Consider the following 54,010-nt stretch of genomic DNA (forward strand, 5'->3'; position numbering starts at 1 on the left):
GGACGGGGTGCGTCCGAAGATCGGCGAGGGTGTGTGGATCGCGCCGGGCGCCACCGTGCTGGGCCGCGTCACGCTGGGGCGCAATGTGTCGGTCTGGTTCGGGGCCGTGCTACGCGGCGATGTGGAAGACATCGTGATCGGCGATGACACCAATATCCAGGACGGCACGGTGATCCATGCCGATCCCGGCAAGCCGACAATCCTTGGCAAGGGCATCACGGTTGGCCATCAGGCCATGCTGCATGGCTGCCAGATTGGCGATTACTCGCTGGTGGGTATCGGCGCGACCATCCTTAATGGCGCGAAAATCGGGAAGAACTGCCTCATCGGCGCACACGCCCTTGTCACCGAGGGCAAGGAGATACCGGACAATTCCATGGTGCTGGGCTCACCGGGCAAGGTGGTGAAAACGCTGGAGGGGGGGATGAGCGACATCTTCAAGGCCAGCGCGGACCACTATGTCGCCAATGCGAAGCGCTTTGCGGAGGGTTTGAGGGAGATTTGAGGGAGATTTTTCCCTCGTGCTTCGAGACGCGCTTGAAGAAGCGCTCCTCAGCATGAGGGAGAAGTACAAGCGCCCCTCATCCTGAGGGGGAGCGATAGCGAGCGTCTCGAAGGACGAGGGGCGAGAGCCCGCTACTGCGGACGGCCCCAGAGCTCGCGGATGCGCTGGTCGGTTTCGCGGCCGAAATTGAACCAGGCCGTGCGGTCGCGAGAGGCGTCGACCACGATCAGCTTGTCTTCGCGGGCCAGTAGATGGCTCAGCTCATTGCGCAGCGTGGCCGCTGTGGACGGTGCGCGCAGCAGCCATACGCCCGGCGCAATATTTTCCGCATCGCCGAAATCTTTTAGCGCGGCTTCAAATCCGGCGCGGCTGTCATCGCCCAGATTGGCGACAACGACAAAGTTGGCGGTGCGCGCATCGGTCGGCGCGGGGCGTTTGGTGCCGGGGCTGCGGCGGGCTTCGTCCAGCCACGCCTTGAACTGCGGCACGTCGGTGGCGTTTTCCCAGCCATCCTCGCGGCTTTGCGAAACCACTGAATGGCTGGCGATACGTCCCTCACTGACGAAGGCGCGCATCTGCGCCCCCGTATAGGGTCCGTACACACGGCCATCGACTTTCACAAACCAGGACATCGCAATTCCATCATCCCGCGGCATTGGCGTCACACTCCATCCAAGCCCTCAAAAAGAGACTATGCAGGGCTTACGGCAAGATTCAGGCCGGTTGGCGCAAGTATGGGCCACAAACATGACTTTTTATGCCGCGTGCGCAGACAAAAGGCAGCCCCGGCGGAAATCTCACCTTATCCCCGGGGCGGATCGAACGACACCGCGAAGCCGTTGTCCAGCCAGCGAGTCACCCGGCCTGTCAGGTCGCCCACGCTGACGCTTTCGCCCACACGGGGACGCTCCAGACAGGCAAAGGCGGCCCCGGAAATCGACACATCCACAAGGTCTGCCTGGATCAGCACGCCGTCTTTCAGGCGGATTTTTACCCGCCCCGTTCCGGGCTTTCTGGGCGCGGCGCGGTCTTCTTCAAGGCCCAGGCGCTCCATATTGAAACGCCAGGTGATGGCATCGCCCAGCCGGTCGCGCTTGCGCTGTGTCGTGTTGAACCGCACGGCAAAGCCGCGTGCGCCCGCGCGCACCACATCGCCCTCGACCCGGCCGAGCCCGTCAAACAGCATGACAATGCGCTCGCCCAGTGCGGGCGGGGCCTCGGCGGCGATTTTCGCGCCGCCGGGAGATACATCAATGAGGGTGCAGGCAAATTCCCCGCGTACGGGATCGAGATAGCGTCCGGGCAGGCGCAAGGGCACACGGCGGTGACGGCGCTGCTCCTGCGCGCCGGCGGCCGCTATGCGTATCTTGCGCTTGTCCAGGCGCGTGCTCAGATCGGTGACAGGTCCCATGCCAGCCTCATTGTCCAGGGCGGCAATCTAGGCTGGTGCTGGTTAAAATTTGGAGAAACTAGCCGTCATTGGCCGCGCGGGCAGGCACGCGTACATCGCGAAGCCCTCTGAACACCTGCACCGAGCTTTCCGGCTCCACCGCCGGGCGCAACTCCTTGAGGATGTGACGCACGGCGGGGCGGCCATCCAGGCTACGTCCCTGCAAGGGCTGGTAGAGGCCCAGACACCGGTCCACCCACCCCTCAGGCCCGCGAAGGGGAAGAAGCGCTATCTCCACCTCTACAGAGCGGCCATCGAGCGAGGCCGCATCGGCGAGCGCGCAGGCAGGGGCCGGCACGCTTAACGCTCCCTCGATCAGGGCCGTCATATGCTGGCGGTCATGGCCGCGCCACAGGCCCAGAAAGTTCTGGTCCTTGAACTCGCGCGCATGCATCTGGCACAGCGAGGTGCCCGCCAGACGGAAGATATGATGGTCACGGTCCATCCGGCGCAGGATGAACAGATGGCTAAGGAGCCCGGCCAGATCGCGCGGCGCAATATCGCCGCGCGCCGGCGCGGAACGGCCCAGCCTTCTCGCATCCCAGTACGCAAACAGCGTCTTTGTGTTCTCGTGGCGCATAGGCAGCCCGTCCTCTTTAGTCCCTTTACGGGGAGCGCGTTGCCAGTCCTGCTTTCGGACAGGCGTGCTCCGGTCGGGGCGGGGGACTGCAAGCGCCTTGCCAAGTGTTTTTTGCGCCTCCTCCTGAAACCGGCATCCTTCTTGCGGGAAGCCGTGCAAACAGACGGGAGTGACCCAATGGGCGTTTCAACTCGATACGCAAAAGCGCTTGGCGTAGTGATCGCAGCGACCTTTGCCAGCGCAGCGGCCGCTGCCGCGCAGCATCACGGGCCGACGCCGGTATCTCCGCCGCCGCCCAGCCATCATTGCTGCCAGCACGGGCACGGGCCGCAGGTGCGCACGCCCTCGATCCGCATTGGCGGGCCATCGGTTCATATCGGCGGGCCGCGCATCAATATTGGCGGCGTCTATCTGAACAATCAGATCAATGTGAACGTGAACGCCTCTGCCAGCGCCAGCGCGATGGCGGTAGCGGGCGCGCAGGCGGGCAGCAACACGATCGTTTACGCAGGCGGGGGCTATATCTCGCGCGGTACCGCCCCGGCAGCGACTGCCATTGCGGGCCTTGCACTCGCCGACGAGTACGAGATGGAAGAAGAGCGCCATTCACGCTGGATAGAGGGCTGGCGCGTGGTGCGCGCGGTCTGCATCGATGACCGGGGCACGCCGCACCCCGCCTCGCGCCCCGAACGCGATGAGCGCGTGCGCGAAGGCTTTGAGGGCGAGATTTTCCGCTGCATGGCTGGTACCACGCTGCAGGCGACGCTGGGTAACCGCCTGGAAAGCGACGACGACATTTTTGAGGGCGGTCAGGTCATCCAGTGCCAGCGCGGCGATGCGCTGCGCTATGGACGCGGCGGGGAGGTGTTCTGCGCCCCCGCAGAGGCCATGCGCGATTGTAATGAGCGCTCGCTTCTACGCCTTTACGGGCCGGGCGTACGCCTTGTCTATGTGCGCTTTGAAGAGCGCTACACGGCGATGCGCGAGCGCCGCAGTGCGCGCCGCACGGCCACCGGCCTCAACCTGATGCTCGATGGCGGCGTGGGCGGGTATCACTAGCCCTGAACTCCCGGCCGACCGCAGGGAGAGCCGGGACCGGGTTCAGGAGTAATTCTGATAGAGGCCCCGGGTCTCGCGACGCGCTCGCCCGGGGTTTCAGGGAAGTATGAAGTTCTGAACTCCCGGAGGCCCGTGAGGGCCATCCGGGACCTGCCGCCAGAGGCCTTCTTGCCTCGCCCTTCGAGACGCTCACGGGCGTTTGCCCTCAGGGTGAGGAAAGAAGGCATAACCCCTCATGCTGAGGAGCAGGCAAAGCCTGCGTCTCGAAGCACGAGGGGTTCACACACCAACACACCCCACCTGACCGGCCCCGGAGCTTCCCGGGGCCATTTTTTTTGCGCGGCAACCACCGTCCCGCCCGCGTAATCCCCGGCCAGAACCCGCGACACGCTTGACGTGCGCCCGAAACCGGGGCGCAGTCGGGATATGGATGGGTGGGTTTTCGATTTGGGCTTCTGGCTGGCTTCTGTGTTGCCGCAACTGATAGTGCTGGCAGCGGTTCTTTGGGGCTTATGGCTCTTGGTGGCGCGGCTTCGCAAGAGGCCGGTGGTGTGGTCTTGGCAATGGGCCATTGATCACGCCATCAAGATATTCGTTCCTGCATGGCTGATACTGTCCGGCGTCGCCGTCTGGGTGGTAATGCAGCTTGCCGATCCGTGTGCGGGTACGACGCGGGTGTGTCCGCCCGTGCAGTGGATCAGGCCCGGCTATCTCGCCGAAGATTTCCGCAATCTCCTTTGGGCGGCCAGCCTTGTGTTTGGCGGAGCGGGCGCTGGCGCGGCCTTGATCAATGCCTTGCGCCGAACGCGGCTGATGCAGGCTGAGCATGCGCTCGCCCAACGCGGGCAGGATGCAGAGACGTTCTCCCGCGCTGTGGAGCAGCTTGGCAGTGAGCAGACTGCTATCCGCCTTGGGGCCATCTATGCGTTGGAAGGGTTGATGCGCAGCGCATTCGCGGAAGGCGGCGACAAAATATTCGGCCGCCAAATTGGTGAAACACTCGCCGCGTTTGTTCGCGAGCAGTCCGTGCCAATGGCTCAAATCGTTTCAGAGTGGGATGCCGAAGCTCAAAAGGCCGAGCAAAGCGCGCTTGCCTCTCGTGGAGCTAGTGTAAGATCAGAATCAAGTGAAGGTAGAATTTTTAAAAACTATAGATTGAACGTCGATTTGGAAGCGGCTGTTGTTGTTATATCAAGATCATGGCCACACGAGCATCGCCCTGAGCTGGACGGCGATGGGGGTGTCGATCTATCTTGGTCCTGTCTGTTTCGTCTTAGGATGCCCGCGAAGGCTGATATGAGAGGTTTTAACTTAGTTCGTGCAGATCTTCGAGGTTGCAAATTTGACTCGGTCGATTTGCGGGGAGCTTGGCTTTTCGAAGCTGATTTTCGATTGGCTCAAATAAGAGGCGCCGATATTTCTTCCACCGTGTTTTATGTACCATCCGCCGCAGTATCAGAACCAAGTGTTACGTCGAAGCAAATAAATCTGGCCCGTTGGAGGCTTGGCGAGCCTCCGATATTACCTCCCGAGGTCGACCTCCCCCACCGCGGCGATGAACAACCAATAGGCGACCCTTCTCCCTTCGACGAGTCGTGGATGAAGAACGTAGGGTCGGAGAGCGAATAGCGGAGAGGTCGCCAAACGCACCCCACACTTTTTTACACGGAACGGATGACTTGCCTCGCGCATTTCGCTAATGGACGTAAAATCCTTTTACTTATTCCATAGCGGAAATTTCCATGGACCGTATCGATGCCCTGCGCCTGTTTCAGGCCGTTGCCGAGCTGGAGAGCTTTACCCGCGCTGCCGAGCGTCACTCGCTGACCCCCGGCGCGGCGTCCAAACAGATCTCCGCGCTGGAGGAGCGCATGCAGGCGCGCCTCTTGGAGCGCACCACGCGCTCTGTGAGGCTCACCGATGCCGGCCGGGCGCTGCTGGAGCGGGTGCGGCCCTGGCTGACCGAATATGAGGCGATCGAGCACGGGCTGGCGGCTGACAATGCGGCGGCGGCGGGTTTCCTGCGCGTGGCCGCGCCGGTGGATTTCGGCTCTGCGCGCCTGATCGAGCCGGTGACGGCTTTCATGGAGCAATGGCCCTCGGTGGAGGTGCGCCTCGATCTTTCAGACCGCATGGTCGATCTGGTGGACGAGGGCTATGACCTTGCCGTGCGCTTGGGCCATTTGCCGGATTCCAGCCTGATCGCCAAGCGGCTCGCCGATGCGCCGATGACCACGATTGCCAGCCCCGCCTGGCTGGAGGCGGAAGGGCGGCCCGTCCACCCGTCAGACCTTGCCCGCCACCCTTGCATCATTGATCGCAACCGGCCCGCGCCCAATCTGTGGCGGTTTGAAAAGGACGGGGTGAAGACCGATGTGAAGGTGGACGGGCGGCTATCCTTGAACGGTGCCAGCGCGGCGGTGGCCGCGGCTTGCGCCGGGGCGGGCATTGCCTGCATACCCAGCTGGGCTGCGCGCGCCGCCATCGCCGACGGGCGGGTAGTGTCCCTGATGGATGACTGGACGCCCGAAGCGCGCGAATTGTGGGCCGTGTTCCCGTCCAACCGCTATCTGGCCCACCGGGTGCGCTTGTTCGTGGATTTCCTGGCTGGCTGGTTCAAGGGAAGCGTCTGACGCCATGAGTTTACGCATAGCCTTCATGGGAACGCCGGAATTTGCCGCGCGCTCGCTGGCCACAATCGCCGGTGCGGGCCACGAGATTGTGCGCGTCTACACCCAGCCGCCACGCCCCGCGGGGCGCGGTCAGGAAATGCGTAAAAGCCCGGTGCATGAGCTGGCCGAAGCCTTTGGCATTGAGGTGAAAACGCCTGAACGCTTCCGCGAGGCGGACGTGCTGGAGGACTTTGCCAGCCTCGATCTCGACGTCGCCTGCGTGGTCGCCTATGGCCAGATATTACCCAAAGAGGCGCTGGAAGCACCGCGCCTTGGCTGCCTGAATCTCCATGCCTCCCTCCTGCCGCGCTGGCGCGGGGCGGCCCCCATCCAGCGTGCCATTCAGGCCGGTGATGAGGTGACGGGCGTGCAGATCATGCAGATGGAGGAGGGGCTGGATACCGGCCCTGTCCTGATGAGCGAGATCGTGCCAATAGCGCCTGATGACACCGCAGGCACGCTGCATGACAAGCTGATGGAAACCGGCGCGGAGCTGTGGCCGCGCACCCTCGCAGCGCTCGAGCGTGGCTCGCTGCAGGCCGTGCCTCAGACGGAAGAGGGCATTACCTACGCGAAGAAAATCTCATCGGCAGAGGCGCGTATCGACTGGTCGCGCCCGGCTGGCGAGGTGTGCGACCATATTCGCGGCCTCTCACCCTTTCCGGGTGCCTGGTTCAGCCTTGATACGCCAAAAGGCGCGGTGCGGGTGAAGGTGCATTTCGCTGAGCCCGAAAAGGGCGAGGGCGAGCCGGGCGAGGTGCTGGACGATAATTTGCTCATCGCCTGCGGGCGCGGCGCAGTGCGCCTGAAACGCCTGCAGCGCGAGGGCAGGGGCGTGATGGGCGCAGACGAGCTCCTGCGCGGCACGGCGGTGCCTGCGGGGACGCGACTCTAGCCATGCCCCGCTACCTCCTGACAATCGAATATGATGGCGGGCCGTTTGTCGGCTGGCAGAAGCAGGATAACGGCCTGTCGGTGCAGACCGTGATGGAGCGCGCCGCCGATGCGCTCGAAGAGGGCCGCCACGAGGTCTATGGGGCAGGGCGTACCGATTCAGGTGTTCACGCCCTCGCCATGACGGCTCATGTGGATTTTGCCAAGGACTGGCCAGCTGACGTGGTGCGCGATGCGCTGAACCATCATTTGCGCCCCCACCCGGTCTCGGTCCTGTCGGCGCGGGCGGTGAAGGACGACACCCATGCGCGCTTCTCGGCCGTCAAGCGCGGCTATGTCTACCGCATTATCGACCGGCGCGCGCCGCTGGCGCTGGATGCCGGCAAGGCGTGGCAGGTGCGTGTCCGTCTTGATGCTGATGCCATGAACATTGCCGCGCAAAGCCTTGTCGGGACTCACGATTTCACCACCTTCCGCGATGCGCAGTGCCAGGCGGAAAGCCCGGTAAAGTCCATCGACGCAATTCAAGTGGAGCGGCGCGGCCAAGCGATCGAGCTGAAAGTGGAAGCGATCAGCTTCCTGCACCGGCAGATACGCTCCATCACCGGCTCTCTGGTGGAGGTGGGGCGTGGCCGTTGGAGCGTGGAGGACTTCCGTGACGCGCTGGAGGCGGCAGACCGCACGCGCTGCGGGCCGGTCGCGCCGCCTGACGGCCTCTATCTGGCCTTTGTGGACTACCCGCCAGAGGCGCTGGCAAGCCCGTAGACGATCAGCGCATCGATGACGAGCGGGATGCAGGCCGCGCCCGCCGCCAGACCCCAGTGCAGGCCCAGAGTGCCCGCAGCAACCCGCCAGTGGACCATAAGGCGGAGGATCTGGTAGAGCGCCAGCATCAGGCCCAGCGCCTGGGCATTGGCGATGCCAGCTGCGGCCAGCAGCCAGAACAGGGCCTGTACGTGCAAGAGCACGAAGACTGCCCAGTTATGCACCACCACCCAGGCCGAAAATCCGCCCTTCAGGCCCAGCACATTGACCACCATAAAGGCGATGACGGGGAAGAGTAGCCAGATGCGCGCATATTGGCCGAGCGCGCCGGCTAGGCTGACCTGAGCGCCGGGATTGCCGGAGAATTCCGGCAGGACGTGATTGGCCGATATTATCAGCAGGATGAAGGCCGGCAGGGCGTATAGGACGGCCATGAAAGAGCGGACAAACCCGTCCACCGACACGTCAAAATGCTGACGCCAATCCTCCTTGAAGGCCAGCATGGCCCAGATGCCGCGCGTGCCGGACTGGATGTCCGCAACCATACCACCCATCAGGCGAACACCTCGAAGTACCGCATCAGAATATCATGGTAAACTTCTGTTAACACTTTTATATCGGCAACAGGCGTCTGCTCGTCAATCTGGTGCATGCTGGCACCGACCAGCCCGAACTCGGCCACGGGCGCGTAATCCTTGATGAAACGGGCGTCCGAGGTGCCGCCGCTCGTGCTCAGCTCCGGCGCGATGCCGGTGCGGGCATGGATCGCGTCAGCCAGCAGCGCGGTGAACGGGCCTTCCGCGGTCTGAAAGGCATCGCCGGTGACGGTGAGATTAGCTGAAATTGCGCCCGCAAAGCCTTGCTGTAGCTTGGCAATTTCATCATTGATCCAGCTTTTGAGCGCCTCGCCATCCTGCTCGGTATTAAAGCGTATGTTGAACTTGGCCCGCGCCTCGCCGGGAATGACATTATGGGCGGAATTGCCCACATCCACGCTGGTAACCTCCAGATTGGAGGGCTGGAAATGCGCATTGCCTTCATCCAGCCTGCGGGCGGTCAAGGCCGCAAGCACGGCCATCAGGGCCGGGATGGGATTGATGGCCCGGTCCGGGTAGGCGACATGGCCCTGGCGGCCCGTCACGGTGATAACGCCGTTGAGCGAGCCGCGCCGGCCAATCTTCACCATATCACCCAGAACTGTCCGGTTGGTCGGCTCGCCGACAAGGCAGTGACTGAAGCGTTCGCCTTGCGCATCAAGCGCTTGCAGCATTTTCTTCGTGCCGTTTATCGCCGGGCCTTCCTCATCGCCCGTGATCAGGAAGGCGATAGAGCCTGCGGGCTTGCCCTGGGCTTCCAGATAGCGCGCGGTGGCGGCCACGAAGGCGGCAATCGCACCCTTCATGTCCACCGCGCCGCGTCCGATCAGCGCCTCGCCATGCACTTCTCCGGCGAAGGGCCCGGCGCTCCAGGCCGTTTCCTGCCCCGCCGGCACCACATCGGTATGGCCGGCAAAGCAGAAGACCGGCTCAGCCGTGCCAAGGCGGGCATAGAGATTGTCCACCTCGCCAAACGGCATGCGCTGGCAGGTAAAGCCCAGCGCGGTCAGAGCAGCCTGCAGCGTGTCCAGCGCACCTTCATCGCGCGGCGTCACGGAAGGTGCGCGGATCAGCGCCTGTGCGAGCGGCAAGGGATCAGTGAGGTTGGCATCACGCTGGGTCATGGCGCTGACATAATGCCAATTGCTGAACCGCGCCAGACGGGCCTTAGCTCTCCGGCAAACCTTCATCCTCCAGCAGCGGGAAGATGATGGCGACGCTGTGCCCGCCGTCCGGCTGCACGCCGGTTTCAGATGTTCCGCCGAGCTGGCGGGCGAAGGCCGAAAACAGCGCGCCGCCTACGCCTTTACGGCCGGGTTCGGGCGCGCTCGCGGCGCCCACACCGTTGTCGGCAATGCGGGCGGTCAGGCGGCGCGCATCATCAATGCTGACCGACACGGTCAGCGTCCCACAATCGCGCCCCTCAAAGGCGTGCTTGTAGGCGTTGGTCATGGCTTCGGTGACAAACAGCGCCAGAGGAATGCACCGCTCGGCGCCCAGATGCACCGGCTCGATCTGTGTCACCAGATCCAGCGTGCGCTCCTCGCCGCCGACAGCGGCATGGGTGAGGGTGCATAGCTCCTCAAAGAAGGGTTTGAGATTGATCTTCGCAAAATCACCGGCCTCGTAGAGGCTGCGATGAACGAGCGCCAGCGCGTTGATGCGCGATTGCGCATCGCCGAGCACCTTGGCCGCTCTTGGATCATCGACGCTTCTCATCTGCAAATTGATAAGGCTGGTAATGATTTGCAGGTTGTTCTTTACCCGGTGGTGAACCTCTTTGAGCAGCATTTCCTGATAGGCAAGGCTGCGGGTGAGAGCTTCGTCGCGTTCGGCAACCGAGCGGGCCATGGTGTCAAATCCGGCCGCCAGTTCGCGCAGCTCGCCCGGCGCACGCCGGGCCCGGTGTGGCCGCACGGAGTAGCGCCCCTTGCCGTAGGCCATCGCGACGCGCCGCAGATAACGCAGCCAGCGCAGTATCATCACATCGGTCGCGATCCAGATGACACTGCCCGCCAGCACAAGCATCAGAACGGGCAGCAATAGGGTGCCGGTGATGTCAACCAGGGTGAATTCGAGAAACTCCGGTGCGGTCTCTGCCAGCAGGGCGTAGAGCTCGGCCGACACCAGCGGCACCAGTACAAACTGGCGCGGCGCACCGTCCGGCCCGGTGCCGGTAAAGCGTGCGCTGCCGGCCTGTGCCGCCTCGGCCATTAATTCAGCGTCAATGCGCGCCAGCCCCATATCGCGGCTCTGCGTCAGCACCCGGCCTTCGCGGTCAACAAGGGCGGAGCGCGCACTGCCCGCCTGTTCGCGGCCCATATCTTCCAGCGCTCTCAGGCGGATGCCGGTAGCCAGTGCGCCGGTGAAGCTGCCGTCAGGTTCAAACACCGGGCTGACAGCGCGAATGACGGCCTGATTGGTAATGGGGTCGATTTCGAGGGCGCCCACGATAAAGCGGCCACTATCGCGCGCTTCGGCAAACCAGCCTGCTTCGTCAAAGCGGACGGTGTCGCTTAAAGGCTCTGCCGAACAGGCAACGACGCCGCGCGCATTGACCCGCACCAGCGTGGCGTAGGCTGGCTGATCAGCCAGCGCCTGCGCCAGCGACCGCGCGCACAGGGCACCGCCAAGCCGGACGGGCGCCTGCTGGGCGAGCGCGCTCATCATGCTGCCTGCCCCCATGATCAGCTGGCGCTGGCTCTGCGCGGTCAGCTGCGCGCGGGCAGCCAGCAGTTCACGCTGATTGTCCCGTGCCGTCTCGAAGCGCGACTGCGCGTACAGCCCGCTCAAGGTAAGAATCGGAATGAGGGCCAGAATGATGACGGCCAGCATCCGCACGCGCAGACCGGCGCGCCACCGTCCGCCGGATGCCGCGGGGGCCGTGTCTGTGTCAGCCGGTGAGGCGTTCGGCGCTCGCGTTGCGGATGTGGTCAACAATATCCTCCGCCGCCTTGGCTGCCCCGCCCGGAGAGGCCTGCAGGCACACGCCCGTGCTCATACGTTTTTCCAGCGCGGCGCGTCCGCGGCTCACCCGGCTCTTGACCGTGCCGACGGCACAGCCGCAAACCTCGGCGGCTTCCTCATAGCTCAAACCGCCCGCGCCGACGAGTACAAGTGCCTCGCGCTGCTCGTCAGGGATGTCCAGCAGGGCCCTGCGCACATCATCCAGCTGCAGAGCCCAGCTTTGCTGCTCACCCGCGACGGCGGCGTTTTCGGGGATTTCACCGCCCTGTTCCTGCTTGCGCCACGCCCGGCGGCGTTCGGAATAGAAATGGTTGCGCAATATGCGGAACGTCCAGGCGCGCATCGAAGAGCCATCCTCGAAGCGCTCGCGATGGGTCCATGCCTTGATCAGCGTCTCCTGCACCAGATCATCGGCTTCGGACGGATTTCCGCATAGCGAGCGCGCGAAGGCACGCAAATGCGGAATGGCGTCGGTAAGGTCTTGCTGGAAAACGGCCATGGCGGCCGCGTCATCATGCGCCGTCATCACTGTCCCGCCCGCTATCGCCGCCCTCGGCAGGGGTGTTTGATGATTTGCGTGCCAGCTCCGCCATCAGATCGGTCAGGGCATCTGGCACCGGCTCGCTGGTCACCGCGTCGTAATAGGCGCGCAGCTGGTCACCCAGTACGCGGCGCCGCGCGCTCTGACCTGCCTCGGCCCGACTACTCGTGCCGAGGGCTGGATCTGGCATGTCGTCCTTCGCATTCTGGGACATGGAATCAACACCGTCCGCTTTCACTGAAAATCTGCCAATCCGGCGATAGCTCAGATGTCCAACGCATCATGAAATCATGCGGTTCCCCTGCATCGGCACATGACCGCTGCAACGCTCCGGAACTCTCACTGATCCGTGCGCGTTTCCCGTTCCACACAGGTCTTGCGCGAGCGGGGCCGTCTGTGTGCGCGAAAAGGACGGGACACATGAGAATTGACGATATCTCCGCCCATCTGCCGTATCTGCGCCGGTATGCGCGTGCGCTTGCCGGCGAGCAGCAGCGCGGTGATGCCCTGGTGCAGGGCGCGTTGCAAAAGGCCGTGTCAGGCGAGATTGACTTCAACGGGCAGCTGCCGCCGCGCATCGCGCTGTTTCGTGCCTTCCATGACGCCATGGTGGAAACGGGCATGATCGCGGCAGAGCCGCAGCGTGGTCCCGACTCCCGCCTGCAGCGTCTGGAAGCCAAGTCGCGCCAGGCTCTGCTCCTGACGGCGATGGAAGGCTTCAGCGCGCAAGAGGCCGGCCAGGTGCTGGCCCTGCCAGAATCGCAGGTCGAGGATCTGGTTGCCCGCGCGCACGGCGATATCGAACTGGCCCTGAAGACCCGCGTGCTCATCATCGAGGACGAGCCGGTCATTGCCGCCGATATAGAGGCCATTGTCGGTGATCTGGGCCATGAAGTGTGCGCGATCGCCACCACGCGCTCCGAAGCCATTGCCGAGGCATCGCGCCATCAGCCAGGGCTCGTGCTGGCCGATATCCAGCTGGCTGACAATTCGTCAGGCATTGATGCGGCCAACGACATTCTTGCCGATCTGGCTGTGCCCATCATCTTCATCACGGCCTATCCCGAACGTCTGCTGACCGGGGAGCGGCCCGAACCCGCCTTCCTGATCACCAAGCCTTTCCTGCCCAATGCGGTGAAGGCAGCGATCTCGCAAGCCCTGTTTTTCGAGGAAGATGCGCTGCCCGCGCCGCGCCGGGCACAGGCCTGACCGGGCGCCGCTGCGGCAAGTGCGAAAAGCCTCTGCCATTTTCACTGGCAGGCGCTTGCCAAGCCCGCACCTCGCGGCTAGTTTCGCGCGCCTTGACGAGAGGGGTTTTACCCGCCGGTCAGGACAGCGCGCCCGTAGCTCAGCTGGATAGAGCACCAGACTACGAATCTGGGGGTCAGGAGTTCGAATCTCTTCGGGCGCGCCATTACTTAGCTCAGATCAGACGATCCAGTTTTCTGGGGGCAGAGCAATCAAGGAGGGGCCATGCGCAAGAGCCGGCCCCCCCAGAGCCGTTATTCCGGAAAGCTGACGCACGGCTATGAGCCCGGTTAAATGCCGTCGCCGCTGAAGGCTTTTTCCACCACGAAGCTGCCGGGGCGGGCATTGGAGCCTTCGGTGAAGCCCAGCTCGCCGAAGATGGCTTTCAGCTCTTCGAGCATGGCCAGCGATCCGCAGATCATCACCCGGTCATGTTCGGGATCAAAGCGGGCCTGCTGGATGGATTGGAAGAACAGGCCGGACTGGATGAGATCGGTAATCCGCCCGGTCTGCGGGCCATCCTCGCGGGTCACGGACGAGAAATAGACCAGCTTTTCCGGCGCGCTTTCGCCCACCAGCGGATCATCCTTCAGACCCGCCACCAGCTCTTGCGAATAGGCAAGCTCGGCCGCAGTCCGGCAAGTGTGGGTGAGGATCACCGAATCGTAGCGCGCATAGACATCCGGCTCGCGCACGATGCTGGCAAAGGGCGCCACGCCCGTCCCGGTGGAGAGCAGAAAGAGGCGCTTGCCGGGCAGCAGCGCGTCTAGCACCAGCGTGCCGGTCGGCTTTTTGCCTACGAGCACCCGGTCACCGGGCCGGATATGCTTCAGGCGCGAAGTCAGCGCCCCGTCCTCCACCTTGATGGAGTAGAACTCCAGCGCATCGTCCCAGCTGGGACCGGCGAGCGAATAGGCGCGCAAGGTCGGCTTGCCTTCGCCTGCCAGCCCTATCATCACGAACTCGCCAGTGCGGAAGCGGAAGCTCTGCGGGCGCGCGGTGCGGAATGAGAACAGCGTATCGGTGTAGTGGCGCACCTCCCGCACCTCGCAATCGAAGAAGGCACCGGCCTCGATAACAGGCGCAAGGGTCTCAGCCGCAGCGGGAAGGGCGGTCATGGCAAAATCCTCAACTCGTGTCAGATGGCGTTGCGCGCGGTATTGCCGCTGTCCGTCCAGGGCGGGACGGGCAGGCTGCGCGCGGCGAGATAGTCCGGATTGAACAGCCGGCCCGCATAGCGCGCACCGGAATCGCAAAGCAGGGTGACAATCGTCCTGCCGGGCCCCAGCGCGCGCGCCAGCCGGATCGCTCCGGCAATGTTCACGCCCGCCGATCCGCCCAGCGACAGCCCTTCATTTTCGACCAGATCGAACAGGATGGGCAGAAACTCGGTATCCTCGATGCGATAGGCATGGTCGGGCTTGAAGCCCTGCAGCTGGCCGGTAATGCGGCCCACGCCAATGCCTTCCGTGATCGACGATCCCTCACCTTTAAGCTCGCCCCGGGTGAAATGATTGTAGAGCGCGCTGCCCGACGGATCGGCAAGTCCGATGGCGATGTCCGGCTTTTTCGCGCGCAGCGTGCGGGCAATGCCGGCGAGCGAACCGCCCGTGCCGACCGCGCAGATAAAGCCGTCAATCGCGCCGCCGGTCTGGCTCCAGATTTCCTCGCCCGTGGTGGCTGCGTGGAAGGCAGCGTTGGCGGGATTATCAAACTGGTTGGCCCAGAATGCGCCCTGCGGTGTCGCGGAAAGTTCTTCGGCCAGCCGGCGGGACACATGGACGAAATGGTGCTCGCTGGAAAACGGTGCCGGATCAACCTCGATAATGCGCGCGCCCGCCGCGATGAGCGCGTCTTTCTTGGCTTGGCTCTGCGTGCGCGGCATGACGATCAGCGTTTTATAGCCGAGCGCGCGGCCCACAATGGCAAGCCCTATGCCGGTATTGCCCGCCGTGCCTTCCACGATCGTGCCACCGGGTTTCAGCGCACCGGACTTTTCAGCCGCGCGCACCAGCCCCAGCGCGGTGCGGTCCTTCACCGAGCCGCCCGGATTGAGAAACTCGGCCTTGCCAAAAATCTCGCAGCCCGTGGCGCGTGAAGCCGCCTCAAGCCGGATCAGCGGCGTATTGCCGATAAGGTCGATAATCTGGCCTGTCATGCGCGTCCCGCCTATCCGATAAGGCGCACGGCCCGCTTGCGCGCCGCATCTGCCCGCGCCGTGCGGACCGGATCGAAGATACCACACTCGCTGCGATCCGAACCGGGCCAGCGCCCGTCGCGTGCATGTGCGCCTGATGAGGGCGCGGTGCAAGGCCAGCAGCCCACAGAGGTGTAACCTTGCGTGCTGAGCGGATGGGCGGGCAGCTTCATCTCGCGGTAGAGCGCGGCAATATCGGCAGGGGCCAGCCCGGCGACCGGATTGATTTTCACCCGCTCGCCATCGAACTCGAAGGGCTGCAGGGCTTGCCGCCCGCCGCCATGGGCACGCTTGCGCCCGGTAATGACCGCATCAAACCCTTCCAGCCCGGCATTGAGGGGGCGCACCTTGCGCAGGTCACAGCAGGCTTCGCCATCGCGCTCAAACAGCTTGCCATCATTGTCTGCGGCGCGCGCTTCGGCCGGATCAGGCGTGAGGATGCGCACATCCTCAAGGCGCAGATGCGCCACCAGCTCGTCGCGATAGCTGAGCGTCTGGGAAAAATGGCGCTGGGTGTCGAGGAAGACCACCGGCACCGAGCGGTCAACCTGCGCCAGCAAAGCAAGTCCCAGTGCCGCCTCGATACCGAAGGAGGAGAGCATGGCGATCCGCCCCTCAAACACCTCCACCGCGACGGCAATGATGGTCTCCGGCGCGGCATCGCCATATTGCTGGTTCAGCGCCTCCACTTGCGCCTTGCGGATGGCCAGCGCGCGCGCACGATAGGCAGGCACCCGGTCATTGGCACCTTTGGCGAGCCCTGGCTGGTAGGCATGGGTAAAGCTGGTCCTGGCCCAGCGCGGAGAGCCGTCATCCGGCGCGATCACGTCAAACCCGGTGCGGGTGAGGTAATCCTTCTGATCGGGCAGGATGTCGCCCGTCGCGCGCAATTCACCGGCAAACCCGCTCTCACGGATCAGCGCTGCCAGCGAATAGCCGCGTCCGTCCTTGAACGCCGGGAAGCGAATATCAATGGCCTGTGCGCTGCGCGCTGCCTCCAGCGCCGCGTCCGGCGTGGTGGCGGTATCGATCTCCACGCGGGCCAGCCGGGGCGCTGTTGCGGTATCATTGCCCATAGACGGCCTCCTTGAAGGGTTCGAACCCGATACGGGCCAGTGTGTGCGTAAAGGTTTCACCGTCCCCGCGTTCGCGGCGGAAGACACCGACGCAGGCGGCCACAGCCTCCACGGCCTCGTCCGGCGTCAGGCCGGGGCCGAGTATCTTGCCGATCGCCGCGCCATTATCGGCCACGCCGCCCAGCGTCAGCTGGTAGACCTCATCGCCCTTCTTATCGACGCCCAGCAGGCCGATATTGGCGATATGGTGATGGCCGCACGCATTGATGCAGCCGGAAATCTTAATGGTGAGGTCTTGCGTATCCTCATCCAGCCCCCGGTCGATCAGGGCTGCTGACAGGGCCTGCGCCACCGGAATCGAGCGCGCATTGGCCAGGCTGCAATAGTCCAGCCCCGGGCAGGTCACGATATCGCTGGCCAGCCCGGCATTGGCGGTGGAAAGCCCGGCCTCGCGCAGACCCTCATAAATCGCGGGCAGGTGCGCCGCGACGGCATGGGGGATGACGAGATTCTGCTCCTTGGTGACGCGGATTTCGCCATCCGCATAGCGCTCGGCGAGGAAGGCGACGGCATCCATCTGTTCAGCAGTGGCATCGCCCGGCGAGCCGGCGCGGGGTTTCAAGGAGATCACTACGATGGCCCGGCCCGGTACTTTGTGCGGCTTCACATTGATGGCCCGCCAGCGGGCAAAGCCCGGCGCATCGCTCACCCCTTCAGGCCGGTCCACAGGGGAAGGCTCGGGGAAGAAGCTGGTAATGCGCGCAGCCTCCTCGGCCGGCACGGCCAGGTCACGCCCGCGCAGCTGGCGGTACATCGCTTCCACTTCCGCCGTGAACGCCTGCGCGCCCATGGTTTCCACGAGGATCTTGATGCGGGCCTTGTAGATATTGTCGCGCTGCCCGGCGAGATTGTAGACGCGCATGATTGCGGTCAGATAGGCCAGCAGCTCGCCCTTCGGCAGGAAGTCACGCAGCTTTACCGCCACGCGCGGCGTGCGGCCCTGACCGCCGCCTGCATGCACCTCGAACCCGGTCTCACCCGCCTCGTTCTTCACCAGTTTCAGCCCGATATCGTGGACGCCAATGGCGGCGCGGTCGGCGTCCGAGCCAGTTACCGCGATCTTGAACTTGCGCGGCAGGAAGGTGAATTCGGGGTGGAAGGTGGACCATTGCCGGATCAGCTCACACCAGGGGCGCGGGTCTTCCACCTCGTCCTGCGCCGCACCGGCAAACGGATCGGTCGTGGTGTTGCGGATGCAATTGCCTGATGTCTGGATGGCGTGCATCTCCACATCGGCAAGCTGCTCCAGAATTTCAGGAATATCGACCAGCGCCGGCCAGTTATACTGGATGTTCTGGCGCGTGGTGAAATGGCCATACCCCTTGTCATAGTGGCGCGCGATATGGGCCAGAACCCGCATCTGGCGCGCATCCAGCGTGCCATAGGGGATGGCCACACGCAGCATATAGGCGTGCAGTTGCAGATAGACCCCGTTCATCAGGCGCAAGGGCTTGAACTGGTCTTCGGTGAGCGCGCCGGAGAGACGCGCGCTTACCTGCTCGCGGAACTCCTCCACGCGCTCTGTGACTATCGACCGGTCAATCTCGTCATAACGATACATCGGCCTAGCGCTCCCCGGCGTAGAGCAGGCTGGTGCCGGTGGTGGGGCCTTTCAGCCGGATCGCCTCGCGCACATGCTTGCGCCCGCCCGGTTGCTCACCGTCGAGCTCGATGAGGTACGGCGCGACCACGGTCAGGATATCGCGCAGCGCCGCGTTCAGCGCCGGTTCGGCGGCCTTCTCATCGCCAAAGCGTTCCGCCTCGATCAGGCACGGTGTCCAGATGCCGTCGGCGCGGCGGTAGACGACATGGCCATCGGTCAGCCGGTTTGCGGTGATCGCTCTCATGCCGCCGCCTCCAGCTCTGCCTGACGGGCGAGGCCGGAGATCATCTCCGGCGCGCGCGCCACGACCTCGCCAATGACGATCACGGCCGGGCCCTTGATCTCATGTGCTTCGATCAGGGCGGGAAGGTCTGACAGCCTGCCGGACACGCTGCGCTCTTCCGGCAGGGAGCCATTCTCGATAATGGCCACCGGCGTATCGCCGCTGCGCCCCGCCGCGATCAGCTTCGCGCTAAGAACGGCGGCAGTGGCCACGCCCATATAGACAACGAGGGTATGGCGGGCGCTGGCGAGGCTGCGATAGTCCAGCTCCGGCCCGTCAGCCTTGGGCTGGCCGGTGACGAAGGTGACGGCCTGAGCCGCTTCGCGGTGGGTGAGCGGTATCTGGGCGGAGGCTGCGCAGGCGAGCGCGGCTGAAATACCCGGCACCACCTCTACCTCGATACCCGCAGCGCGCACGGCCTCGGCCTCCTCGCCGCCGCGGCCAAAGATGAAGCTGTCCCCGCCCTTCAGGCGCACGACGCGCAGGCCCTTGCGGGCTTCCTCAATGAGGATGTCGCCAATGCGCTCCTGCGGCACGGAATGATGGCCCCGGCGCTTGCCTACATCGATGCGGCGCGCATCGCGGCGCGCGCGCTGCAATATCGCTTCGGGCACCAGCCGGTCATGCACGATCACATCGGCGTCGCGCAGCACGCGTACCGCTTTCAACGTCAGGAGTTCAGGATCACCCGGCCCGGCGCCCACGAGAAAGACCCTGCCCGGCTCGGCCTTGCCGTCGCGGAAGCGGTCCAGCGTGCGGATCAGGGCGCGCGAGGTGCCGGGGCCATCGCCCGCATCGGCGCGTGCTGCCGCTTCGCCGCGCAGGGCCGTCTCCCAGAAGCGGCGGCGCTCATCGACCGTTGGCAACGCGTCACGCACCGTATCGCGCAAGGCGTTGGCGCTGCGGGCCAGCAGGCCCACGCCCGGCGCGACGAGCCCTTCCAGAGCCGAACGGATATCACGCACCAGAACGGGTGCAGCCCCGCCGGTGGAGAGCGCAATAGTCACCGGCCCCCGGTCCACGATGGCGGGCGTGTAGAAATCGCACAGCGGCAGATTATCGACCACATTGACCAGAGCGCCTGCCCGGCGTGCCCGCGCGGCAAGGCGGACGGCACGGGCTTCATCCTCCAGCGCGATGAACACGAATTTCGCGCCGGAAAAGGCGCCCGGCGGCACGAACCTGCCCGGGAGGATACGGGCTCCGGTTTCTCCATCAATAGCCGGGGGAGGATTGATGGTCTTGACCGCCGGGCGCCAGACCAGCTCGCTAGGCGCGCTGGCAAACAGGCGCAGTTTGGCACGGGCGGCCTCGCCATCACCGATAACGATGACGCGGGCGCCCTTCAAGGAAATGGCAGGCAGGAACTGGTCCATAAGGCGTGGTCCTTCAGATCTGGATGACCAGCCTAAAGCGCTATGGATTGTTTTCTCCAATCAGTTATTCTGCCTATATCGGATAGATTTTCTTTTGTTGGTTTGCCATGGCCGCTCTGCCTCCGCTCAATGCCCTGCGTGCCTTCGAGGCCGCTGCCCGCCGCGGCAGTTTTGCTGCCGCAGCTGGAGAGCTGAACGTGACGCCCGCGGCCATCGGCCAGCAGGTCCGCCAGCTTGAAGCGCTGATCGGTTCTGCCCTGTTCGAGCGTGAGGGGCGGTCCTTGCGCCTGACGGAACGGGGCGGTGCGGCGCTGGACCGGCTGAGTCGGGCGTTCGAGCTGATGGGGGAGGCGAGTGCGGCCATGCGCGAGCATGCGGGTGCGGCGCGCATCGTGCTGGCTCTGCCGTTCGACATGGCAAGCCTCTGGCTCGCTCCGCGTCTTGCAGCCCGCAGCTCTGCCCCCGGCCTGGAGATCATCACCCGCGATCCGCTCACCGCGCTGGACGAAGGGGCAGACCTTGCGGTTCTGCGCAGCGCCGATGCCCCCACGGGGCAGGACAGCCAGCTCCTGCTGCGCGAGACGCTGAGCCCGCTGGCGGCACCGGCGCTCGCCCGCCAGATCCGCACGCCGGCCGATCTCGAAACCCTGCCTCTCATTGCCGATACCAGTATACCGCTTGGCTGGACGGAATGGCTGGCGCGGCGCGGCGCCTACGGCATCGCCGTCGAGCCGGCCTTCATCACGGACGGGGCAGGCCCGGCCATGGCTCTGGCAGAGGCGGGCGCAGGACTGGTGCTAGGCCGCAAGCTGCTGGCCGCCAATGCGGTAAGTGATGGCCGTCTGGTCAGCGCCTTTGCAGATGGCGACATGGCCGGCGGAGAAAGCTACTGGCTCGCCTTCGCGCGCGGGCGCCGGCAGTCAGAGGCGGCCGGCGCGCTCGCTGCGTGGATTCGCGCCGAGATGGCCGGAGCCGTAGATGCGGCCGACGAATTGTAGCGGCGTGCCGGTAAAGGAGGCGCTCCAGCCAGTTTTCCTCTGATACGGCTGACGGCAGGGAAGATTGGAGCCGTAGTCCAGTGTCAGCCCTCGGCATCTTGACATGTCTGGAGGCAGCTCCTAGCAGTCGATGATCCGATAGAAGGAGCTTTATGCGCAGTAACAGATTAGCTCGCCTCAACTGAGGCCACACCCCGCCCCGGAGTTCTGGAGGCGGCGCTATGCGCATAACTTATCTACGGACAATCCATGACACGCGATACTATCGTTATCCGTCCCTATGAGGGCGCGGATGCAAGTCAGCTATCTGATATCTGGCTATTGGCTTCCAGGCAGGCCCATCCCTTCCTGGGAGAAAAAATGCTCAGGTCACAGAGACAGCTGATCGAATCCGACTACCTGCCAAACTCTGAAACCTGGGTCGCATGCGGCCAGGGAGAGCCCGTGGGCTTCATTAGCCTGATCGGGAGGTTCATAGGCGGCCTGTTTGTCGACCCTCGTGTTCAGGGCCTGGGCGTTGGCCGTCTCCTGGTCGCTCACGCATTGACCTTGAAGGGGGCCCTGGAGCTGGAAGTCTATGCGGCGAATGAAAACGCCGTCTGCTTCTACTCCCGCTTTGGCTTCTCGGAGATCTCGAGGCGCGACCGGGATGATCAAGGGATGCCATTCGAAAACCTTCGAATGAGGCTTCCGGGCTAGCGCTCGCGAGGGGCGCGGCCACGCGCCCCTCCGCCGTCGATCATGAGGACATTCGGTTCGGGTGTCCCAACGGGTGTGCACGACCATGAATGTAAGCAAGCAAGAAAGAAAAGCTCTCGAACTGCTATCGCTCGGAGGAAAAATCTCGGTCGAAAAAGACGATAGAAGCCGGGTAGTCGGCGCAAGTTTCATAACGCGGGAAGGGTGGTTTCTCGACGGCGTAGGATTGAGCGAGTTTCAGTCCCTGCGCGCAAAGCGTCTTGTCAGCTCCAGAAAGGGTGAAGACTATTCGATCTCCCGCGAAGGCATCAAGATACTGCAAAAGTTCAGACAGGCACAAAAAGATGCCCAGAGACATAGCCGCCTGACAAGAAAGGGCCGGGTTTAGCGGGCCGGCGATCTCGAAACCCTGCCTTCCATTGCCGATACCAGCATCCCGCTTGGCTGGACGGAATGGCTGGCGCGGCGCGGCGCTTACGGCATCGCCGTGGAGCCGGCCTTTATCACGAACGGGGCAGGCCCGGCACTGGTGCTGGCCGCCAATGCGGTAAGTGATGGCCGTCTGGTCAGCGTCTTTGCCGATGGCGACATGCCCGGCGGGGAAAACTACTGGCTCGCCTTCGCGCGCGGCCGCCGGCAGTCAGAGGCGGCCGGCGCGCTCGCTGCGTGGATTCGCGCCGAGATGGCCGGAGCCGTAGATGCGGCCGACGACGTATAGCCACCAGAATTCGGCCGGGGCGTGTGTTCAGCTAAAGGTGTTGTGACCGGAGCACTGCCCGGAGCCGAATAAAAGTGGCGCACTTCCATAGCGTTAGAGGGATGATTGGTTTAGCTTGACCGCGAGAAGGAAGTTCTCACCATGCCCTTCCTCTACGCGCCATTTTCTACTCGTAGAGATCGAAAGCAGCCGAGCCAGGTGCCTGACGCGGGCTTTCCTGTTCCACTGGCCTATTCATCAATCCTGCGCTGGCGCAGGCCCGTGCCGTCGGCAATGTTCTGGCCGGGATGGACGACCACCCGGTCGCCAGCCTCCAGCCCTGCGGTGATGGCGGCGTGTTGACCGTCATTGGCCCCCACCTCGACCATGCGCAGGTGGGCGCGGCCATTATCCACCCTGAAGACGGCCCATTGCCCCTGACGGCGGAACAAGGCACCGACGGGGACCAGTATGGCGCCTTCCACCCTCTGCACCGTAGCTGCGGCCTCTACCCGATATCCATGGCCGAGCGTCGCCCAGTTTTCGGGCGGATCAAGGAGATCGACGATCACGTTGACGCGCTGCTCTTCAACGCCCAGCGCAGAGATTTTCAGAAAGCCGAACGGCTCCACCAGCCGGACGCGCCCCCTTAACGCCGCCCCGCCCCAGGCACGGATTTCGGCTTCAGCACCTGCCTCGATACGCACCGCGTCGCTGGACAGGAATTCGGCCACAATCTCGAGGTCGTGCGGATCGCCGATCTCCATCACCGGCGTACCGGCGGCGACAATGCCCTCGCTCTGCTGCAGGACGCGCAATATCCGGCCCGAGGCAGGCGCGCGCACCTGTACGGCAGGCAACGGCCCATTGCCCCCATCCGGCTCGATGAGACGGATGCGCGCCGCGGCCAGCTCCGCCTCGCGCATGGATACGCTGGCGCGGGCGGTCACGACGGCGGCATTCGCGGTGCGCAGGGCGAGTTCGGCCCGGTCCAGCCCCGCCTGAGCGATCACCTGACGCTCGAACAGATTGCGGGCGCGTTCGGTTTCGGCCCGGGCATTTGACTGTTCGGCCAGGGCGCGCTGCAGGTCGGCGCGCGCGAAGTCGATGGCGGCTTCAGCGGCAGCGACGGCGGCTTCGGCCTCGCGCCGGGTGCGCTCGTCCAGCAGCACCGGATCGCCGGGCAGGATGGTAGCGACCACATCGCCCGCCGATACGGTTTCGCCTGCCCGGTTGCCGATGCGCACCAGCCGCCCGGCCAGCGGCGCGGAGACCTGATAGACCTCGCGCACGCGGGTGCGGCCCTCATCGCGTACGGTGACAGTGAGATCGCCGCTTTGCGCCTCCACCATGTCCACCAGCTCGGCGCTCGGCCAGAAGGCGACAACCAGCAGGGCCAGCACGGCCAGACCGGCAGCGGTCCAGAAAACGGTGCGGAAATCGGCCTTGGGAAGGGTCATGGGACTATTCTCCCGTTTTCAGGGCTTCGGCCATGTCCAGCCGGTCGATCTGGCGGCGGACGAGAAGGCTGGAGGCGGCTGTAATCACCAGAACGACAATGGCGGCAAAGCCGTAGGTTGCCGGTGCAATAACGAACGGCAGGCGGAACATGTCCGAGCTCATCGCGCTGGCCATGTACCAGGCAAGGCCAGTGCCCGCAGCCGCGCCCACGGGCAGGGCTATCAGCGTCAGGAAGGCGACTTCGCCGAGCAGGATGTAGGAGACGTCACCGCGCGAAAATCCCAGTACACGCAGCGAGGCCAGCTCGCGCTGGCGCTCGGCATAGGAGATACGCACCGCGTTATAGACGACGCCCAGCGCGATCAGTCCGGCAAAGATGACAAAGACGAAGATCGACGTGCCAAGGCTCTCATCCATCAGCTCATCAAGGCGCTGCATGGCCATGGTCTGCAGGCTGACACCGGCGATCGCAGGGGCTTCCTTCAGCCGGGTGTAGAGCGTGTCCACACTGTCAGCATCGACGGTCAGGAAGGCGCCCGAGACGACAGGGCCTTCGCCCATCAGGCGGTTGAGATCCGCTATCTCCATACGTGCGCCGGAGCCCACATAGCTTGTCGCAATCGCGGCTATGGGCATTTCCAGATCCGGGCGGCGGCCTTCGGTGATCTCCACCCCGATCACATCGCCCGCACGCGCGCCCAGCTTGGCAGCGAGGTCTGCGGTGAGTACCAGCCCGCCCGGCGGCGGGGTGATGGTGCGGCCCTGCTCGTCGATCAGGCGGGAGAGATGCGCATCCAGCGGGGCGCCGATGATGGAGATACGCTCCTGCGCCGGGCCGTGCCGCAGGCGCGCCGGGACGGCGCGGAAGGGCTCAGCCGCCATCACGCCGGGCTGGCGGGCAATCGAGAAAAAGGCCGCTTGCGAGCGCGGCTCGGCGAAGACGACCGTCACCTCCTGCCGGTTGGCCACCGCAAAGCTGGTATGGATCATCTCGTCGAGCGCGTCGGTGAAGAACATCGTGCCGATCAGCAGCGCGCCGGAGGCAGCGACGCCGGCCACGGTCAGGCCCGCCCGCCACGGCCAGCGCACGATCTGGCGCAATATCATGCGGGTCTGCTGGTCGAATATTTTCGCCTGGGTGAGGCGGGTGCCCACGGCTCTGGAATAGTCCGGCGGCGGGGGCGGTGTCATTGCCGCGGCGGGGTTCAGGGCCGCCGCCCGGCGCACGGCGAACGCTGCACCGCCCAGAATGGCCGCCAGCGCGACCCCCGATACCAGCGCGAAATCGGCAAGGCGCACATCGAACACCAGGAAGGGAAAGCGGAAATACTCCATGTATAGCGTTGCCATCCCGCGCCCCAGCCAGATGCCGGCCGCAGCGCCCAGCGCCAGGCCCACAAAGGCTATCGCGCCGACCATTTTCAGATAGTGCAGCGTGACCTCGGTGTTTGAATAGCCAAATGCCTTCATCAGACCGATCCCGGCGCGCTGTACCGCGATGATCCTCCCGATCACCACATTGACGAGGAAGGCCGCCACGAGAAGAAAGACCGGGGGGATTACGCTGCCCATCGTTCCCAGCTGTTCCATCTCGCTGGAGACGAAGGCGTCGGATACTTGATCGCGCCGCCCATAGGCGCCCGGCGCGCCATAGGGGCCCAGTATCCGGTCCAGCTCGGCGATCACGGCCGCTTCGGAGGCGCCTCGGGCGAAACGTATCACCGCCTCGTTGAACGCGCCGTCCTGATTTACCGAACGGGCAAGCGCCCTGCGTCCCATCCACGCGACGCCGAACAGGCGGTCGTCGGGCACCATTTCACCCGGCGCGATCGCATAGACATATTCCGGTGACAGGGCGATGCCGACAATGCGCAGTTCGCGGCGTCCCCCGTAGACGGTAGCGGGCAGCACATCGCCCGGATTGAGCCCGTGCGCGTCGGCGAAGGCCTGCAGCAGCACGATTTCGTCGCGATGCTCTGACGACGGGAAACGCCCCCTGACAAGGTGCAGCCGGTTGACGGCAGGCTCGCTCGCATCGGGCAGGGAGATGATGGTGCCGGAGGCCGGCTCGTTCATGGTTGCAAGGTCAAAGAGCGCCGGCATGCGGATGCGGGTCTCGGCGGCCTGCACGCCATCAACGGCGCGGATATCGTGAACAAGCGCGTCGGGCGCGCGCACGGCCGGGGCCCAGATATCAGCGAACAGATAGCGCTCGTAATAGGCCTTGCGGGTCTCCTCCAGCGAGCTGAGCATGCCCGCCGCCAGAAGATGCACCGACACCCCGCCCGCGATGACCAGCGCAATTGCGAGACCTTGCGCCTTCATGCGCCACAGATCGCGTACGAGCTTCCGGTCCAGTGCCGAGAGCCAGTTGAGCAGCCCGCCTACCATGAGATGTCCTGCGGCTGCTTGCGGGTGGTGTTCTCACGCACCTCGCGCACCTTGCCGTCGGCAAACACGACCACACGATTGGCAATCGACGCGATGGAGGCATTGTGCGTGATGAGCAGGGTCGTCGCGCCCAGATCATCATTGACGGTCTTGAGCGCTTCGAGCACGCGGATACCGGTCTTGGAGTCCAGCGCGCCGGTCGGCTCGTCGCACAGAAGCACGGAAGGCTGTTTGGCGACGGCGCGGGCGATGGCGACGCGCTGCTGCTCCCCGCCGGAGAGCTGGGCCGGGAAATGATCCATGCGCTGTTCCAGACCTACCAGCGCCAGCGCATCCTCCGGGCTCAACGGATTGTCGGCGATCTCGGTGACGAGGGCGACATTCTCTCGCGCGGTAAGGCTCGGCATCAGGTTGTAGAACTGGAAGACGAAGCCGACATGCTGGCGCCGGTAGCGGGTCAGTTCGCGCTCGTTCGCTTTCGAGATGTCCTGTCCCCGGAAGACGACCTCGCCTTCGGTGGCGGTATCAAGCCCGCCGATAATGTTCAGGAAGGTGGATTTGCCCGAACCTGAGGCGCCCAGCACCACCACCATCTCGCCCTCAGGCAGGTCGATATCCACCCCGCGCAGGGCATGGACGGCCGCCGGGCCGGAGCCATAGACCTTGGTTACACCACGCGTACTGAAGCAGGTGCCATTGCCCGGGCGGGGAGGGGAGGATTGCCTGGCCATCACTTGTTCATCAGCGCCTGCGCCGTCTCACGCGCTATCATGAGCTGTTCAGCCGTTTCCGTCACGATCACGGCAGCGCGCGATCCATCCTTCTCGATGCGGGGCGCGGCATAATCGTCCAGCATCACAGTGTGATTGCGGTCCGCGTCGAGGGCGAGGCCCAGAAATTCCAGCCCTTCGCAGATCCGCACGCGCATGCCGGGGGAGTTTTCGCCAATCCCGCCGGTGAAGACCAGCGCATCAATCCCGCCCATGATGGCGGCATAGGCCCCGATATATTTGCGTGCCCGCCAGGCATAGACGTCGATGGCGAGCTGAGCCTGCATGTCGCCTTTGCCCGCGCGCGCCTCGATATCGCGCATGTCGGCCGCCCCGCCAAGCGCCAGAAGGCCGCTTCTGCGGTAGAGCGCGTCTTCGATCTCCTCGATCGAGAGGCCCAGCTGGCGCTCGAGGAAGCCGAACGCCCCGGGGTCCACATCACCGGACCGGGTGCCCATGACGAGCCCTTCCAGCGGGGTGATGCCCATGGAACTGTCCAGCGAAACCCCGCCATCAATGGCGCAGGCGCTCGCCCCGTTGCCCAGATGGCAACTCACGATCTTCAGCGCGGCCAGAGGCTGGCCGAGCGCGTCTGCTGCGCGTTGGGCCACGTATTTGTGCGAGGTGCCATGAAAGCCATAACGCCTCAGACCTGCCTGACGCCAGGCGAGCGGCACGGCGTAGGTTGTGGCCGCCGCCGGATTGGTCTGGTGGAAGGCGGTGTCGAACACCCCTATTTGCGACAGGGCGGGCCAGAGCGCACGGGCGAGCCGCACCGCTTCGAGATTGGCCGGATTATGCAGTGGGGCGAGCGGCGTGATCGCCTCGATGGCGGTGATGGCCGCATCGTCCAGTAATGTGGGTTCGGTAAAGTCCGGCCCGCCATGGGCGATGCGGTGGCCTACCGCAGCTAGCTCTGACAGGCCGAACTCGCTCAGCAAACCGGGCACGATGCTGGCCGCTGCGCCGATATCGCCGCACGCTACATGGCGCTCGATGGCCTCGCCTTTGAAGACGAGCTTCAGCGTGCAATGGCCGTCCTCGAAGCGGTCGAATCCGCCCTTGAGCAGGTGCGCTTCGCCACTCCCGATTTCGAACACGCCGAACTTCAGGCTGGAGCTGCCGGCGTTGAAGACCAGGATCCTCACTGTGCTGTGTATCCGCCATCGACGAGATGGTAGCTGCCCGTGATGAAACCCGCCCGCTCAGACAGGAGGAAACAGGTCAGCGCAGAGACTTCCTCAGAAGTGCCCATGCGTCCGACAGGGTGCAGGCTGGACACTTGGGAGAGAAGCTCGGCATCGAGATTATTCGTCAGCAAGGGCGTGTCTATAAAGGCCGGGCCGATGGAATTGATGCGGATGCCTTGCGGGGCATATTCCATCGCGGCGGCCTTGGTCATGCCGACCACGGCGTGCTTGGAGGCGGTGTAGGCACTGGCATTGAGGAAGCCGACACTGCCCAGGATCGAGCTCATGTTTACGATGGAACCGCCGCCCGATTTCAGCATGGCCGGGATCTGGTGGCGCATGCCGTAAAACACGCCGTGCAGATTGACGTCGATCACGTGGCGCCAGCCATCGACCGGATAATCGGCCAGATGCGCCATCGGTCCGGCGATACCGGCATTGTTGACGGCCATGTGCAGCCCGCCGCCCTTCTTGACCGCGAAGTCCACAAGAGCAGCCATCTCGCCATCGTCGGATACATCGGCCTCAAACGCATGGGCCTTCCCGCCTGCGGCCGTGATGGCATCGGCAATTTTCTGCGCACCGGCATCGTCGAGGTCTGACACGATGACCCGTGCACCAGACCGGCCAAGTTCCAGCGCGATAGCGGCGCCTATGCCGGAGGCTGCGCCGGTGACGATGGCTGTCTTGCCGGCAAAATCGAATTTCATCGTAACGGACATGGGGGAGGTCTCCTGGACGGCGTGGGCAATTGGCAGAAATGAGGAGGCCGCAGGCACGGCCCCCTTTAAGCAGGCTCGCAATGGCGGGACGGTCAGGCGTCCTGTTTGACAGCCTTCTGCGCCGTCTCTCTGACTTTCTCGTTGGCTTCGCTGATGGACTTCAGCGCTTCCTCGGCGGCTTTCTCGACGGGTTGTGCAAAGTTGAGGGTAGCAGAACTGGCGATGTCGATCATCCGTGTAGCCTCCTTCGAGTAGTCCTTTACGGCATCTTCAAAGAAGGTGAATTGGGCGCGCCAGAACTCGTCGGGCGTCCGGCAATCAGCAAACGTGCGCGCAGCCTCGACATCCTTTTTCAGGCGGGTGCCGAGAAATTCCTGCATGGCCTTGCTGGCTTCTCGCATCCCTGAGGTCATTTCGTGACCGGCTTCGGCGAGCATTTCCATATTGCGGCTGCCCATCTCCATGATGGCGTTCATCTGGGGCAGCATGTGATCGGCGCTGTTGGCTTTCTGCTTGGCGGGCATTTGGCGGTTCCTTCCAATTACGAGGGGGCGTAACAGCTCCAAGAATGGGCATTCAACACGGTGCGCGCATTGATTCAGGTCAATGCGCCTTGCGCTCTTACGCGAAAGGTTGGGCAATATCGTTTCCAGTCCGTCCGCCCCTATCCCGCAAGATCTCATGGCCAACACCAGACCCCGACCCGATACTGCTCCCGCTGCGGCTTCCGACCATGCTTTTCGCGCGGCGCTTTCCAGCTTCACCGGCGGTCTGTCGCCTGCTGCGATGCTGGATGCGTGGTCGGACTGGGCGATCCATCTGGCGGCATCGCCCGGCAAGCAGGCAGAACTTGGCAAATCAGCCATGGAGCGCTGGTGGAACCTGACTCGCTACGCGGCCTCGGGCGGCGATTGTGAGCCGTGCGTCGAAACCCTGCCGCAGGACCGGCGCTTTGATGGCGAGGCCTGGCAGACCTATCCCTATAACGTGATGGCCCAGTCGTTCCTGAGCGTGCAGGACTGGTGGCAGCAGGCGACCACCAACGTGCACGGCGTGTCCCGGCGGCACGAGGAAATGGCAGAATTTGGCGCGCGCCAGTGGCTCGACACCGTGTCGCCATCCAACTTTCTTCTCACCAACCCGGAGGCGCTCACCGCAACTATGGAGGAGGGCGGGGCCAACCTGGTGCGCGGCACTCTGTATGCGCTTGACGATGCCGGGCGGGCCTTGCGCCACGAACCACCTGAAGGCGCAGAGGCCTTCCGCCCTGGTGAAACCGTGGCGGTGACGCCGGGCAAAATTGTCTACCGCAACCATCTGATCGAGCTGATCCAGTACGCGCCTCAGACCCCGGATGTGCATGCCACGCCGGTACTGATCGTGCCGGCCTGGATCATGAAATACTACATTCTCGATCTATCGCCGGAGAACTCGCTGGTCCGCCACCTCGTGGAGAGGGGGCACACCGTCTTCATGATCTCATGGCGCAATCCCGGCCCGGATGACCGCGATCTCGGCATGGAAGATTACCGCAAGCTCGGCCCGGCCGCGGCAATAGAGGCGGTGAGCCGGCTAACGGGTGCCAGGCGCGTTCACGCCGCCGGATACTGCCTCGGCGGCACGCTGCTGACGATACAGGCCGCATTGATGGCACGTGAGGGCGATGACCGGCTGGCCTCCATGACGCTGCTGGCCGCACAGATGGATTTCGTGGAGGCTGGCGAACTCACGCTTTTCACGACAGAAAGCCAAGTGGCCTTCCTTGAAAGCCTGATGTGGGCGCAGGGCTATCTGGACAGCCACCAGATGGCGGGCGCCTTCACCATGCTGCGTTCGTCAGATCTGCTCTGGTCACGCATTGAGCACCACTATCTGATGGGCCAGCGCCGCCCGCCCAATGACCTGATTGCCTGGAATGCTGACGGCACCCGGCTACCGTACCGCATGCACTCTGAGTATCTGCGCCAACTCTTTCTCGAGAATCGTCTTGCACGCGGACAGTTTGAGGCCGGCGGGCAGATGATCGCCCTGCCTGATATACAGGTGCCGATCTTTGCGGTGGGCACGGAGCGCGATCATGTGGCGCCCTGGCGGTCGGTCTACAAGACCCACCTTCTGCTGCCGCACTGCGATGTCACCTTCCTGCTCGCCAGCGGCGGGCACAATGCCGGGATAATCAGCGAGCCTGGCCGTAAGGACCGCCATTACCGGGTTTGCCTCACGCTCGGCAACCGGCACTATATTGATCCGGATAGTTGGCTTGAGAAGGCGCAGGCAGAAACGGGTTCGTGGTGGCCGCAATGGTCTGACTGGCTGGAACGCTTTTCCAGGGAACGTGCCGCGCCACCTGCCATGACCTTCCTCGACGCAGAGTTCAGGCCGGACAAGAAAACCCGGCTGGAGGACGCACCGGGCCAGTATGTGCTGATGCGCTGACAGGAGCATAAATGGCCGACGCAGAAATTCTGCCCGAAGATGGCCCGCTGCAGAGCCTTACCTTTGACGAGATACAGCCGGGTATGAGCGCGGAGCTGCGCCGGGTGTTCCGGGAAGAAGATGCGCTTCTGTTTGCGGCTGTGTCCGGCGAGATGGACCCGCTACATCTCAACCGCTCGGTGGCCGAAAGCGTGCCCTTCAAGGATGTGATTGCGCCGGGCATGTGGGCGGCGGCCCTGATCTCCTCGGTGATCGGTACCCGTCTGCCGGGCCCCGGCACGGCCTATCTGCGCCAGGACTTGCGCTTTGTCCGCCCGGTAGCCATCGGAGAAGCCAGCCATGTGCGCATCATTGTCAAAGAGAAGCGCGCCGATGACCGCTCTATCGTGCTGGATTGCGTCTGCGCGGACGAGGCGGGTGACGTCGCGGCGGAAGGCCGGGTGGAAGTGCGTCCGCCGTCTGAAAAGCTGCACATTGCGCGCGGACAGCGCCCGGAAGCCTTCATCCATGAGCAGGGCGACAGGCTGAAGAGGCTGATCGCGCGCGCCGCGAGCCTGTCACCCCTGAAAGCGGCAGTGACCCATCCGGTGGACACGCTGTCGCTTTCCGGCGCGCTGGGTGCAGCCGAGGCGGGCCTGATCGTGCCGGTACTGGTTGGCCCGAAACACCGGATCGACAAGGCGGCCGCAGAGCTCGGCGCAGACCTTTCCGGCATCGAGATCGTCGACACGCCGCATAGCCACGCCTCCGCCGCGCGTGCGGTCGCCCTCATCAATGAGGGCGGGGCGCACATGCTGATCAAGGGGGCGATCCACACCCACGAGTTTCTTGAGCCTGTTGTTGCCCGGCAGGGCGGACTGCGGCGGGAGGAACGCATGAGCCATGTTTATGTGATGGACGTGCCAGCCTATCCCAAGCTGCTCCTGGTAACCGATGCCGCGCTGAACATCACGCCCGATCTCTCCTGCAAGGCCGATATGGCGCAGAACGCGATCAATCTTGCCCGCGCCATGGGTATAGAGACGCCAAAGCTGGCCATACTCGCTGCGGTCGAAGAGGTGAGCCCGCGCATGCAGGCGACGCTGGATGCGGCCGCACTGTGCAAGATGGCAGAGCGGGGTCAGATCAAGGGCGGGCTGCTGGACGGGCCGCTGGCGTTCGACAATGCGATTTCACCCCGCGCGGCGAAAGCGAAGGGGATTGTGTCGCAGGTGGCCGGCGATCCCGACATTCTGCTCGCGCCCGATCTTGGCGCAGCCAACATGCTCGCCAAGCAGCTTGATTATCTCGCAGGCGCGGTGGCGGCGGGCGTGGTGATGGGCGCGAAAGTGCCGATCGTCCTGCCGAGCCGCTCAGAGGAAGCGATGTCGCGCATCGCGGCCTGCGCGCTGGCCCGGCTGGTGGCCGATCATCAGGCGTGAGCCCTGCTTTCGCTGCGGCGTGCGAGCGCTGAGGCTATGGCTTTCTCCGCTTCCACAACCACCAGAAGCCCGACGCCAGCCGCGATGACCAGCCCTCCACCTGCCAGACCGACAGGAGCGGTGCCGAATATCGCGTTCATGAAGGGCAGATACGTAAAGGCCAGCTGGGCCAGTACGACAACGCTCACCCCGATAAGGACCGGCCGGGTGCCCAGCGCGCCGCGCCATGTCATGGACGTGCCGTGGGCGAAGCGCACCGAGAACAGGTAGAATATCTCCATCACCACGATGGCATTTACCGCCAGGGTGCGCGCCGCCTCCAGCGGCAGGCCGTTGTCCACCGCCCAGAAATAGACCCCGAACGTGCCGATAACCATGAGGATCGATACAAAGGCTACGCGCCATAGCAGGCGCCCGGAAAGGATGCTCCCGCCGGCTCGGCGGGGCGGGCGGCGCATGGCGTCGGGCTCTGTAGGCTCAAAGGCGAGCGTCAGGCCGAGCGCGACCGCTGTCACCATGTTGATCCAGAGTATCTGAACGGGCGAGATTGGCAGGGTCAGGCCAAATGCGATGGCAAGAATAATGGTAAGCGCTTCGCCGCCATTGGTCGGCAGTGTCCAGGCGATCACCTTGGTGAGATTGTCATAGACAGTACGGCCTTCGCGCACGGCCGCGACGATGGAGGCGAAATTGTCATCAGCCAGCACCATCTCGCTGGCTTCCTTGGCCGCTTCGGTGCCCTTCTTGCCCATGGCAATCCCGACATCGGCGCGTTTCAGCGCCGGCGCATCGTTCACCCCGTCACCGGTCATGGCGATCACGGAGCCGTCCGCCTGCAGCGCCTCGACAAGGCGTAACTTGTGTTCGGGGCTGGTGCGGGCGAACACCTCCGTCTCGCGGGCTGCCTTTACCAGCCCCTCCGCATCCAGCTTGTCCAGATCCTGCCCGGTCATCACGTCCGGGGCATCGGCAAGACCAAGCTGGATGGCGATGGCGCGGGCCGTTCCGGCATGATCGCCTGTGATCATCTTCACCGCGACGCCGGCGCGGCGGCATTCGGCGACCGCCTCAATCGCTTCCGCGCGGGGAGGATCGATGAGACCTGTGACCCCAAGCAGAACAAGCCCGCTCTCCACATCTGCTTCCTTGAGTTCGGTGGTGCCAGCGGGCAGCGCCTTGCGGGCGAAAGCCAGGACACGCTGGCCCTGAAGGGCAAGCTGCTCGGCCTTCTCGTGCCAGACGGCGGGGTCGAGGCCCGTTTCGCCATCGGCGGCGGCCTGCGCGGCGCACATATCCAGAATGCGCTCCGGCGCACCTTTCACATAGGCGACAGGCTCGCCTTCATCCCCGGTGTGAAGCGTCGCCATGTATCGGTGTCGCGGATCAAACGGGATGGCATCGATACGGGCAAGGCGCTCGCGTTCCGTTTCCTCCAGGCCCGCCTTCAGGGCCATGGCCATCAGCGCGCCTTCCATCGGGTCGCCATCGACGGCGTGCGCTCCGTCGACCACGCGCAGGCCGGCATCGTTGCACAGGAGGGCGGCCCGGCAGAGCTCGGCCAGTACCGGGTCATCCAGTGCGCTCACCGCATTGCCATCGCGGCTGAAAGTGCCGTCCGGCGCGTAACCCGAACCGCCAATCTGCCACAGCGCGTCTGCAGTGGCGGCTGCGGCGACCATCATCTCGTTGCGGGTGAGCGTGCCTGTCTTGTCCGAACAGATCACCGAGACCGCGCCCAGGGTTTCCACCGCCGGCAGGCGTCGGATGATGGCGTTTCGGCTCGCCATGCGCTGCACCCCGATGGCCAGCGTGATCGTCATCACCGCAGGCAGGCCTTCGGGGATCGCAGCCACAATAAGACCGATCATGGCCATGAATGCATCGTCGAACGCGTAGTGCTGGGTGAAAGCCGCGTAGGCGAAGACCAGCCCGGCCATGGCCAGGATGATGATGGTGAGCTGGCGCGCAAACAGGTTCATCTGCCGCAATAGGGGCGTGGTGAGTTGCTCCACCTCGCCCAGCATCGCGCTGATGCGTCCCAGTTCGCTGGCCGTGCCGGTAGCCACCGCGACGCCCTTCGCGTGCCCGGCAGTGATCAGCGTGCCGGAGAAGACCATGGTATGCCGGTCACCGAGCGGGGCGTCAGCGGCCACCGATCTGGTGCAGGACTTGTCCACGGGTACGGATTCCCCGGTAAGTATAGCCTCATCCGCGCGCAGGCCCCGCGCGGTGACAAGGCGCATATCTGCGGGCACACGGTCACCGGCTTCCAGCAGAACGACATCGCCCGGAACAATCTCACAGGCGGGTATCGTGACCCGTTTGCCATCGCGCAGAACGGCGGCGTTGGGGTCGATCATGCCGCGAATGGCGTCGAGCGCGCGCTCTGCCCGGCCCTCCTGGATATAGCCGATGGCCGCATTGACGATCACCACGGCCGCAATCACCACCGCGTCGGTAATGTGCCCGATGGCGGCGGCGAGAAACGCTGCGGCGATCAGCGCATAGATCAGGAGGTTATGCAGCTGGGCGACAAGCCGTGCGAGCCGGCTGCGCCTGCGCGCGGCCTCCAGCCGGTTAGGTCCGTAGCGCTCCAGCCGCGCCGCCGCCTCGTCGCTGGCAAGGCCCTTGTGTCCAGCGTCCAGCTTCTCCAGAGCGGCATCGGGCGTCAGGGCGTGCCATTCAATATTGGCTGGTGCGGAATCGGGGAGGTGTGACGTCTCGGGCATGGGCAGGTCCGCTGGCAGCGCTTTGCGTTTCAGCGCCCCCAAGGCCTGAGCAAGCCTTGGGGGCGCGTATCAGTCTTGAGGCGCCTTGCATCTACTGCAAGCGCAAACGGGGCTGGTCAGTGGCTGAACAGGCAGGGTGTCTTGCTTTTGAACAGCAAATCCCGCGTCACTCCGCCGAGGATGAATTCGCGCAGGCGGCTGCGGCCATAGGCGCCGGCGATGATCAGGCCAGCTCCTTGCAGTTCTGCGGCTCTGATAATCGCCCGTCCGGCGTTCCGGTCGCTCACATGAACGGCTTCGGCTTTCACCCCATGACTGTCTAGCCAGGCGGCCACGTCGTTAAGCGCGGCCTCGGCACTATCATCCCCAACTCCCATGATCACGACGCGCTTGGCGAGGGCCAGTACCGGGAGAGCCGCTGCTACGGCGCGGCGGGCCTGCGGCGTATCCTTCCACGCAACCAGAACAGTAGAAAAATCCAGCTCGCCCTTTCCACGGGGCACGGTGAGGATGGGACGTCCTGCTGCCATGATTACATCGGACGGGTCGATGCCAATCACCGGGAAGTCCTTGTCTGCGCGTGAGCTGACGATCACCATGTCAGCGGCGCGAGCATTTTCTGCAAGGAAGGGCGCCGGGGCCGTGAGGGCGCTTCGCCAGCTGATCTTGTCCTTGCCCAGAACTGCCGCCTTTTTCGAAAAGCGCGATGAAAGGGCTTTCAGATCCCTTTCCAGTATCGAGACATTGTCAGGATCGGGGTACATCACGCCCTCCGGCGTGACAATCGCTTCAGGGCGGGCCATCGCGCCCACGCCTATCAGCCTGGCATCGAACGTCTTCGCCAGTTCGAGGGCTCTCTCAATCCGGCCATTTTTGAAGCCGTCAGACGAGACATGAACCATGAGTGTGCGGTAGGCCATTTTGAGCTCTCCTTGCTACTTTTGGGGGTGCGGGCCCGCACCGGACAGGCAGGCACCGGATGCGCCGGCGCGCAGGCTGGCTAGTGCGTCGGGTTCCATGCGGCTCGCCAATGCGGCCAGAACGCCCGTCGCGCAGGTCTCCGCCGGAACGGGAAATCCAAGCGGCAAGCCGTCGCCAACACGGTCTGTGAAGGTACCAGTTGGGGCAGCGTCTACGCGTGTGTGCCAGCCTTGTATGGCCAGACCGGCCGTGACCAGGGGCATGCCGGCCGCCATGCGCAGGGCTGAAGCAGCGGGCATGCCCTGGCGCGCTGCTCGGAGAACAGCATAAAGGACCGCATACGCGTGCATCTGGTCGCGCAACCTCAACTCTGAGCGGATCGCCTCCAGCAGCTCGCACGTCTCCAACAGCGCGTCGCGCAGGACAAATGGAGGCTCACGCATCACTCACACTCCGATCTTCAAAACCGAGTGTGAAGGTCCCGCTCTCGCCGGGCATTGATCCGGATCAATGGTCCTCGCTGCCTGCTGCAATGGCCAGACGGCTTTCATCCAGTATGTGCACGCATTCAGACTTCCCGCCCTCCAGCGTGATGATGCCGGCCTTCCTCAGCCGGGTCATGTTCCGGCTGACGGTCTCAATGGTCAGTCCGAGCAGATCGGCGATCTCGGCGCGTCCGAGGGGCAGGGTCAGTGGGCCTGCCTGCCGGTCGCCGCAGGTGCGGGCAAGTTCATGCTCGTCAAGGAGGAAGCCGGCCACCCGTTCCATGGCTGTCTTGCGCCCAAGCGCCAGAATGCGTGACTGCGCGTCGGCGAGCTCATTCTCCAGCTGGCGCATGACGGCATGCTCGATTTCATTATGGCGGCCGAATAGTGTTTTAAGAGCCTTGCGTGGCAACACACACAGCTCACAATCCGTGATGGCGGAGACGGTGTAGCCTGTCGTTATGCGGAAGGGCGCGCCAATGAAATCGCCCGGACGCAGGACCCGCAAAAGCTGCGTGCGGCCATCGGGCAGGGATTTGTAGACCTTAAGCCGCCCACTGGTGACGTTGGCAACGTGATCGCTGCGGTCGCCCTCCAGCATCAATATCTGGCCTTCGCTCAGCCGCTTGACCGAGACCGCGGCCTCCATGTCGGAAATCTGACCAGTATCCAGCCGCGCGCAAATGCCGTGCGTACGCACTTCGCAGCCCACGCAACGGCTATCCTCCGCGATCAGGAGTATTGACTGGTTCATCACCGGTTCCGGCCGCCTTCCTGCAAGCGTCCTGCCCGGCCAGCATGACGCCTGCAGCCTGTAAGGTCGAGTCACCTAATTACAGGAACTTTCGGAGCGAAGTTGTCACCTTCCACTTTAATCATGCGCCCGGCGACAAAATGCAGCGAGAGTACAGCCGCAATTCGTCGTTACACCACGCGGCGGTGACGCTGCCGGATATAGGCGAGCCAGGCACCCAGAAGCGCCGCTGGAAGCGCCACAATCGCCATGGCGATGAGGTGCCATGCCGGACCTTCCGGCCGGATGGAGATCACGGCTAGCACATTAGCCAGGAGCACGATTACGCCTATGGCCAGAGCAGTCCGGTAAACGCCAGGCGGACCAATGCGGGCTGCCAGAAATGCGCCGAAGATCAATGCCAGCAATCGGTATGAGAAGGCGAGGATATGGTCGCCTGGCTCGATGATGAGCGCGCGCGTGGGTGGAAACACATTCATGGCGTGAAAAAACTGGTCGATGACCATCGGCAGGCCGAGCGCCGCAACAACGCCGATACCGGCAGCTTCAACCCGCCACCACGGTAGGGGAGGCGGAGGCCTGTCGCCGAATACTCTCTTGATCATGGGCGCCCTCCTGCTTGTTTCTGCACCATAGGCTGACTAGGGAACCAACCGCTCGCTTCTTTGTTCCATCCGCCCGCCTGCCTGAGGTGGACGAAACGAGGAGCACGGCCATGGATATGATCTGGATCGCGTTGATTACGGCGGCGATTGTTGCGGTGATCGTCATTTTTGCACTCGGGCGTGGAGGAGCGCTGCGCCGGCAGCGGCGCATGCCGCGCCCCTCCAATCCACCCTCGCCGGAAAAGCGCCAGTGGTAGGAACAATTCGCGCCGGGGCTGGTTGGCGTGGCCTGTAAGCAATCAGCCGGAGGCCGATATGAAGACGTTCCACAGGGGCATATGGGCTGCAGCAATAATCGTACTGACCCCTGCAGCCCGCATGGAGCCTTCAACGGCGGAGCCGGTGCTTGTGGAGGAAGAAGGGCTGCGGTCCAACCAGTTCGCTACCGAGGCAGCACTCTGGGTGATCTTCAAGATCGAAGCCGGGCAGATGGCGGCAGAGCTTGCCGAGGCAGAGGAAATCCGGGAGTTCGCCGAACGGATGGTGGCAGATCAGCGCCAGGAAGCACTGGCCCTGACACGCGCTGCCAATGCGTCCGCGATCGAAGCAGATGCGCTGGAACGTCTGCAGACCCACCATCCCCACGCGAGTACGGAAGGTCCCGGCACGGTGAGCGACCGCAATTTCCTGCGCGCCCGGGAAGCAACAGAAGACGAGCCGGGAAGCCAGTCGCGCACGGGCAGTCCCGAGGCGCCAGGCAGCGCCGCGTGGAGCGCAACCCAGGCGGGGCAGATGATTGAGGGGCGGCTTGAGCGGCTTCGCGACGTACAGGGCGATCATTTCGATGCGTCCTTCGTTCAGCAGATGCGCGAGGCCCATGAGGCGGAGCTTGCCCTGTACGAGGAGTACGCCGGCGCCCCGGGACGTCAGCCCATACGCGATTACGCCGAGACGCGTCTGGACGAGCTTCGCAGCTGGACGGAGAGAGCAAACGCTCTCGGCGCAGACTAGCATTTTGAGACAGCAAGGAGAGTGCACAATGACCCAGGCCAGAGAGCGGCTGGTGCAATGGCTGCGCGATGCGCACGCCATGGAAGAACAAGCCGAAACCATGCTCAAGGGGCACCTTGATCGCGTGAAACACTATCCGCAGTTTGAGGCGCGGGTGCGTGAGCATCTTGAGGAAACGAAAGACCAGGCAGAGATCGTGCGCGGATGTCTGGAGGCCCTGGGCGAAGATACTTCGTCATTCAAGGATGCCGGTTCAAAGCTGCTGGCCAAGGGCCAGGCTATCAGCGGCATGTTCGCTGACGACGAAATCATGAACTGGGCTCTGGCGTTGCACGCTTTTGAGAACCTTGAGGTGGCCTCCTACACTGTGCTCATTGCTGCGGCAGAGACCGCTGGCGAAACCGAGATCGCCGAGGCCTGCGGCAAGATCCTCGCGCAGGAGGAGGCTATGGCCGCATGGGTGAAGGACAATCTGCAAATCTTGACGCTGGCTTATCTCGGACGTGACGCGAGCGATCTGCCTGCGAGCCGGTGAAGCATGGCGCAGAGAGGACCCTCCCGCGCAACCGCAGGCGACACGCTGGCCTTTGCTCTGGACGTTGCCCTGCCGACCCTCGGCAAGGGCGTGCTGATCCGGCGCAGAAGTGTGCTAGCACTCGCCGACCGTATGGAAACTGATGCGCGCGCCATTCGCACGCTGACCCGGTTGCGCTCGACCTACGGGAACCGGCCTTTGCAGCTCAAACTGCCCGGCCGGCCCCGCGTGGTCATCCTGTCGCCTGAGGATGCGATGGAGGTGCTGGACAACACCTCGGCACCCTTCATGGCGGCAAGCGACGAGAAGCAGTCGGCGCTGGCCCATTTCGAGCCCGGGGTTTCGCTGGCTTCGCGCGGCGCCGAGCGCTGTAATCGCCGCAGCTTCAATGAGCAGGTACTGGCCTCTGAGGAAGTGTCCCACCCGTGCGCCGCCGCGTTCGAAGCCATCATTGATGACGAGCTGGGCCCCTTGTTGCTGCCTCCGGACGGCCGACTCGACTGGGACACGTTCTCCGAGGCCTGGTTTCGTGTTGTCCGCCGGGTTGTTCTGGGGGAGGGCGCGCGTGATGATAAGAAACTGAGCCGCCAGCTGGCCGAATTGAGAAAAGCGGCTAACTGGGCCTTTCTTCGTCCGCGCAGAAAGCGCCTCTTAAAAGCCTTTTACAGGCGACTGGACACGCATCTGGAGCGCGCGGAACCCGGATCGCTCGCCAGCCGCGTTGCCGCATCGGCTTCACCCGGCGATGCGCCCGCTCATCAGGTTGCGCACTGGCTGTTCGCCTACGACCCTGCAGGAATGGCAGTTTTCCGGGCGCTGGCATTACTTCGTGCCGATCCGGAGGCTTATGAGCGCGCCCGGAAGGAGCGCGCCACCGAGGATCTGGGTTATTTGCGCGCCTGTGTGATGGAATCGCTGCGGCTCTGGCCGACCACGCCAGCCATATTGCGGCAGACAGGCGAAGAGGCCGACCTCAACGGGTGCGCCCTTGTCAAAGACTCCGGCGTTATCATTTTCGCCCCGTTTTTCCATCGCGGTCCGTCCGCTGGCGATATCGCGCATCGCTTCGCGCCGGAGATATGGCAGGACGGGCAGACCGTAGACCAGAGGGGCGTATTTCCATTCAGCGCCGGGCCGGCCCGCTGCCCGGCCCGCCATCTCGTGCTGATGACCAGTGCAATGGCGCTGCGCCGTCTGATAGAGCAGCAGTGGCGGGAAGAATCCGGCGCGGTCCGGGCCGGCGGCGATATGCCGGCCACGCTCAGCCCTTACCGGCTGACCTTCCGGCCAGCCTGACCGTTTCGTTTCAATGGATAAAAATGCCGCCGGATGCAGTGGCTGTTTGGGCGGGGTAGCTGGCCACTGCCTCCGGCGGCGGCCCGGAACAAGGCGGGCTGTCCGGGCTGTGTCCCGGCCATTGCGGGGGAGCCGGGTGAAGCGGCCGGCGCGGGGAGGGGAAACCGGCTCGCTGAACGGGAAATCATTGGCCAGCCTTATTGTTCCGTGCGTTCCGGCATTTTTTCAGTGCGCTGTCACGCGTATCTGATTTTGCCGGATCGTGTGTTGGAACCAATGCCTGCCACCGTTGTTCACCGGCCTCCATCAACCCCGCAGGGAGAGCCGCAAATGAGCATCAAGACAAAAGAAGACCTTTTCATCCATGGGCTTCGCGACATTTATTACGCCGAAAAGCGCATCGTGAACGCGCTGCCGAAGATGGCCGACAAGGTCGACAATACTGACCTGAAGGCCGCGTTCCAGACGCACAAGACGGAAACCGAAGAGCAGGTCCGCCGCCTCGAGAAGGTTTTCGAGCAGCTCGGCAAGAAAGCCGAAGGTGAGGAGTGTCCGGCCATCGAGGGCATTATCGACGAGGCGGAGGAGCTGATGGACGAGATCAAGGACAAGGATGTGCTGACAGCCGCCTTGCTCGCCGGTGCCCAGGCCGTCGAGCACTATGAGATCGCCCGCTACGGTACGCTGTGCGAATGGGCAAGCGAGCTTGGCCATGAAGACAGCCGCAAGCTTCTCGAGGAAACGCTCGAGGAAGAGAAAAATACCGACAAGAAGCTGACCAAGCTGGCTGAAAGTCAGGTGAACAAGCAGGCCGCCTAGGGCCTGGGCTTCAACGGTCCAGCGTGATCAGGGACGTCCGCCGGAAACCCGCGCGGGCGTCCTTGCCGCTCGCCGATGGAATGGCCGGTCATGTCGCCAAGGCGAGGAGCGCTAAAGTACCGGCGATGCCAGCACCCAGCACGATGAACAGGTTGGCCTTGCGCGGATTGCGTTCCTCCAGACCGGGCGCTCCGGCCTTGCTTGCTGGCCGGCTGGTTTCGTCGTGCCGTGCCTGGCTGGCCTCGAACGGCGTCACTTGCGTGCCGGCAGCCTCCTCATCGGACCCCAGAGGTGCGGCGGCAGGGTCAGGAAAGTCGACCTTGTCATGCGTGCGGCCCCGGTCGATGTCGTGCCTCAACTGGTCCACAGTAGTGGGAGATTTTGCCATGGGGAAAAGGCCTTTTGCTATCGGCGTTGTTAATCAACCGATTGCCGTCTGATTTGTTTCAGACGAAAAACTTTCTGATTGTTTGAGCTAGCCGTGCAGCTTCCAATGCATTAGATTGCTCAATCAGAGGGATTGCGGGCGATAAAAATAAATAAAGGCCCAAAGTCATGGATGGTGAAATTACAGTTCAACTTGGTTCGGTCCGCCGGTACGCCAGATTTCTTTGTCTTGATACTGATGAATCCGATGAATTGCTGGTGGATGCGCTGCAGCAGTTAAAGCCACAGGATAAAAGCAATCCTGCTTCGGCCCGTATTGAGGTGTTCAAGGCTCTTCACAGCCGCTGGATACCCGTCGACCGGCCGGGTTTTACCCCCACCAACAGGCTCGATTATCTCCTGGCCAGGCTCAGCCCCATGGACCGGGCCGCGCTGCTGCTGTGTGCCTTTGAGGGGTTCTCCCCCTTGGAAGCTGCCGAAATCACGGGGATGTCTGAACGCGAGCTTGAAGCCGCTATCGGCCGCGCACATGTTCTGACCGGGTTTGGCTGGTCGCGCAGGGTTCTGATTTTCGCGCCAGACGTTGTCATGGCGCAGCAGCTCCATGACCTTGTGGAGGAACTGGGTTTTGATCCGGTCGGCCCGTTCAGTTCGCCGCGCGAGGTGATCGCCTGTGCCTCATCCGCTGCGCCGGATCTGGTGATTACGGATGCGGAGCTTGATGGCGAGGAATCCGGCGCGAACGCGGTAAACCATATCCGCCAGGCGTTGAATGTGCCAGTGGTGCTTGTGACCTCCCGCCCAGGTCAACACAGCGAGTTTTGCGCCGAGACGCGGACCTTCCTGGTCAGGAAGCCGCTCAGTCCCGTTGCTCTGGCCGGTTGTCTCCGCCAGGCGTTCGCAGAGCCAATCGACTAACATTGTCAGTAGTTCAAAAATCTGATTTGTGTGATCCATACGGAACTAGCTTGCGTAAAAATACTTATTACCCTGAAAAGTGCTACGAGTATGGATACAGAAAAATCAAATGGTCCCCCTGCCGCTCGCGGTGCAGGTCCGGACAAGCAGGACGACATCGCGAAGGCAGAGCAGCTGGACCGGCAGCTGCGCGAGCTTTATGCCGCTTACGGCAAAGGTGATATGCCCGAGGAGGTACGTAAGCTTGCGCAGGCGCTGGACCGCCAGCGTGCCGCGCTCCGGGCCAAACCCGATCCGGAAGACGGTAAGGTCTAGCTCGCCTTCTCTTCGAGAAACTCAAGCTCGGTTTCGCAATCCAGCAGGGCAAGCAGCTGCATCCGGCCGCGATTGACGCGGCTCTTGATCGTTCCCACTGCGCATCCCAGTACTTCGGCAGCTTCGATATAGCTGAACCCTGCGCCGCCCACGAGTATCAGTGCCTCGCGCTGCTGGATGGGCAGTTTGGCGATCGCCTCGTGGACATCTTTCAGCTTAAGGCACCATTCCTGTTCCGGCTTGCACCGGGAAGCGGGCATGTCCTCGACCGGCATGGCCGGTTCACGGACGCGGCGGTGATGCGCATTGTAGAAGGTGTTCCGCAATATGGTGAAAAGCCAGGCGCGCAAATTGGTGCCTGGCTCGAAGCGGTCGATATTCGTCAGCGCCTTTGCCAGAGTCTCCTGCACCAGATCGTCGGCATCACTGCTGTCACGCGCCAGCGAGAAGGCGAACGCCCTCAGGGATGGCAGGAGATCGAGTATTTCTGATTGCAATCCGGATGCGTGTTCCATGAGGGGACGGCCACCCTTCCTTCGGTGAAATGCCTCGTTCAAATTCGGTTCATCCCGCCGCCCTCTAATTACGGCTGAGACGCGTCTGCGTTCCGATAATCTAGGTTATATTGTCTGCTGGTGGCGGCCCGGCCCAGCTCAGACAGGCTGCCGGACGCGCACCCCCGACAAAAATCGCGCCTGCCGTTAAGGCCGAGGCCAAAACATCAGATTGCCCGTCTTGTTCCGCGCGGAACCGAACCCGGTCTGTCAGGTTTCAAGGGCGTCGTTCAGAGGCAATCCGGCGGAGGCGTAAGGGAGGTATGGAGCTATTGCAGGAGATCGTTCCTGACATGGAGCGGCTGGGCATCGACCTCTTGAAGGTATTGCTGGCCTTTCTCCTCACCTTGCCGATCGCCTGGGAGCGGGGCCACGGCCCTCACAATACCGGATTTCGCACCCTGCCGGTGGTGGCGATGGCCGCCTGCGGCTTTGCGCTGGTGATCGCCCCTGCAGAGGCCAGTGAAGTGGAGGCGCGGGCGCGGGTCCTGCAGGGCGTCATCACGGGGATCGGGTTTATCGGCGGCGGCGCGATCCTGAAGCATAATGGTTCAGTGCACGGCCTGGTGACCGCGGCGACCATCTGGAACGCAGGCGCTATCGGCGTAGCGGTAGGGTTTGGCCGGATCAGCATCGCGCTGGTGCTATCGCTGATCAATTTTGCCAGCCTCCTGCTCCTCACCAGCATCGACAGGAATGGCGAGGAGCAGGAGGCTGACGAGGAGAAATCCTAGGGCGCTAGGCCTTCACCAGCTTGCCGACTTCCTTGCGCTTGATGATGAGGGCTGCTGCCAGTGCCGCAATGCCCGCACCGATCGCAAACGTGGCTTTGGGGTGGAGCTGCGCGGTCGTGTAGGGGCTGACCTCGAGGATCGGGTCGTCCTGATCACCAAGCTCCTTGCCGTCAGAGCCGGGATTGTGCAGGCCTCGCGAATTCCGCTTGGGCAGGTCCTTGTCGAGTGCGGTCTTGTAAAAAGCCCATGAGAAAAGCCGGTCCGAGAGTCCCGGGGCCACTTTCGCCATCATGGTCTGGGCAAAGCCGGAAGCGCCTACCAGCACGTCACGTGTCGGGTGCTCGGCGCAATGCAGGATGGCCTTGGCAACGAGTTTGGGGTGATAGACGGGCGGCGGAACCTGAGAGCGGGCGGTCATATAGTTTTTCGCATGCTCTCCGAACGGCGTGTGGATACCGCTCGGCTTGATCAGCGTGACGGCTACCGGAGCCTTCTCGTGCATGAGTTCTAGCCGGAGGGAGTCGGTAAATCCCTTCACGGCAAACTTGGAGGCGGTGTAGGCGCTGAGTATGGGCGCCGGCATCTCCGATGAGATGGACCCGGTATTGATCAGAGCGCCGCCGCGCTCCTTGAGATGGCGCAGGGCTTCCAGCGACCCATAGACCACGCCCCAGTAATTCGTCTGGAATATCCGGTGGTGATCCTCGTCGCTGGTCTCTTCCAGCGTCGCATAGATCCCGACGCCGGCATTGTTGACCCAGGTGTCAAAGCCGCCATGGCGCTCAATCACCGTATCGACGGCATCACGCATGGCATCGCGGTCACCGACATCGGCGACGATGTAGTCTGCCTCGCCGCCGCTGGCTTTGATCTGCTCCACCACACTGGCCAGAGCCTCTTCATTGCGTGAGATGATGACGACGCGCGCGCCTTCTTCTGCGGCCATGCGGGCCGTACACAGCCCGATGCCGGAACTGCCGCCGGTAATGACGATGGTTTGCTGTGAGAGGGGTTTCAGCCGGATTTTCATCGGGGTCTCCTTGGCGTTATTAGCGAATGGAAGCCTTCCAACAACGGGCGCGCGTTGTTGTTCCGGCGCATGGCTCCGGGCTTCCTAGCCTCCCGACACCCGGCGCCCGGCCACCGCCAGCGCACCGGCCGCAACCTGCGGCGCCGTCAGTGGCTCGTCGTGTGGGTGGGCGGCCCCGGCCTGAACTGCGGAGCTCTTTGACGTGGCCACTGCCAGCTCTTGCAGGAATGCGCCACACCACCAGGACGCATCATAGCGGTTCAGCGTGTCCATCATGGCCGCGTGGCGCTCCTGGCGCTCAGGCAGGGGCATGGCCAGCGCGTGCTCGATGGCACGCGCCTGTTGGGCCGGATCGTGGGGATTGATGATCAGGGCTTCCGGCAGCTGTTCTGCCACCCCGGCGAACTCGGAAAGCACCAGAACGCCGGGATTGCGGGGATCTTGCGCGGCCACAAATTCCTTGGCCACAAGGTTCATGCCATCGCGCAATGGGGTGACAAGGCCTACCGCCGCGTCGCGGTAGAGACCCGCAAGTTCGTTTCGTGGGAGCCCCTGTGCCAGGTAGCGTACAGGCGCCCAGTCCAGCGTGGAGAAGCGGCCGTTTACATGACCGACACAGGTCTCCAGCTCGATGCGCAGCTGGGCGTAGGCGTCTACCTCTCCGCGGCTGGGCGGCGTGACCTGAATATAGCTTACCCGCTCACACAAATCGGGCCGGCTGTCGAGCAGCGTCTCTATAGCCGTCACCCGTTCGACGAGGCCCTTGGAATAGTCCATACGGTCCACGCCCAGGATCAGGCACTTGCCAGCCCCCACCAGTGCGGGAGGCGCGCACCCGGCGCTGGTTTCTGCCTCTGCGGCGAAAGCGGCGGCGTCAATCCCTATCGGGAAGGCCTTGGCTGAAGTCCGGCGGCCGGCCATTTGCGGGGCGTTCGCGGGCAGGGCCGACATGGCGGCCTGTTCTGCCGCATAGCGCTCAAAGTTGCTGCGGTCCCGGTCCGACTGAAAGCCTACCAGGTCGCATGCCATCAACCCGCTCGCCAGCGCAGCATGCTGGGGTATGGCGCGGAAGATTTCTGGTGAGGGAAACGGAATGTGAGAGAAGAACCCGATCGGATTGGTCACGCCAAACTTGCGCAGCTCGGCTGCCAGCGGGATGAGGTGATAGTCATGTATCCATATCTGGTCGCTGGGCGAGATCCGCTCGTACAATTCGCGGGCGAAGCGGGCGTTCACCGCCATGTAGGTGGCGAACTCGTCAGGTTGATATTCGGCCAGGTCGAGCCGGTAGTGGAAGCTGGGCCACAGGGCTTTGTTCGCGTACCCGGCGTAATACCCGTCAAATTCGTCCGTAGTGAGATCGGTGACGGCATATTCGACATTGCCGCGCCGGATGCCGGTCAGACCAGCGCCCGTCTTGTCTGTCAGTCCGCCGCTCCAGCCGAACCAGAGGACCTGACGTGTTGACAGGGCGTCTTTCAACGCGACGGCCAGACCGCCGGGCGTCGTCTCTCCTACGGGTACACGGTTGGAGACGAGCACCAGCCGGGACGATTGCGTGCTCATTGCGCACCCTCCGGCGCGGTCCCAGGGTCAGGGAGAAGTGAGGAAAACCTAAACATGTCAATATCCTGAATAAGCCGTCTGAAAATCTGGCATCGGTGCGGCCAACAAGTCAGGAGACGCTTTGTTCCATGTCCGTTGCTGCTAACGGTTGTCGTTGTTGGCGTCGGTTTCATGGAGAGGGCGGGTAATGCGTTCGGGCACCTTGCCCTCCATCTTGCACAGCCAGCGATCAAGCTTCGGGTTGTTGACGCGCCGTTGGCGGAGCCATTTCTTGGCGTGGCTGGAGGTGGCCACGATCATTGCGGCACCCAGCGGAATGAGCAGGATCCCCACAGGAATGGGCGACCAGGACAACGCCAGCCCTGCAAGCAGGAATATCGCGCCGAGCACTTTGATAAATATGGACATTACTAACCTGCGGACTGGCTGCTCATGTCGGGCCGGGTCAACATACGTCGCTCCGTCATGAGGAGTTTTTCTTTGTCGGCTTGCCCTTGCGTGGGGTGGAAGCCATGTCCTCAAGCTCGTCCTTGCTCATGGACTCGTACATCTCCTCGGACGCACCCTTGAGGTCGCTTTTCTTGGTGTCGCCGCGTTTGGCGCTGAGCGCCGCTCCGGCGGCTTGCTGCTGGTTTTTCGATTTGGCGGGCATCGGATACTCCTTCCTTTTCACCATAGCCTGACAAAGGCTTCGGTCGGGGGCAGACCAACCGGCACCCGCCGCGATGGTTCCGCCATGGTGCTGCAAGGGAACAAGGACAAGGCTGGCCGGTTGGCCACCGGGGTTGGGTGAACCAAGGAGGATGAGATGAGAGTCAGCGATGTAATGACGCGCGATGTCCGCATGACCAACCCCGACCACACCATTCAGGAGGCCGCTCGCCTGATGAGCGAAATCGACACCGGGTGCCTGCCGGTTGCCGAAGGTGACGGTCTAGTCGGTATGATCACGGACCGGGACATAGCGGTGCGGGCCGTGGCGAGCGGCATGGGGCCGGACACCCCGGTCTCTCAGGTCATGAGCGACAGTGTCAAATACTGCTACGAGGATGATGACACAGGCGATGTCTGCCAGAATCTGGGCGAGCTGCAGGTGCGCCGCCTGCCGGTGCTGAACCGGGACAAGCGGCTGGTGGGTATTCTGTCACTGGGTGATGTCGCGCTCGCGGACGGTGACGGATCAGCGGGGGCTGCCCTCTCGAGAATTTCCAGCCAGACCGGCGTAGCATCCCGCGCATGAAAGAACGATGCCCGGCACGCGGAGACAGATGCATTCCGCGTGCCGGGCATATGATTGCGTTTCAGTTTGCCCGCTGCTTTTCCCACTCCGGTTTCAGGACCACCTTGGTGGTGCTGTTCTGCTCCTCCAGGAAAAGGCGGTATCCTTCCGGCGCGTCTTCAAGGCTCATATGATGGCTGATGAGGAAGGTCGTATCGATCTTCTTCTCACCGATCATCTCGAGCAATTTGGGCAGGTATTTCTGCACATGGGTCTGTCCGGTTTTCACCGTCAGTCCTTTCTGCATCAGGGCGCCAATCGGGAATTTGTCGACGATACCGCCATACACACCCGGGATGGATACCCGTCCTCCTTTGCGGCAGGCCCGCAGAGCGTCGCGCAGGGCGTGGGGACGGTCGGTGGCAAGCATGAGGGCCTGCTTGACGCCGTCATAAACACTGTCGAGTGCGAAGCCGTGGCTTTCCATACCGACGGCATCGATAACGGCGTCCGGCCCGATACCGCCCGTCATTTCCAGCAGCGCTTCGTGAACGTGAACATCCTTGAAATTGATCACTTTCGCGCCGAGGCGTTTGGCGAGTTCCAGCCGGTGGGGATAGTGGTCAATCGCGATGACCTGTCCGGCCCCCATGATAAGGGCGCTCTGTATCGCGAACAGCCCGACCGGCCCGCAACCCCATACGGCAACGGTGTCGCCCTCCTCAATGTCGCAGTTCTCGGCTGCCATCCAGCCGGTAGGCAGAATGTCGGAGAGGAACAGGACGTCGTCGTCGTCCAGCCCATCGGGGATCACGATGGGGCCGACATCGGAGAAGGGCACACGCACGTATTCCGCCTGACCGCCGGCATAGCCGCCGGTCATGTGGGAATAGCCGAACAGCCCGCTCATCTGATAGCCATATAGCGTCTCGGAAATGTCCGCCTTGTCGGCTGGGTTGGAGTTGTCACAGGCTGAGAATTGCTGCTTGCCGCAATGGAAGCACGACCCGCAGGCAATCACGAAAGGCACAACGACGCGCTCGCCCTTCTTCAGCGTGCTGTCCGGCCCGGTCTCCACGACTTCTCCCATGAACTCGTGCCCCAGCACGTCGCCGGGTTTGAGTGTAGGGATCAGCCCGTTGTACAGGTGCAGGTCGGACCCGCAGATGGCCGTAGAGGTAATGCGGATGACCGCATCGCGCGGGTTGATGATGCCGGGATCCTCCACGGTATCGACACGGACATCCTTTTTGCCGTGCCAGGCAAGGGCTCGCATGGCGGCCTCCTAGTTTTTCTGCTTCGGGGTGGATTTCGCTTTTGATGGTGCTTTGGGTCTGGCGGTGGTTTTCGCAGCCGCCTGCCGGGCAGCTTCCGCCTTCTTCCGCTTGACCATATCTACCGGCTCGCCGCGTGTGTCAGCGTTGGCGATCTCGCCGGTTTCCATAAGCTGTTTGAAGCGCTTGAGCTCCCGGCGGGCCTGGATCTTGGGTTCTTTCTGGAAGAGCTTGGCTATCAGCCGCCCGGCATCTCCGCCCGGCGCATCATAGGCGATTGTGGCGTCGACCTGGGTGCCGCGGCCGCCGGGCGCATCACGGAATTCTATGCGGCCGCTATTTCTTACCGGTGCATCAGCATCGGACTCCCAGGCAATAAGCTCGCCTTCGCGCTCTTCGGTGATGCGGGTTTCAAACTCGAGGGATCCCATCGGGGATTTCACCACCCAGCGAATCTTGCCGTCATCGAGCTGTTCTGCCGAGTGAACATGCTCCATGAATTTCGGCAGGTTGGAAAAGTCACGCCAGAAGGCATAAAGCTCGGCGCGGGGCCGGTTTATGGTGACGGTACGGCCAACAACCGTGTCTTCGCGCCAGCCTCGGGCCGGGTGGCCTTTGAGGGTCTTGTCCGGCGCATCCTCCGGAATGGAATAGGTGTGGCGCCGCCGCGCCATCATGCGCGTGGCGACATACCCGCCAACAAGCGCGGCCAGTGCCGCCGCACCCGCTGCAACGGCCCCGGCAGCGGGGCGGTGATCATCGTGTTTGTGAAAATGGTGCATGGAAAGCCTCCAGAACTTGCGTCGGGAGACGAACAGGCGATGTGCGTTATTGTTCCTTGTCCGGCGATGGCGCTGCGGGGTCGTGAGAACGGCCGGAATTTCAGGCGTCTTGTTTGCCCTCCTGACCGGGGATGGGCGTATCCTCCCGCAGCGTGTCGCGGATGTAGAGCTGTTTGACCAGAACGTAGACGAGCACCGCCATCGGCACGGCAAGGATCACGCCGGGGATACCAAATAGCGCCCCTGCCGACAGAATGGAAAACAGCATCAGGGCCGGCGGCAGCTTGACGGCGCGCTTCTGAACCAGCGGCACCACGATATTGCCGTCGATCTGCTGAACGCCGAGAAAGAGCAGGATAACCCAGACGACGGTGTTACCGCCCTGCGCCAGTGCAAGCAGGATGGCTGGCACCGAAGCGGCGATGGGGCCGACCAGCGGTACGAACTCTGCAAGGCCGGCAAGCAGGCCCAGCGCCAGGGCGGACGGCATGCCGATAAGATAAAGTCCAAGGGTAGTAACCACGCCCACGAATGTCATTGAGATCAGCTGACCGAGCAGCCAGCGCTTCAGGGCGCCGCCGCTGACATTTATCGCTCTCTCCACCCGCTCCCGGGCGATGGAGGGGAAGAGTTGTACGGCGCCCTTGATATAGGTTGATGGGCTCATTGCGAGATATACGCCGCTGACAACGACCACGAGCAAGGTCGTCGCCATGTCAAAGGCACCAAACGTGTATCCAGCCAGTGATCCCGCGAGCCCGTTCGTGTCGATCGCCTCGATCTGCTCGGTTACGCGATCGCGCAAGTCGTCAATGCCGACCCTGGCACCGAGGTCGTCCAGCGTTTCCGGGAGATTGGCGGCGAGATCAGCTAGCTGTGCATATATCTGCGTACCAAGGACCGTCAGAAACGTACCCGCTCCGGCCAGTATCAGCACGCCCGCCACCGCCAGGGTCCAAGGCGCGCGCAAGGGTGTGAATCTCTCAAAGAGCCCGGCGAAGCTGCGCAAGATGATCGCCAGCAGAACGGAGGCAAATACCAGCAGCAACACGCCCGATAACTGCCAGACCAGCAGCCCGGCTGTTACCAATCCGGCGATCAGGAGCGCGGCGCGAACAGGCAGGGACATAACGGCGCTACTGCGCCATTTCGCGGCAGCTTTCGGCGCATTCGCGGCAGATCGCAGCGCAATCCTCCATGCCGTCAAGCTGCTCGCACTCACGGGCACAGGCCTGGCAGATTTCTGCGCAGACGCGGCAAACGCTGGCGTGATGGCCCGCGCCGGTCAGCATGATGGCGGCGGCAGCGCGGCACATTTCGGCGCATGCAATCATGTGTCTGAAGTGGGATGGCGCCACATGATCGCCGCCTTCTTCCAGGCAGTGGGTCATGGCTTCACCCAGGCAGGTCTGCGCACAGCGTGTGCAGATGGCGATGCAGTCCTTCACGTTATCGGGGAGGGTAATCATCGGGGCCTCAATCGATTTGCGTTCACAGCCCGTATGCGACAGGCCGTGGCCAACCGTCCCGTGCCTTTTCGGTTCCATGCCTCGCCGCGCCAGTCAGATACCGTTTATGCCCGCTTGAGAATTTTCAGCGCAGCCGGGGACAAGGTTTCGGCGCTGTCAAAATAGCCCTCCCAGGGGTCAGCATTCAGGGCGGACAGCCGCCGGGAGATGGTCTTGAGGCGATAGGCCGACGCCGAGCCGGCGCGCGCCAGCTCATCCCAGCGCAGCGGGGTGGCCACCGGCGCACCGGGCCTCGCCCGCAGGCTGTAGGGGCAGACGGAAGTCTGGCCGCGCTGGTTTCGCAGCCAGTCGATAAAGATGCGGCCCTCGCGCTTTTTCTTCGCGGCTTCGGCGACGAACCGGTCCGGCTCTCGCGCTGCCAGCACCCGCGCGAGTGTCCGGGCGAAGTCCTTGACCATCTTCCAGTCAGCTTCGGGAATTAGAGGTGCGATCACGTGCAGCCCCTTGCCGCCGGTCAGCATGACGAACGGCGTCAGCCCGGCTGCTTCGAGCAGCGCGCTCACGGTCAGGGCTGCGGCCTTGACGTCTGAAAAATCCAGCCCGGCATCGGGATCGAGGTCGAATATGATGCGCTCAGGCTGCTCCAGTTCGCGAACCGTGGAGCCCCAGGGATGGATTTCCAGGGCGCCGATCTGGGCCAGCGCTTCAAGCCCGTCGGCATCCTCGATCATGAGGTATTCTGCCTTGTCTCCACTCTTCTCGTGGAGCGTTACGGGCTTGATCCCGTCAGGCAGGCTTTCGCTGTAATGGCGCTGGAAAAAGCAGCCCTCCGCAATGCCGCCGGGGCAGCGCACCAGCGAGAGCGGCCGGCCGGCCGCGTGCGGCAGCAAACGGTCCGCCACCGATCGGTAATAGTCTCGTACGTCCCGCTTCGAGATGCCCTCACCGGGGTAGTAAATCCTGTCGGGATGGGTGAGGGCGCTCCTAGCCATTTTTCAGGTCCGGTTCGGCGGAAACGTCTTTCGCTTTCTTGTCTTCGCGCAACCCCAGAAAGGCCGGATGGCGGAATAGGCCGTCGCGCGTGCGTTCGGAATAGCGTAACTCCGCGACGAGCTTCGGTGTCAGCCACACCGCATCGCGGGCGATTGTGCGGGGCACCGGGGCGGGTGCGGACTTGCGCTCCAGCGGCTTCATCTTCGCGGAGATGGCGGCACGCGAGCTGGCATTGAAGCCCGTGCCGACGCGGCCCCGATAGACCCACTCACCGTCGTCAAAGGTCGCCAGCAGGAGGGAGGCAAACTCGCGGTCCGGTTTGTCAGAAGGCGACCAGCCGATGATGACAGCTTCCTCGCGATGTTCGCACTTTATCTTGAGCCAGCCGCTGGACCGGCCCGCGCGGTAAGCGCTGTCGGCCTTCTTGGCGATCGTGCCTTCCGCGCCGAGCCTGCACGCCTTTTCAAAGACGGCTGCACCATCGCCGCGCACATGATCAGCGAAACGCACTGCGCCGTTGGCAGGCTTCAACAAGCGCTTCAGCCGGTCCTTGCGTTCGACAAGCGGGAGCGATTTGAGGTTCTCGCCATCCAGCTCCAGAAGATCGAAGGCGAAGAAGGCGATATCGCCTTCACCGTCAGACAGAGCAGCCTGCAGCGCAGAGAAGTCTGACAGGCCCTCTGTGCCGAGCACTGCCGCTTCGCCATCGATCAGGGCCGAGTGGCAGTTAATGGCCGCAAGGCTTTCGCACAGGGCACCGAACCGGTGAGACCAGTCCTTGCCCGACCGGGTAAAAAGCCGCGCCTTGCCACCGCCAATGGCGGCCAGCAGGCGGTATCCGTCGTATTTGAGCTCGTGGAGCCATTCCTTCCCCTCTGGCGGGGCTTCTGCCAGCTTGCAAAGGGCAGGGGGCTGGAAGGCGGGCGGCTTGTCGCCTGCATGCGGCTTCGCCTTGGC

The 54,010-nt window shown here is 63.5% G+C and carries 57 protein-coding genes, 1 tRNA gene and 1 pseudogene (2 of these 59 running past the window's edge); 23 read left to right on the top strand and 36 right to left on the bottom strand.

All coding sequences use genetic code 11. The features are described from left to right. Positions 1-505, top strand: partial view of a gamma carbonic anhydrase family protein gene (locus ACTIGC_RS05450; RefSeq protein WP_439633449.1) — the 3' portion only. It extends 17 nt beyond the left edge of the window; 505 of the gene's 522 nt are visible here — the last part of the coding sequence; its start codon lies beyond the left edge, outside the window; it ends in the stop codon at positions 503-505. Between the two features lie 131 nt (positions 506-636). On the opposite strand, the gene ACTIGC_RS05455 is transcribed toward ACTIGC_RS05450, so the two are convergent. From ACTIGC_RS05455 to ACTIGC_RS05465, 3 genes are all read right to left on the bottom strand, one after another. Beyond that, positions 637-1,137: a DUF4339 domain-containing protein gene (locus ACTIGC_RS05455; protein ID WP_439633450.1), complete on the bottom strand. Its 501-nt coding sequence runs from the start codon at positions 1,135-1,137 to the stop codon at positions 637-639. Between the two features lie 170 nt (positions 1,138-1,307). Further along, complete coding sequence (locus ACTIGC_RS05460; RefSeq protein ID WP_439633451.1) at positions 1,308-1,916, bottom strand: PilZ domain-containing protein; 609 nt, start codon at positions 1,914-1,916, stop codon at positions 1,308-1,310. Between the two features lie 58 nt (positions 1,917-1,974). Next, on the bottom strand, positions 1,975-2,535 hold the full coding sequence (locus ACTIGC_RS05465; RefSeq protein WP_439633452.1) for a PAS domain-containing protein: 561 nt from the start codon (positions 2,533-2,535) through the stop codon (positions 1,975-1,977). Between the two features lie 177 nt (positions 2,536-2,712). On the opposite strand from ACTIGC_RS05465, the gene ACTIGC_RS05470 reads away from it, so the two are divergent. From ACTIGC_RS05470 to truA, 5 genes are all read left to right on the top strand, one after another. Then, complete coding sequence (locus ACTIGC_RS05470) at positions 2,713-3,594, top strand: hypothetical protein (RefSeq protein ID WP_439633453.1); 882 nt, start codon at positions 2,713-2,715, stop codon at positions 3,592-3,594. A 426-nt stretch (positions 3,595-4,020) separates the two neighbouring features. Further along, on the top strand, positions 4,021-5,223 hold the full coding sequence (locus ACTIGC_RS05475; protein WP_439633454.1) for a pentapeptide repeat-containing protein: 1,203 nt from the start codon (positions 4,021-4,023) through the stop codon (positions 5,221-5,223). A gap of 113 nt (positions 5,224-5,336) precedes the next feature. Then, positions 5,337-6,227: a LysR family transcriptional regulator gene (locus ACTIGC_RS05480; protein ID WP_439633455.1), complete on the top strand. Its 891-nt coding sequence runs from the start codon at positions 5,337-5,339 to the stop codon at positions 6,225-6,227. Positions 6,228-6,231: 4 nt separating this feature from the next. Continuing rightward, positions 6,232-7,161, top strand: coding sequence for a methionyl-tRNA formyltransferase (gene fmt, locus ACTIGC_RS05485; RefSeq protein WP_439633456.1), 930 nt, complete (start codon positions 6,232-6,234; stop codon positions 7,159-7,161). A 2-nt stretch (positions 7,162-7,163) separates the two neighbouring features. Beyond that, positions 7,164-7,925 carry a tRNA pseudouridine(38-40) synthase TruA gene (gene truA / locus ACTIGC_RS05490; RefSeq protein ID WP_439633457.1) on the top strand — a complete coding sequence of 254 codons (762 nt, stop codon included), beginning with the start codon at positions 7,164-7,166 and terminating at the stop codon, positions 7,923-7,925. On the opposite strand, the gene ACTIGC_RS05495 is transcribed toward truA, so the two are convergent. The 5 genes from ACTIGC_RS05495 to ACTIGC_RS05515 are packed head-to-tail and all read right to left on the bottom strand — an operon-like array spanning position 7,895 to position 12,243. Continuing rightward, the gene (locus ACTIGC_RS05495; protein ID WP_439633458.1) at positions 7,895-8,479 is read right to left on the bottom strand and encodes a hypothetical protein; all 585 of its coding nucleotides are present in this window, start codon (positions 8,477-8,479) and stop codon (positions 7,895-7,897) included. The genes truA and ACTIGC_RS05495 overlap by 31 nt on opposite strands. After that, positions 8,479-9,645, bottom strand: coding sequence for a succinyl-diaminopimelate desuccinylase (gene dapE / locus ACTIGC_RS05500; RefSeq protein WP_439633459.1), 1,167 nt, complete (start codon positions 9,643-9,645; stop codon positions 8,479-8,481). The genes ACTIGC_RS05495 and dapE overlap by 1 nt, the downstream gene beginning before the upstream one ends. A gap of 43 nt (positions 9,646-9,688) precedes the next feature. Continuing rightward, complete coding sequence (locus ACTIGC_RS05505; protein WP_439633460.1) at positions 9,689-11,458, bottom strand: sensor histidine kinase; 1,770 nt, start codon at positions 11,456-11,458, stop codon at positions 9,689-9,691. After that, positions 11,415-12,014, bottom strand: coding sequence for a sigma-70 family RNA polymerase sigma factor (locus tag ACTIGC_RS05510; protein ID WP_127565952.1), 600 nt, complete (start codon positions 12,012-12,014; stop codon positions 11,415-11,417). Before ACTIGC_RS05510 ends, ACTIGC_RS05505 begins: the two co-directional genes overlap by 44 nt. Continuing rightward, the gene (locus tag ACTIGC_RS05515) at positions 12,001-12,243 is read right to left on the bottom strand and encodes a NepR family anti-sigma factor (RefSeq protein ID WP_439633461.1); all 243 of its coding nucleotides are present in this window, start codon (positions 12,241-12,243) and stop codon (positions 12,001-12,003) included. The genes ACTIGC_RS05510 and ACTIGC_RS05515 overlap by 14 nt, the downstream gene beginning before the upstream one ends. A gap of 206 nt (positions 12,244-12,449) precedes the next feature. Between ACTIGC_RS05515 and ACTIGC_RS05520 the strand changes: the two genes are divergently transcribed. Then, positions 12,450-13,238, top strand: a complete 789-nt coding sequence (locus ACTIGC_RS05520; RefSeq protein ID WP_439633462.1) for a response regulator — start codon at positions 12,450-12,452, stop codon at positions 13,236-13,238. A 128-nt stretch (positions 13,239-13,366) separates the two neighbouring features. Next, a tRNA-Arg gene (locus tag ACTIGC_RS05525) sits at positions 13,367-13,443 on the top strand. A 124-nt stretch (positions 13,444-13,567) separates the two neighbouring features. On the opposite strand, the gene ACTIGC_RS05530 is transcribed toward ACTIGC_RS05525, so the two are convergent. From ACTIGC_RS05530 to cysG, 6 genes are read right to left on the bottom strand one after another with little or no spacing between them, the layout of a single operon-like run. Next, entirely contained in the window at positions 13,568-14,395 is an 828-nt protein-coding gene (locus tag ACTIGC_RS05530) for a ferredoxin--NADP reductase (RefSeq protein WP_439633463.1), read from the bottom strand. Positions 14,396-14,415: 20 nt separating this feature from the next. Beyond that, positions 14,416-15,435, bottom strand: coding sequence for a cysteine synthase A (locus tag ACTIGC_RS05535; RefSeq protein ID WP_439633464.1), 1,020 nt, complete (start codon positions 15,433-15,435; stop codon positions 14,416-14,418). 11 nt (positions 15,436-15,446) lie between these two features. Beyond that, a complete protein-coding gene (locus ACTIGC_RS05540; RefSeq protein WP_439633465.1) occupies positions 15,447-16,550 on the bottom strand; it encodes a phosphoadenylyl-sulfate reductase in 1,104 nt (367 codons plus the stop codon). Further along, positions 16,540-18,171, bottom strand: coding sequence for a nitrite/sulfite reductase (locus ACTIGC_RS05545; RefSeq protein ID WP_439633466.1), 1,632 nt, complete (start codon positions 18,169-18,171; stop codon positions 16,540-16,542). The genes ACTIGC_RS05540 and ACTIGC_RS05545 overlap by 11 nt, the downstream gene beginning before the upstream one ends. Before the next feature lie 4 nt (positions 18,172-18,175). Then, positions 18,176-18,457, bottom strand: coding sequence for a DUF2849 domain-containing protein (locus ACTIGC_RS05550; RefSeq protein WP_439633467.1), 282 nt, complete (start codon positions 18,455-18,457; stop codon positions 18,176-18,178). Further along, positions 18,454-19,872, bottom strand: coding sequence for a siroheme synthase CysG (cysG, locus tag ACTIGC_RS05555; protein WP_439633468.1), 1,419 nt, complete (start codon positions 19,870-19,872; stop codon positions 18,454-18,456). Before cysG ends, ACTIGC_RS05550 begins: the two co-directional genes overlap by 4 nt. A gap of 107 nt (positions 19,873-19,979) precedes the next feature. On the opposite strand from cysG, the gene ACTIGC_RS05560 reads away from it, so the two are divergent. The 4 genes from ACTIGC_RS05560 to ACTIGC_RS05575 all read left to right on the top strand — a co-directional run bounded on the left by ACTIGC_RS05560 (position 19,980) and on the right by ACTIGC_RS05575 (position 22,287). After that, complete coding sequence (locus ACTIGC_RS05560; RefSeq protein ID WP_439633469.1) at positions 19,980-20,870, top strand: LysR family transcriptional regulator; 891 nt, start codon at positions 19,980-19,982, stop codon at positions 20,868-20,870. 249 nt (positions 20,871-21,119) lie between these two features. Then, positions 21,120-21,569, top strand: coding sequence for a GNAT family N-acetyltransferase (locus ACTIGC_RS05565; protein WP_439633470.1), 450 nt, complete (start codon positions 21,120-21,122; stop codon positions 21,567-21,569). 85 nt (positions 21,570-21,654) lie between these two features. After that, complete coding sequence (locus tag ACTIGC_RS05570) at positions 21,655-21,957, top strand: YjhX family toxin (protein ID WP_439633471.1); 303 nt, start codon at positions 21,655-21,657, stop codon at positions 21,955-21,957. A 99-nt stretch (positions 21,958-22,056) separates the two neighbouring features. Further along, positions 22,057-22,287: a hypothetical protein gene (locus ACTIGC_RS05575; protein WP_439633472.1), complete on the top strand. Its 231-nt coding sequence runs from the start codon at positions 22,057-22,059 to the stop codon at positions 22,285-22,287. 230 nt (positions 22,288-22,517) lie between these two features. Here the strand turns inward: ACTIGC_RS05575 and ACTIGC_RS05580 are convergent, their stop codons facing one another. From ACTIGC_RS05580 to ACTIGC_RS05605, 6 genes are all read right to left on the bottom strand, one after another. Then, complete coding sequence (locus ACTIGC_RS05580) at positions 22,518-23,726, bottom strand: efflux RND transporter periplasmic adaptor subunit (protein WP_439633473.1); 1,209 nt, start codon at positions 23,724-23,726, stop codon at positions 22,518-22,520. 4 nt (positions 23,727-23,730) lie between these two features. Next, the gene (locus ACTIGC_RS05585; protein WP_439633474.1) at positions 23,731-26,118 is read right to left on the bottom strand and encodes an ABC transporter permease; all 2,388 of its coding nucleotides are present in this window, start codon (positions 26,116-26,118) and stop codon (positions 23,731-23,733) included. Further along, positions 26,112-26,849, bottom strand: a complete 738-nt coding sequence (locus ACTIGC_RS05590; protein ID WP_439633475.1) for an ABC transporter ATP-binding protein — start codon at positions 26,847-26,849, stop codon at positions 26,112-26,114. The genes ACTIGC_RS05585 and ACTIGC_RS05590 overlap by 7 nt, the downstream gene beginning before the upstream one ends. Then, complete coding sequence (locus tag ACTIGC_RS05595; protein ID WP_439633476.1) at positions 26,849-28,036, bottom strand: acetate/propionate family kinase; 1,188 nt, start codon at positions 28,034-28,036, stop codon at positions 26,849-26,851. Before ACTIGC_RS05595 ends, ACTIGC_RS05590 begins: the two co-directional genes overlap by 1 nt. Beyond that, positions 28,033-28,800 (bottom strand): SDR family NAD(P)-dependent oxidoreductase, encoded by a 768-nt coding sequence (locus tag ACTIGC_RS05600; RefSeq protein ID WP_439633477.1) that lies wholly within the window; start codon positions 28,798-28,800, stop codon positions 28,033-28,035. Before ACTIGC_RS05600 ends, ACTIGC_RS05595 begins: the two co-directional genes overlap by 4 nt. A 92-nt stretch (positions 28,801-28,892) precedes the next feature. Beyond that, complete coding sequence (locus tag ACTIGC_RS05605; protein WP_439633478.1) at positions 28,893-29,324, bottom strand: phasin family protein; 432 nt, start codon at positions 29,322-29,324, stop codon at positions 28,893-28,895. A 157-nt stretch (positions 29,325-29,481) separates the two neighbouring features. Here ACTIGC_RS05605 and ACTIGC_RS05610 point away from each other — a divergent pair, with 157 nt between their 5' ends. Together ACTIGC_RS05610 and ACTIGC_RS05615 are read left to right on the top strand one after the other, a co-directional pair. Further along, positions 29,482-31,236 (top strand): PHA/PHB synthase family protein, encoded by a 1,755-nt coding sequence (locus ACTIGC_RS05610; protein ID WP_439633479.1) that lies wholly within the window; start codon positions 29,482-29,484, stop codon positions 31,234-31,236. Positions 31,237-31,247: 11 nt separating this feature from the next. Further along, complete coding sequence (locus tag ACTIGC_RS05615) at positions 31,248-32,657, top strand: bifunctional enoyl-CoA hydratase/phosphate acetyltransferase (RefSeq protein ID WP_439633480.1); 1,410 nt, start codon at positions 31,248-31,250, stop codon at positions 32,655-32,657. Here the strand turns inward: ACTIGC_RS05615 and ACTIGC_RS05620 are convergent. The 5 genes from ACTIGC_RS05620 to ACTIGC_RS05640 form a co-directional block, all read right to left on the bottom strand. Beyond that, positions 32,648-35,386, bottom strand: a complete 2,739-nt coding sequence (locus ACTIGC_RS05620) for an HAD-IC family P-type ATPase (protein ID WP_439633481.1) — start codon at positions 35,384-35,386, stop codon at positions 32,648-32,650. The genes ACTIGC_RS05615 and ACTIGC_RS05620 overlap by 10 nt on opposite strands. 116 nt (positions 35,387-35,502) lie before the next feature. Continuing rightward, positions 35,503-36,306 (bottom strand): universal stress protein, encoded by an 804-nt coding sequence (locus tag ACTIGC_RS05625; protein ID WP_439633482.1) that lies wholly within the window; start codon positions 36,304-36,306, stop codon positions 35,503-35,505. Positions 36,307-36,321: 15 nt separating this feature from the next. Continuing rightward, the gene (locus tag ACTIGC_RS05630; RefSeq protein WP_439633483.1) at positions 36,322-36,750 is read right to left on the bottom strand and encodes a DUF2267 domain-containing protein; all 429 of its coding nucleotides are present in this window, start codon (positions 36,748-36,750) and stop codon (positions 36,322-36,324) included. A 64-nt stretch (positions 36,751-36,814) separates the two neighbouring features. Beyond that, entirely contained in the window at positions 36,815-37,546 is a 732-nt protein-coding gene (locus ACTIGC_RS05635) for a Crp/Fnr family transcriptional regulator (RefSeq protein ID WP_439633484.1), read from the bottom strand. Positions 37,547-37,716: 170 nt separating this feature from the next. Beyond that, positions 37,717-38,151, bottom strand: a complete 435-nt coding sequence (locus ACTIGC_RS05640) for a hypothetical protein (RefSeq protein WP_439633485.1) — start codon at positions 38,149-38,151, stop codon at positions 37,717-37,719. A gap of 110 nt (positions 38,152-38,261) precedes the next feature. On the opposite strand from ACTIGC_RS05640, the gene ACTIGC_RS05645 reads away from it, so the two are divergent. From ACTIGC_RS05645 to ACTIGC_RS05665, 5 genes are all read left to right on the top strand, one after another. Then, positions 38,262-38,408: a hypothetical protein gene (locus tag ACTIGC_RS05645; protein WP_439633486.1), complete on the top strand. Its 147-nt coding sequence runs from the start codon at positions 38,262-38,264 to the stop codon at positions 38,406-38,408. Positions 38,409-38,466: 58 nt separating this feature from the next. Next, entirely contained in the window at positions 38,467-39,162 is a 696-nt protein-coding gene (locus ACTIGC_RS05650; protein WP_439633487.1) for a DUF4142 domain-containing protein, read from the top strand. Between the two features lie 28 nt (positions 39,163-39,190). Then, on the top strand, positions 39,191-39,697 hold the full coding sequence (locus tag ACTIGC_RS05655) for a ferritin-like domain-containing protein (protein ID WP_439633488.1): 507 nt from the start codon (positions 39,191-39,193) through the stop codon (positions 39,695-39,697). A 3-nt stretch (positions 39,698-39,700) separates the two neighbouring features. Continuing rightward, positions 39,701-40,993: a cytochrome P450 gene (locus ACTIGC_RS05660; RefSeq protein WP_439633489.1), complete on the top strand. Its 1,293-nt coding sequence runs from the start codon at positions 39,701-39,703 to the stop codon at positions 40,991-40,993. A gap of 330 nt (positions 40,994-41,323) precedes the next feature. Further along, positions 41,324-41,812: a YciE/YciF ferroxidase family protein gene (locus tag ACTIGC_RS05665; RefSeq protein WP_439633490.1), complete on the top strand. Its 489-nt coding sequence runs from the start codon at positions 41,324-41,326 to the stop codon at positions 41,810-41,812. Positions 41,813-41,900: 88 nt separating this feature from the next. Here the strand turns inward: ACTIGC_RS05665 and ACTIGC_RS05670 are convergent, their stop codons facing one another. After that, positions 41,901-42,200: a hypothetical protein gene (locus ACTIGC_RS05670; protein WP_439633491.1), complete on the bottom strand. Its 300-nt coding sequence runs from the start codon at positions 42,198-42,200 to the stop codon at positions 41,901-41,903. A gap of 167 nt (positions 42,201-42,367) precedes the next feature. Between ACTIGC_RS05670 and ACTIGC_RS05675 the strand changes: the two genes are divergently transcribed. Both ACTIGC_RS05675 and ACTIGC_RS05680 read left to right on the top strand, forming a co-directional pair. Beyond that, positions 42,368-43,117 carry a sigma factor-like helix-turn-helix DNA-binding protein gene (locus tag ACTIGC_RS05675; protein ID WP_439633492.1) on the top strand — a complete coding sequence of 250 codons (750 nt, stop codon included), beginning with the start codon at positions 42,368-42,370 and terminating at the stop codon, positions 43,115-43,117. A gap of 90 nt (positions 43,118-43,207) precedes the next feature. After that, positions 43,208-43,432, top strand: a complete 225-nt coding sequence (locus ACTIGC_RS05680) for a hypothetical protein (protein ID WP_439633493.1) — start codon at positions 43,208-43,210, stop codon at positions 43,430-43,432. Here ACTIGC_RS05680 and ACTIGC_RS05685 read toward each other — a convergent pair. Next, a complete protein-coding gene (locus tag ACTIGC_RS05685; protein WP_439633494.1) occupies positions 43,429-43,947 on the bottom strand; it encodes a sigma-70 family RNA polymerase sigma factor in 519 nt (172 codons plus the stop codon). The two genes, ACTIGC_RS05680 and ACTIGC_RS05685, sit on opposite strands and share 4 nt — an antisense overlap. 302 nt (positions 43,948-44,249) lie before the next feature. Between ACTIGC_RS05685 and ACTIGC_RS05690 the strand changes: the two genes are divergently transcribed. Further along, positions 44,250-44,720, top strand: a complete 471-nt coding sequence (locus tag ACTIGC_RS05690) for an MgtC/SapB family protein (RefSeq protein WP_439633495.1) — start codon at positions 44,250-44,252, stop codon at positions 44,718-44,720. A gap of 4 nt (positions 44,721-44,724) precedes the next feature. Here the strand turns inward: ACTIGC_RS05690 and ACTIGC_RS05695 are convergent, their stop codons facing one another. The 4 genes from ACTIGC_RS05695 to ACTIGC_RS05710 all read right to left on the bottom strand — a co-directional run bounded on the left by ACTIGC_RS05695 (position 44,725) and on the right by ACTIGC_RS05710 (position 47,968). Next, complete coding sequence (locus ACTIGC_RS05695) at positions 44,725-45,750, bottom strand: SDR family oxidoreductase (RefSeq protein ID WP_439633496.1); 1,026 nt, start codon at positions 45,748-45,750, stop codon at positions 44,725-44,727. 84 nt (positions 45,751-45,834) lie between these two features. Continuing rightward, complete coding sequence (locus ACTIGC_RS05700) at positions 45,835-47,316, bottom strand: alpha,alpha-trehalose-phosphate synthase (UDP-forming) (RefSeq protein ID WP_439633497.1); 1,482 nt, start codon at positions 47,314-47,316, stop codon at positions 45,835-45,837. 141 nt (positions 47,317-47,457) lie between these two features. Continuing rightward, positions 47,458-47,724, bottom strand: coding sequence for a hypothetical protein (locus tag ACTIGC_RS05705; RefSeq protein WP_439633498.1), 267 nt, complete (start codon positions 47,722-47,724; stop codon positions 47,458-47,460). A 55-nt stretch (positions 47,725-47,779) separates the two neighbouring features. After that, positions 47,780-47,968, bottom strand: a complete 189-nt coding sequence (locus ACTIGC_RS05710) for a DUF3008 family protein (protein ID WP_439633499.1) — start codon at positions 47,966-47,968, stop codon at positions 47,780-47,782. A 156-nt stretch (positions 47,969-48,124) separates the two neighbouring features. Here ACTIGC_RS05710 and ACTIGC_RS05715 point away from each other — a divergent pair, with 156 nt between their 5' ends. Next, the gene (locus tag ACTIGC_RS05715; protein ID WP_429912179.1) at positions 48,125-48,556 is read left to right on the top strand and encodes a CBS domain-containing protein; all 432 of its coding nucleotides are present in this window, start codon (positions 48,125-48,127) and stop codon (positions 48,554-48,556) included. A 61-nt stretch (positions 48,557-48,617) separates the two neighbouring features. Here the strand turns inward: ACTIGC_RS05715 and ACTIGC_RS05720 are convergent, their stop codons facing one another. From ACTIGC_RS05720 to ligD, 5 genes and pseudogenes are all read right to left on the bottom strand, one after another. Further along, on the bottom strand, positions 48,618-49,811 hold the full coding sequence (locus tag ACTIGC_RS05720) for a zinc-dependent alcohol dehydrogenase (protein ID WP_439633500.1): 1,194 nt from the start codon (positions 49,809-49,811) through the stop codon (positions 48,618-48,620). 9 nt (positions 49,812-49,820) lie between these two features. After that, positions 49,821-50,591: an SRPBCC family protein gene (locus tag ACTIGC_RS05725; RefSeq protein ID WP_439633501.1), complete on the bottom strand. Its 771-nt coding sequence runs from the start codon at positions 50,589-50,591 to the stop codon at positions 49,821-49,823. Positions 50,592-50,691: 100 nt separating this feature from the next. Then, positions 50,692-51,720 (bottom strand): AI-2E family transporter, encoded by a 1,029-nt coding sequence (locus ACTIGC_RS05730; RefSeq protein WP_439633502.1) that lies wholly within the window; start codon positions 51,718-51,720, stop codon positions 50,692-50,694. A gap of 7 nt (positions 51,721-51,727) precedes the next feature. Next, positions 51,728-52,060: a four-helix bundle copper-binding protein gene (locus ACTIGC_RS05735; RefSeq protein WP_439633503.1), complete on the bottom strand. Its 333-nt coding sequence runs from the start codon at positions 52,058-52,060 to the stop codon at positions 51,728-51,730. A gap of 104 nt (positions 52,061-52,164) precedes the next feature. Continuing rightward, positions 52,165-54,010: pseudogene (gene ligD / locus ACTIGC_RS05740) on the bottom strand (DNA ligase D) (it continues 552 nt past the right edge of the window).

Source organism: Glycocaulis sp. (assembly GCF_051859565.1).
Taxonomy (GTDB): Bacteria; Pseudomonadota; Alphaproteobacteria; order Caulobacterales; family Maricaulaceae; genus Glycocaulis.

Bases quoted from the DNA above. Each gene is read 5' to 3' on its own strand.
- ACTIGC_RS05455 (WP_439633450.1), bottom strand. From the start codon at position 1,137: ATGTCCTGGTTTGTGAAAGTCGATGGCCGTGTGTACGGACCCTATACG.
- ACTIGC_RS05460 (WP_439633451.1), bottom strand. From the start codon at position 1,916: ATGGGACCTGTCACCGATCTGAGCACGCGCCTGGACAAGCGCAAGATA.
- ACTIGC_RS05465 (WP_439633452.1), bottom strand. From the start codon at position 2,535: ATGCGCCACGAGAACACAAAGACGCTGTTTGCGTACTGGGATGCGAGA.
- ACTIGC_RS05470 (WP_439633453.1), top strand. From the start codon at position 2,713: ATGGGCGTTTCAACTCGATACGCAAAAGCGCTTGGCGTAGTGATCGCA.
- ACTIGC_RS05475 (WP_439633454.1), top strand. From the start codon at position 4,021: ATGGATGGGTGGGTTTTCGATTTGGGCTTCTGGCTGGCTTCTGTGTTG.
- ACTIGC_RS05480 (WP_439633455.1), top strand. From the start codon at position 5,337: ATGGACCGTATCGATGCCCTGCGCCTGTTTCAGGCCGTTGCCGAGCTG.
- fmt (WP_439633456.1), top strand. From the start codon at position 6,232: ATGAGTTTACGCATAGCCTTCATGGGAACGCCGGAATTTGCCGCGCGC.
- truA (WP_439633457.1), top strand. From the start codon at position 7,164: ATGCCCCGCTACCTCCTGACAATCGAATATGATGGCGGGCCGTTTGTC.
- ACTIGC_RS05495 (WP_439633458.1), bottom strand. From the start codon at position 8,479: ATGGGTGGTATGGTTGCGGACATCCAGTCCGGCACGCGCGGCATCTGG.
- dapE (WP_439633459.1), bottom strand. From the start codon at position 9,645: ATGACCCAGCGTGATGCCAACCTCACTGATCCCTTGCCGCTCGCACAG.
- ACTIGC_RS05510 (WP_127565952.1), bottom strand. From the start codon at position 12,014: ATGACGGCGCATGATGACGCGGCCGCCATGGCCGTTTTCCAGCAAGAC.
- ACTIGC_RS05515 (WP_439633461.1), bottom strand. From the start codon at position 12,243: ATGTCCCAGAATGCGAAGGACGACATGCCAGATCCAGCCCTCGGCACG.
- ACTIGC_RS05520 (WP_439633462.1), top strand. From the start codon at position 12,450: ATGAGAATTGACGATATCTCCGCCCATCTGCCGTATCTGCGCCGGTAT.
- ACTIGC_RS05530 (WP_439633463.1), bottom strand. From the start codon at position 14,395: ATGACCGCCCTTCCCGCTGCGGCTGAGACCCTTGCGCCTGTTATCGAG.
- ACTIGC_RS05535 (WP_439633464.1), bottom strand. From the start codon at position 15,435: ATGACAGGCCAGATTATCGACCTTATCGGCAATACGCCGCTGATCCGG.
- ACTIGC_RS05540 (WP_439633465.1), bottom strand. From the start codon at position 16,550: ATGGGCAATGATACCGCAACAGCGCCCCGGCTGGCCCGCGTGGAGATC.
- ACTIGC_RS05545 (WP_439633466.1), bottom strand. From the start codon at position 18,171: ATGTATCGTTATGACGAGATTGACCGGTCGATAGTCACAGAGCGCGTG.
- ACTIGC_RS05550 (WP_439633467.1), bottom strand. From the start codon at position 18,457: ATGAGAGCGATCACCGCAAACCGGCTGACCGATGGCCATGTCGTCTAC.
- cysG (WP_439633468.1), bottom strand. From the start codon at position 19,872: ATGGACCAGTTCCTGCCTGCCATTTCCTTGAAGGGCGCCCGCGTCATC.
- ACTIGC_RS05560 (WP_439633469.1), top strand. From the start codon at position 19,980: ATGGCCGCTCTGCCTCCGCTCAATGCCCTGCGTGCCTTCGAGGCCGCT.
- ACTIGC_RS05565 (WP_439633470.1), top strand. From the start codon at position 21,120: ATGACACGCGATACTATCGTTATCCGTCCCTATGAGGGCGCGGATGCA.
- ACTIGC_RS05570 (WP_439633471.1), top strand. From the start codon at position 21,655: ATGAATGTAAGCAAGCAAGAAAGAAAAGCTCTCGAACTGCTATCGCTC.
- ACTIGC_RS05580 (WP_439633473.1), bottom strand. From the start codon at position 23,726: ATGACCCTTCCCAAGGCCGATTTCCGCACCGTTTTCTGGACCGCTGCC.
- ACTIGC_RS05585 (WP_439633474.1), bottom strand. From the start codon at position 26,118: ATGGTAGGCGGGCTGCTCAACTGGCTCTCGGCACTGGACCGGAAGCTC.
- ACTIGC_RS05590 (WP_439633475.1), bottom strand. From the start codon at position 26,849: ATGGCCAGGCAATCCTCCCCTCCCCGCCCGGGCAATGGCACCTGCTTC.
- ACTIGC_RS05600 (WP_439633477.1), bottom strand. From the start codon at position 28,800: ATGTCCGTTACGATGAAATTCGATTTTGCCGGCAAGACAGCCATCGTC.
- ACTIGC_RS05605 (WP_439633478.1), bottom strand. From the start codon at position 29,324: ATGCCCGCCAAGCAGAAAGCCAACAGCGCCGATCACATGCTGCCCCAG.
- ACTIGC_RS05610 (WP_439633479.1), top strand. From the start codon at position 29,482: ATGGCCAACACCAGACCCCGACCCGATACTGCTCCCGCTGCGGCTTCC.
- ACTIGC_RS05615 (WP_439633480.1), top strand. From the start codon at position 31,248: ATGGCCGACGCAGAAATTCTGCCCGAAGATGGCCCGCTGCAGAGCCTT.
- ACTIGC_RS05620 (WP_439633481.1), bottom strand. From the start codon at position 35,386: ATGCCCGAGACGTCACACCTCCCCGATTCCGCACCAGCCAATATTGAA.
- ACTIGC_RS05625 (WP_439633482.1), bottom strand. From the start codon at position 36,306: ATGGCCTACCGCACACTCATGGTTCATGTCTCGTCTGACGGCTTCAAA.
- ACTIGC_RS05630 (WP_439633483.1), bottom strand. From the start codon at position 36,750: ATGCGTGAGCCTCCATTTGTCCTGCGCGACGCGCTGTTGGAGACGTGC.
- ACTIGC_RS05635 (WP_439633484.1), bottom strand. From the start codon at position 37,546: ATGAACCAGTCAATACTCCTGATCGCGGAGGATAGCCGTTGCGTGGGC.
- ACTIGC_RS05640 (WP_439633485.1), bottom strand. From the start codon at position 38,151: ATGATCAAGAGAGTATTCGGCGACAGGCCTCCGCCTCCCCTACCGTGG.
- ACTIGC_RS05645 (WP_439633486.1), top strand. From the start codon at position 38,262: ATGGATATGATCTGGATCGCGTTGATTACGGCGGCGATTGTTGCGGTG.
- ACTIGC_RS05650 (WP_439633487.1), top strand. From the start codon at position 38,467: ATGAAGACGTTCCACAGGGGCATATGGGCTGCAGCAATAATCGTACTG.
- ACTIGC_RS05655 (WP_439633488.1), top strand. From the start codon at position 39,191: ATGACCCAGGCCAGAGAGCGGCTGGTGCAATGGCTGCGCGATGCGCAC.
- ACTIGC_RS05660 (WP_439633489.1), top strand. From the start codon at position 39,701: ATGGCGCAGAGAGGACCCTCCCGCGCAACCGCAGGCGACACGCTGGCC.
- ACTIGC_RS05665 (WP_439633490.1), top strand. From the start codon at position 41,324: ATGAGCATCAAGACAAAAGAAGACCTTTTCATCCATGGGCTTCGCGAC.
- ACTIGC_RS05670 (WP_439633491.1), bottom strand. From the start codon at position 42,200: ATGGCAAAATCTCCCACTACTGTGGACCAGTTGAGGCACGACATCGAC.
- ACTIGC_RS05675 (WP_439633492.1), top strand. From the start codon at position 42,368: ATGGATGGTGAAATTACAGTTCAACTTGGTTCGGTCCGCCGGTACGCC.
- ACTIGC_RS05680 (WP_439633493.1), top strand. From the start codon at position 43,208: ATGGATACAGAAAAATCAAATGGTCCCCCTGCCGCTCGCGGTGCAGGT.
- ACTIGC_RS05685 (WP_439633494.1), bottom strand. From the start codon at position 43,947: ATGGAACACGCATCCGGATTGCAATCAGAAATACTCGATCTCCTGCCA.
- ACTIGC_RS05690 (WP_439633495.1), top strand. From the start codon at position 44,250: ATGGAGCTATTGCAGGAGATCGTTCCTGACATGGAGCGGCTGGGCATC.
- ACTIGC_RS05695 (WP_439633496.1), bottom strand. From the start codon at position 45,750: ATGAAAATCCGGCTGAAACCCCTCTCACAGCAAACCATCGTCATTACC.
- ACTIGC_RS05700 (WP_439633497.1), bottom strand. From the start codon at position 47,316: ATGAGCACGCAATCGTCCCGGCTGGTGCTCGTCTCCAACCGTGTACCC.
- ACTIGC_RS05705 (WP_439633498.1), bottom strand. From the start codon at position 47,724: ATGTCCATATTTATCAAAGTGCTCGGCGCGATATTCCTGCTTGCAGGG.
- ACTIGC_RS05710 (WP_439633499.1), bottom strand. From the start codon at position 47,968: ATGCCCGCCAAATCGAAAAACCAGCAGCAAGCCGCCGGAGCGGCGCTC.
- ACTIGC_RS05715 (WP_429912179.1), top strand. From the start codon at position 48,125: ATGAGAGTCAGCGATGTAATGACGCGCGATGTCCGCATGACCAACCCC.
- ACTIGC_RS05720 (WP_439633500.1), bottom strand. From the start codon at position 49,811: ATGCGAGCCCTTGCCTGGCACGGCAAAAAGGATGTCCGTGTCGATACC.
- ACTIGC_RS05725 (WP_439633501.1), bottom strand. From the start codon at position 50,591: ATGCACCATTTTCACAAACACGATGATCACCGCCCCGCTGCCGGGGCC.
- ACTIGC_RS05730 (WP_439633502.1), bottom strand. From the start codon at position 51,720: ATGTCCCTGCCTGTTCGCGCCGCGCTCCTGATCGCCGGATTGGTAACA.
- ACTIGC_RS05735 (WP_439633503.1), bottom strand. From the start codon at position 52,060: ATGATTACCCTCCCCGATAACGTGAAGGACTGCATCGCCATCTGCACA.